Below are 55,281 nucleotides of genomic sequence, written 5' to 3'. Positions count from 1 at the left end.
GGTCCAGATAGCACCCCACCTGTACAACGCGCCCGCCCGAGCGCAGCGTCACCAGCGCACAGGGCGATTCCCCCAGTTCGACCCGCACCCAGTGCGGGTTGAATTCCTGGCGCGTCAACCGCTGCGCACTGGCTGTCTCCACGACCAGCACGCCGTCGTTGATGCTGACACGCTCATAGTCCGTCGCATGACGCGCATACACAAGCAGAGCAATCCCCAGTCCGAGCAGGTCCAGACCGGCAAACGGCAGCACGAGCCAGGACCCTTGCACCGCGAAAAACAACGCGATGGCAAGCGAGACAGTGAAGATCGAGAGGTAAAACCAGCCGACCTGGCGTGGGGAAAGCGAGCAATTCCGCTTCATCAGCCAGTCGTGGGGCGCGGGGGGAGGTCCGTCGAGATTTCCGCCGGAGTCACCACTTGCCGTCTGGAGTGCGATACCCAAGTCTTGCATCGCCAACCACTCTGCATCGGATGCACACCCGGGACGATTGCGCCCCAGGTGCACCGTGCGAGTGCAACTCCAGGACGTTCTTGTGCCAGGGGACCACTGCGACAAACTGGCGCATTATAGGGCGCTTCGCATACACGGACAAGACCGCACATTGACCAAGGCGCTTGCGCGCCGTAAGGATTTGTGCTTGACCACCACCGATGAAATGCCCCGCAAAGCCAATACCGGCGCGGCTTCGCGGGCAATCGGCCCGCCCTGTCCCTACACGGAAGTCAATTCAGTCATAACCGCTCAGCGCCGCGGCCGGGCCCGGCCGATCTTGTCGAGCGGCACGACCGCGCGGCCCAGTTCGTCCACCTGCTGCGCACCACGCGGGGGCAGTTTCCACGCGTGGCCATAGACGATCTCGAAGGTCAGCGGAATCACGCCGTCGGCATTGCGCCGGCGGTCCAGCGCTGCGCATGCCGCCTCGTACCAGCGCCGGCCATGCAGGCCGGCACGGCGCGCATCGGGGTGCGCGCGCAAGCCACCGAAGGCCTGCACCTCGCGCAGCAGCGTCTGGGGCGACTCATAGGTCACGGTCAGCGTTTCCATGTCCATGACCGGCGTGGACCACCCGCTGTGCACCAGCATGTCGCCGATGTCGTGCATGTCGACAAATCGCAACGTATGGCTCACGGCATCGACTTCCGCGAAGGCTGCGCGCAGTTCGCCCAGCGTGTCGGGCCCGAACAGCGAAAACATCACCAGGCCTTCGTCGCGCGTCACGCGGTGCCATTCCGGGAACACGCGGTGCGGCTCCGGATGCCAGTGCAGCGCCAGGTTGGACCACAGCAGGTCGAAGCTGCCGGGCGCAAAGGGCAGTGTGGCAAGATCGCCCTGGACCAGGTCGAACAGCGGGCGCTTGCCGAGCAGGCGGCCGACCCAGCCGGGCCGCCGCTGCGGATCGCGCTGGCCCGCTTCGGCGAGCATCGCGCCGGAAATATCGAGACCGGCGATCTGCGCGTCGGGAAAGCGTGCGCGCAGGCCCGCAAGGCCCTGGCCGTGCCCGCAGCCGATGTCCAGCGCGCGTTGCGGCGACAGGCGGACCACTTCCATGCGCTCCTGCATGCGGCGGCCGATTTCGCCGAGCAGGAAATCGAGCTGGCCAAACGCGGCACTGCGCCGGTCGAAGGCCAGCCGGGTCAGCCGCGTGGGCGGCAGGAAGGCATCGGGAGAATCGGCGGCATGCAGGGACACGGGAAAACCAGGCAACAGGAAAACAGGGAAGCAGCGGCAGCACCTGCCGCGCATGGCAGCCGCACCCCTTGGCGGGCGGCTGGACGGCAAGTATACGCGCGTGCCGCGAAAGCCGCCGGACAGGTCCGCGGGCTGGCGCGCGCACTGCTGCCGTGCGCATGCGCGCTGTGCGGCGTCGTGCAGGACGAGGTGGTCTGCCGTGACTGCGCCGCCGAGCTCCTCTATCCGGTATCGCGCTGCCCGGTCTGCGCGATGGGTATCGCGCCCGGCCAACCCTGCGCGGCGTGCGCACAGCATCGGCCCGCGTTTGACCAGGCATTCACCCTGGGCGACTACGCCCTTCCGCAGGACTCGCTGGTACTGGCCCTCAAGTACGGCAAGGTGCTGCCGCTGGCCGGCTGGCTCGCCGCCGCACTCGCGCACCGCGTACAGGCTGCGTTGCGCGCCGGCGCGCCAATGCCGGACCTGCTGGCGCCCATCCCGCTGTCGCCGCGGCGGCTGGCCGAACGCGGCTTCAACCAGGCCTGGGAGATCGCCCGGCCACTTGGGCGCGACCTGGGTATCGCCAGCGACCCGGTGCTGCTGGAGCGCCCGCGCGACATTGCCACCCAGCACCTGCTGGATCTCGCCCAACGCCAGATGAACGTGCGCGGCGCATTCCGCGTGGCTCGCCCGCTGCCGCTCGCGGGCATGCACGTCGGCCTGGTCGATGATGTGATGACGACGGGCGCCACGCTGGACGAAGCGGCGCACACGCTGAAGGCGCACGGCGCGGCCCGCGTCAGCGTGATCGTTGCGCTGCGCACGCCATGACAGCCCGATAGCGTCAGGACCAAGGCGGCGGATGACAGCGCCGCGGGCGCGCGGTAAGCTGCGCACCGTTTTTTGAGATGCCGGGGCCAAGGCGCCCCGCCCTGCCAAGGAAATCCCCCATGTTCCACGTCGTCCTGGTCGAACCGGAGATCCCGCCCAACACCGGCAATGTGATCCGGCTGTGCGCCAATACCGGCGCGCAATTGCACTTGGTAAAGCCCTTGGGATTTCCGCTGGAAGATGCCCGCATGCGGCGCGCGGGACTCGACTATCACGAATACGCGACGATGCGCGTGCATGAGAGCTGGGACGCACTGATGGCCAGCGAGCAGCCCGATCCGGCACGCATGTTCGCGCTCACCACGCACGGCTCGACGCCATTCGGGCAGGTCAGCTTCCAGCCCGGCGACTGGTTCGTATTCGGCTCGGAAACGCGCGGACTCGCGCCCGAGCGGCGCGAGTGGTTCCCGCCGTCGCAGCGCATCCGCCTGCCGATGCGGCCCGACAACCGCAGCCTGAACCTGTCGAATACGGTGGCCGTGGTCGTGTTCGAGGCGTGGCGCCAGAACGGCTTTGCCGGCGGCGCCTGAGCGCCAGCGCTATTCCGGCTGCACGCCCGCGGCGCGGATCACCTTGTCCCAGCGCACCTTCTCGCTCGCCATGGTCTGGCGCAGCGATGCCGGCGCCGTGCCTGCCGGCACGAAATACTGCGCGCGCATCTTCTCGCGCACATCGGCGCTGCCGATGATGGCGACCAGTTCGCGGTAGAGCCGGTCGATGATCGCCGGCGGCGTGCCCACCGGCGCCAGCACCGCCTGCCACGAAATCGCCTCGAAACCCGGATAGCCGGATTCGGCAACGGTCGGCACCGAGGGCAGCACCGCCGTGCGGCCGGTGGTGGTCACCGCGAGGATGCGCAGCTTGCCCACGTTGACGAGCGGCATCGCAATGGCCGGCACCATGAAGCCGGCCTGGATCTGCCCGCCCACCATGGCCGTGGTGACCTGCGGAAAGCCCGGATACGGCACGTGCTGCAGGTCGATGCCGGCCATGGCCTTGAGCTGCTCCATGGCCAGGTGCGCGGCGCTGCCGTTGCCGACCGAACCGTAGTTCAACGCCCCGGCCTTTGCCTTCGCCAGCGCCACGAACTCGTGCACGTTGTGCACGGGCAGGCGCGCATCGACCACCAGCACATTGGGCGACGTCGCCACCAGAGTAATCGGGGCAAGCTGGCGGAACGGGTCATAGCTGAGGTTGCGCGACAGCGATGGCGCCGTCACCAGCGGCCCGTTGATCGTGAACAGCAGCGTGTAGCCGTCGGGCGCGGCCTTGGCCACCATGCCGGTGCCGATATTGCCGCCGGCGCCCGGGCGGTTTTCCACCACCACCGGCTGCCCCAGCGTGGCCGCCAGCTTTTCCGTGAGCAGGCGCGCGATCAGGTCCGGGGATGATCCTGCCGGGAACGGCACCACCATGCGCAGCGGCCGCGATGGCCAGGTGTCGGCCCAGGCCGGGGAAACTGCGCCGGCGGCGCAGGCGCAGGCAAGCGTGATCAGCGCGTGGCGGCGGGAAGTCATATCGGAACGGGTCGGAAAAGACTGGATGGAACTATTCGTCGCGCGCATCGCGCTGCAGGAGCTGCGCCACGGCATCGGCGGCGCTCAGGCCTTCGAACAGCACCGCGCAAACGGCGCGCGTGATCGGCATCTCCACCTTGTGGGCAGCGGCCAGCGCCGCCACGGCCGGCGCGCACCGCACGCCTTCGGCGACATGCCCGAGTCCGGCCAGGATCTGCTCCAGGCTCTGCCCGGCCGCCAGCTGCTGGCCAACCTTGCGGTTGCGCGACAGGTCGCCGGTGGCCGTCAGGATCAGGTCGCCCACGCCGGCCAGGCCCATGAAGGTCTCCGCGCGTCCGCCGAGCGCCAGGCCCAGCCGCGTCATTTCGGCCAGGCCGCGCGTGACCAGTGCCGCGCGCGCATTCAGGCCCAGCCCCAGGCCATCGCTGGCGCCGGTGGCAATGGCCAGCACGTTCTTCACGGCGCCGCCGACCTCGACGCCGGTCAGGTCGTCGCTGCCGTAGATACGCATGGCGTGGTGGTGGAAGGCGGCCTGCGCGCAATCGGCCAGCGCCGGGACGCTGCCGGCAACCGTCAGCGCGCACGGCAGGCCCAGCGCCACCTCGCGGGCAAAGCTGGGGCCGGTCAGCACGCCGTAGTCGAATCCGCTGGTACGGCCGGCGACGTCGAGCTCCTCGCGCACCATCTGGTGCGGCAGCGCGTGCGTGCCGGCCTCGAACCCCTTGCACAGCCACAGCATGCGGACATGGCCATCGCCTCGCGTCGCGAGCCTGCGGGTCATCTCGCGCAGGCCAGACACCGGCGTGGCCACAACCACGAGGCCATCCGGATCGCCGGCGGCATGACCGACCGCCCGTTCGAAATCCGCCTCCACGCGCAGCCGCGGCGACAACTTTACGCCGGGCAGATAGGCCTCGTTGCTGCCGCTTGCCGCCATGGCGGCAAGCTGGGCGGAATCACGCCCCCACAGCACCACGTCATGGTTGGCGGCAGCGTGGCTGGCGAGTGCGGTGCCCCAGGCACCCGCACCGAGGAAGGTCAGTTTCATGGCGGCTCGAACGGTGGATCGGCGCAATCGATGGTAATCCGGCGCGCACGCCCCGGAAAGGCAAAACGGGGCCGCAGCCCCGTTTCGTCAGGCAGTGCGGGACTGCCGGGATCAGTGGCGAGCCTGGCTGCCGTCGGGCATCACGATGCCGCTGTTGCCGCCGCCGGCGGCCTGGGCTTCTTCCATGGCAGCCTGCAGGCGCTGCTCGTACAGGGCCTGGAAGTTGATTTCCGACAGGTGGATGGCCTGGAAGCCCGCACGCGTGATGACGTCGGCAATGTTGCCGCGCAGGTACGGGTACAGGATGGTCGGGCAGGCAATGCCCAGCAGCGGGTCGAGCTGCTCGACCGGCACGTTGCGGATGTCGAAGATGCCGGCCTGGTGCGCTTCCACGAGGAAGGCGACCTTTTCCTGGACCTTGGTCGTCACGGTGCCCGTCACCACCACTTCGAAGATGCCTTCCTGCAGCTGCGAAGCGGCCACGTTGACCTGCACTTCGACCGACGGCGCTTCCGATTCCAGGAAGATGGCCGGCGAGTTCGGCTGCTCGAGCGACATGTCCTTGAGGTACACGCGCTGGATGTTGAAGAAGGGTTGGTCTTCCTGCTGGGTGTTTTGCTGGTCGCTCATGAGAGGCTTCCGGGATGGGCGTTGGGCGCGGCGGCCGGCTGCGGCACGAGCCTGCGCCCGGTTGGAAAACGCATATGGTACATGACGCGGGTGCCAATATCACCCGCGCCGGGCGGCCGGGTTGCCGGCTCAGGCAGCCAGCAGCGGCGTCAGGCCACCCTGGCGGTCCAGCGCGGAGAGATCGTCGAAACCGCCAACATGGGTGTCGTCGATATAGATCTGCGGCACGGTGCGGCGGCCGGTGCGCGACATCATTTCCTCGCGCTTGCCGGGTTCGCGGTCGATCAGGATCTTCTCGATCGTCTCGACGCCCTTGGCCTTGAGCAGGCGCTCGGCCATCTGGCAATAGGGGCACACCACCGTGCTGTACATGACGACGCGGGCCATGCGGAATCTCCTTCGATACTCAAACATCAAACAAACGCCACCAGCCCCGCGGCACGCGGGATCCGGCGTGATATGACGGACAAGCCGGCCAGGCTGGCGCGGCTTACTTGACGACCGGGAGCCCGGCCTGCTGCCAGGCGGCGATGCCGCCTTCGAGCGCATAGGTCTCACTGTACCCGGCTTCCTTGAGTGCTGCCTGGGCCTTGCCCAGGCCCTGGCCGGTCTGCGATACCACGATGATGGGGACGGCCTTGTCCTTTGCAAGGCCGGCCGCGCGCGACGCCAGGTCGGCCACCGGTGCGCTCTTGGCCTGTGGCAGGTGACCCTTGGCATACTCGGCGGCCTCGCGAATGTCTACCACCACGGCGCCTCGCTTGTTGATCAGCTGGGTGGCGGCGGCCGTATTGACGGCCTTTCCGCCCGTACCGCGGGCAATCGCGGGCCAGGCCAGCAGGCCGCCCGAGACCACGGCGAGGGCGATCAGGGCGAGGTTGTTATAGTCGGCGAAGAAATTCACGTTGGCATTCCGTTGGGTTGGGTCGGCGGCATTATAAAATACGCGGTTTGGCGTCCGGGCATCCGCCGCCAGGCCCGTAACAGCCATTGTCGCCCCATTGTCGCCTCCCTGACACATGGCGGCACCGATGCGGCGGCACCGGCGCACGCAGGTTACCTACTCTCTGGAAGCAGCAGCATGTACAAGCTTGTCCTCATCCGCCACGGCGAATCGACGTGGAACCTCGAAAACCGCTTCACAGGCTGGGTCGACGTCGACCTGACCGATACCGGCGCCGCCCAGGCACGCCAGGCCGGCAAGCTGCTCAAGGAAGCCGGCTTCGCCTTTGACGTGGCCTACACTTCGGTGCTCAAGCGCGCCATCCGCACGCTGTGGCACGTGCAGGACGAAATGGACCAGATGTGGATCCCGGTGCGCAACGAGTGGCGCCTGAACGAGCGCCACTACGGCGCGCTGGCTGGCCTGAACAAGGCGGAAACCGCTGCCAGGTTCGGCGACGAGCAGGTGCTGGTGTGGCGCCGCAGCTATGACACCCCGCCGCCGGCGCTGGAGCCGACCGATCCGCGTGCCTCATACGACGATCCGCGCTATGCCAACGTGCCGCGTGAACAGATCCCCCTCACCGAGTGTCTGAAGGACACCGTGGCCCGCGTGCTGCCGCTGTGGAACGAATCCATCGCTCCCGACATCCAATCGGGCAAGCGCGTGGTCATTGCCGCTCACGGCAACAGCATCCGCGCCTTGGTTAAGTACCTGGATCAGATCTCGGATGACGATATCGTCGGCCTCAACATTCCCAACGGCACCCCGCTCGTCTACGAGCTGGACGCCAGCCTGCGCCCCCTGCGCCACTACTACCTGGGCGACCAGGAAGCCATCGCCGCCTCGCTGGCAGCCGTGGCCAGCCAGGGCAAGGCCCGCTGAAGGCCCGCCGGGCGGCATGCACCAGCCATGGTGCGGCCGCCCACCGACCGCCGGTACGTGACAGGCCTTTTTCTTCACACCCACTTATACTGTCGGACAAACCGCCCCGCGCCCGGCGCGTGGCGGCGGCAGCCGGCATAATCCCTCTACGTACACGTTCAGGCAGCCCTCATGCGTAAGACGCTCAAGAACATCAGCCTCGTTTCGGTCGGACTTGTCGCCGGCGTGCTGGCCACGCTGCAGATTTCGGCCACCGCGCAGAATTCGTCCGGCCCCTTGCCGCTCGACCAGTTGCGGCTGATGGCCGACATCTTCGGGCAGATCAAGCGCGAGTATGTGGAGCCGGTCGATGACAAGAAGCTGCTGACCGAGGCCATCAAGGGCATGGTCGCCAGCCTCGACCCTCACTCGGCCTACCTGGACGAGAAGGACTTCAAGGAACTGCAGGAAGGCACGCGCGGCCGCTTCGCCGGCCTGGGCATCGAAATTTCGCAGGAAGAAGGCCTGGTCAAGGTCATCAACCCGATCGAGGACACGCCCGCCTTCCGCGCCGGCATCCAGCCCGGCGACCTGATCACCCGCATCGACGACAAGCCCGTACGCGGCCTGCCGCTGGAGCAGGCGGTCAAGCGCATGCGCGGCGAGCCGGGCACCAAGGTCACGCTGACCATCTATCGCAAGAGCGAGGAGCGGACCTTCCCGATTTCCATCACCCGTGCCGAGATCCGCGTCCAGTCGGTCAAGACCAAGATGCTGGACAACAACACCATCGGCTGGGTGCGCCTGACGAGCTTCCAGGAACGCACGGTGGCGGACCTGGGTCGCAGGCTGAACGACATGGCCCAGAAGAACCCGAACCTGAAGGGCATCATCCTGGACCTGCGCAACAACGGCGGCGGCGTGCTGCAAGGCGCAGTCGGCGTGGCGGCGGCCTTCCTGCCGGAAGACTCGACGGTGGTGTCCACCAACGGCCAGGTGCCCGACGCCAAGCGCGTGTACAAGGCGACGTTCAACAACTATCGCCTCTCGTCGCTCGAGGATGATCCGCTCAAGGACCTGCCGGCGCTGTACAAGAAGGTTCCGATGATCGTGCTGACCAATGCCTATTCGGCGTCGGCGTCCGAGATCGTGGCCGGCGCGCTGCAGGACCACCACCGCGCGCTGATCATGGGCAAGACCACGTTCGGCAAGGGTTCGGTGCAGACGGTGCGGCCGCTGACCAATGACACCGGCATCAAGCTGACCATCGCGTACTACTACACGCCGACGGGCAAGTCGATCCAGGCCAAGGGCATCCGCCCAGACATCCCGGTCGACCAGAACCCGGAAGGCGATCCGGACGACGCGCTGATCACGCGCGAGATCGACACCGAGCGCCACCTGCACAACAAGCAGGAATCGGAAGAGCCGGAAATGAACGAGCGCGAACAGCGCCGCGTGGAAGAACTGCGCCGCCTGGAAGAGGAAAACGCGAAGAAGACGCCGGAAGAGCGCGAGAAGGAACGCCGCAAGAAGCCGGTGGAATTCGGCTCGGCCGACGACTTCATGCTGCAACAGGCCATTGCGCAGCTCGACGGCCAGCCGGTCAAGCGTTCCAAGTCGCGTCTGGAAACCAATCCGCCTGCCGACAAGCCGGCCAAGTCCGCGACGCCGAAGAAGGGGGCCAGCGCCCCGGCGGCCAAGCCCGCCGCGCCGGCTCCCGGCAAGCAGCCGCCGGCCAGTGCGCCGATCGGCGAACCGCTGGGCACGCCGACCGGCAAGGCGCCCTGAGCGGCACCCTGACCAGAAGCGGCCCCACGGGGCCGCTTTTTACATTGCACGCCCTGAGCATCACGCCATGAACGACGATCAACTGCTGCGCTACTCGCGCCATATCCTGCTCGATGAACTCGGCATTGAAGGCCAGGAGCGCCTGCTGGGCGCCCACGCCCTGGTGATCGGCGCCGGCGGCCTGGGCGCCGCTGCGCTGCCCTACCTGGCGTCGGCCGGGGTGGGCCGGATCAGCGTCGTCGACAACGACCACGTGGACCTGACCAACCTCCAGCGCCAAATCATCCACACCACGGAAAACGTTGGCCGCCTGAAAGTGGAATCGGCGCGCGAAGGCATGCTGCGCATCAACCCGGGCGTGCAGGTGGAGGTCATTGCCGCGCGCGTCGGCGATGCCGAGCTGGACCAGCTCGTGGCGCAGGCCGACGTGGTGCTCGACTGCTGCGACAACTTCGCCACGCGCCAGGCCGTCAACCGCGCCTGCGTACGCCACCGCGTGCCGCTCGTATCCGGTGCGGCGCTGCGCTTCGACGGCCAGATCAGCGTTTTCGACCGGCGCCAGGATGACGCGCCGTGTTATGCGTGCCTGTTCCCGCCATCAGAACCCGCGCCGGAAGTGGCATGCGCCACCATGGGCGTGTTCGCACCGCTGGTGGGCATGGTCGGCACCGTGCAGGCGGCCGAAGCGCTCAAGCTGCTCAGTGGCGTGGGCCAGAGCCTGGCCGGCCGGCTGCTGATGGTCAACGCGATGACGATGGAGTGGACCACGATGCAGCTCGCACGCACGCCTGACTGCCCGGTCTGCTCGGGACACTAACGCGCGGAACGCTCGCGCAGCCAGGCCGCCACAGCGGCGCGGTCGCCGCGGAATACGATGCGCGCCGCGCGGCTCTGCTGCTGGTACGCATACATCGGGTCGTAGTAATCGCGCAGCAGCACTTCGATCCAGCCGCGGTGCAGGCCGGTTTCACCGCGTTCAGCCTGGCTGGACAGCGCCTGCTCAAGCAATGCTGAAAGCCGCGCGTAGCGCTCGCCGCCGAGGCGCGGGGCAATGGCCGCCATGGCGTCACGCAGACGGGCGGCATAGGCATCAAACCCCGCAGACGGGCCGAACCGGTCGATATGCTCCGAGGCCAGGCCCAGCACATAGTCACGCAACACGCGCTCCACCCGCTCTTCGAACGACGCTTCCAACCACACCAGCGGACTGGCCTGCATGCGCTGCCACAGCGCCTTGGGCAAATCGCGGCCACCGATGAAGCGGCCTTCGTCCTCGACCACCAGCGCGTGGTAGCCGGCATCGGCACGCCGCAGCAGGTCGATGGCCAGCGCATTCTCGAAGCCGATCTGCGGCGGCTGCGCCTGCGCGCGGCGGCCGAATGCGGAGCCGCGGTGGCGGGCCAGGCCTTCCAGGTCCACAGCCGCCGGCAACTCGGCAATGACGTCGGTCTTGCCGGTGCCGGTCAGGCCGCCCAGCACCAGGAAATCCTTCGTGGCCGCGGCGTCCGCCGTCACGTCCATGAGGAAGCCGCGCATGGCCTTGTAGCCGCCCACCACGCGCGGATAGTCGATTCCCGCTTCGTCGCGCAGCCACTGCTGCACGATCTGCGAGCGCATCCCGCCACGGAAACAGTACAGGTAGCCGTCCGGATGCGCACGGGCAAAGCCGGCCCATTCGGCAATGCGCGCGGCCTTGAGATCGCCGGATACCAGGCGGTGGCCGAGTTCGATCGCCGCCTGCTGTCCCTCCTCGGCGTAGCAAAGGCCGACCAGGTGCCGCTCCTCGTCGTTCATCAGCGGCAGGTTGACGGCGCCCGGGAAGGCCCCGCGCGCAAACTCCAGCGGTGCCCGCACATCCATCATCGGTGCGCCGCTCAGGAACACCCGCCGGAAGTCGCCGGTATCCTCGCGCATCAGACGACCTCTACCGCATACTCCCCGCGCGCGCCCAGCTCGCCGATCGGGGCAAGATCCAGTCCCAGCCGGGTGCAAGCCTCAAGGAACGCCGCCTCGCCGGCCGGCTCCACGGCCACCAGCAGTCCGCCGCTGGTCTGCGGATCGCACAGCAGGGCACGCTGCCCGGCATTGAGCGCGCCGATGCGGTGTCCATAGCTGTCGAAATTGCGCTGGGTGCCGCCCGGCACGCAGCCGGCATCGATATAGCGCAGGATTTCGGGCAGCACCGGCACCGCCGCAAAGTCGAGCCGGGCGCTCAGGCCGCTGCCGTCGGCCATTTCGACCAGATGGCCAAGCAGGCCGAAGCCGGTCACGTCGGTCATCGCGCGCACGCCCGGCAGCCGACCGAACGTGCTGCCCGGCCGGTTCAGCACGCACATCCAGTCGCGTGCCACGTGGACATGCTCGGGCCGCAGCACCCCCTTCTTCTCGGCGGTGGTCAGCACGCCGATGCCGATGGGCTTGGTCAGGTAAAGCCTGCAGCCCGCAGTGGCCGTGTCGTTGCGCTTCATGTGGGCACGGTCGACCATACCGGTAACCGCCAGCCCGAAGATCGGCTCCGGCGCATCGATGGAATGGCCGCCGGCGAGCGGAATGCCGGCGTCATCGCACGCCTTGCGGCCACCCGCCACGACTTCGCGTGCGACCTCGGGCGGCAGCACATTGACCGGCCAGCCCAGGATGGCAATGGCCATCAGCGGGTCGCCACCCATGGCGTAGATATCGCTGATGGCATTGGTCGCGGCGATGCGGCCGAAGTCGAACGGGTCATCGACGATCGGCATGAAGAAGTCCGTGGTGGACACCACGCCGCGCCCGCTGTCCTCGCCGTCGATGGCATAGACGGCGGCGTCATCGCGCGAGGCATTGCCGACCCACAGGCGCGGATCCAGGTTCTGCGCGCCGCTGCCGGCCAGGATCACGTCGAGCACCTTGGGGGAAATCTTGCAGCCACAGCCGGCCCCGTGGCTGTACTGCGTCAGGCGGATGGATTCGGCCATGGTCACGGCTCCTGTACGGCGGTCTGGATGGAGAAGGGAATTGGAATGAGAAGGGTTACAGCAGGCGGGCAAGCAATTCGGCGGCGCCCGGACGCGCCACGCGGGGATGCCGGCCACCCGCTGAGGCAGCCCGGCAGGAAGCGGCGGCTTATTGCTCGCCCGGCTCCATCTGCGACTGCAGGTAGTTCTGCAGGCCGACCTTGTCGATCAGGTCCAGCTGCGTCTCCAGGTATTCGATGTGCTCCTCGGTGTCAGTGAGGATATCGACCAGGATCTCGCGGCTGACGTAATCGCCAACGGATTCGCAGTAGGCAATGCCTTCCTTGACGGTGGCGTGCGCGCCCTGCTCCAGCTTCAGGTCGCACTTGAGCATTTCAGGCGTGTCTTCGCCGAGCAGCAGCTTGTGCAGGTCCTGCAGGTTGGGCAGGCCGTCAAGCATCAGGATGCGCTCGATCAGCCGGTCGGCATGCTTCATTTCGCCGATGGATTCCTTGTACTCCACGTCGCCGAGCTTCTTCAGGCCCCAGTGGCGATACATGCGGGCGTGCAGGAAATACTGGTTGATCGCGGTCAGCTCGTTCTTGAGCTGGGCATTCAGATGCTGGATGACCTTCTTGTCACCTTTCATGGTGGCTCCTGTGCATCGGGCCCGCGCAAAAATACGAACGGCGCCAGAGGCGCCGTATGCAGTCGAATGAAAATGCGAATGCGCAAAAACGCACCGCGAACCGCTATGTCAGTTCATGGGCGCGTTCAAGCGACCAGCTCCTGACGCTGGTCGTTCGCGACTGCCGGGTCCCGAGTGTCCATTATGGTACATGGGGCCGACACGGAACAGGTAGAAATCTCCACAACCTGGATGCTCGCGATCGTGGCCGCGGTCGCATTGCGCACGGCTGCAACGCCCTCCTGCAGCACCTGGTGGGCGCACTCGCGGCACCGGCCGCAGCAGGTCCCGACGCCAAGCGTTTCGGCCAGTTCGTCGAGGGTCTCGACGCCCAGGTGAACGGCACCGTGAATTTCACGATCGGTAATCTGGTTGCAGATACAGACGTACACAACTCCCTCCTTGGGGGCTGGCGGCACCGGCATGCCGCTCGAATGAACGTCAGAATATCAAAGATCGAAAATGATAACAATTCCCATTAAGCCACATATATGTAAGCGGGATTTGCATCACTTTTCGCATCGCCATAAGCCGATTTTGGCGCACATTTCGTACCTGAAAGTGATGATTGCGCGCCAGGCTTGCGGAAAAACCCTTCAAATTCTAGGGCTTAGCGAGTTGCCGCAGGACGGCGGCCTGCTCCTCGGGATCGTAGGCGTTGAGCACCTGGTCGACGAGCGGCTCCAGACGCGTGCAATCGGCATGCAGGACTTCCTGCTTGACCCGCAGCAGCTGCGCCGGATGCATCGAGAATTCGCGCAGGCCCATGCCCAGCAGCAGCCGCGTCATGCCCGGGTCGCCGGCCATCTCGCCGCACACCGCGACCGGCACGCCGGCCCGGTTGGCTTCGCGGATGGTGCGGGCAATCAGCTGCAGCACGGCCGGATGCATCGGATCGAACAGGTGCGCCACGGCGTTGTCGGCGCGGTCGATGGCCAGCGTGTACTGCGTCAGGTCGTTGGTGCCGATCGACAGGAAATCCATGCGCTTCAGGAACAGCGGCAACAGCAGCACCGCGGCCGGGATCTCGATCATGGCGCCGACCTTCAGGCCGGGATCGTAGGGCAAGCCGCGCTCGTCGAGCTGGCGCTTGGCCTGCGCGAGCAGTTCCAGGGTCTGGTCGATCTCGCGCGCATGCGACAGCATCGGTACCAGCAGCCGCACCGGTCCGAAGGCCGAGGCGCGCAGCAGCGCGCGCAGCTGCGTCAGGAACATGGCCGGCTCCGACAGCGACCAGCGGATCGCACGCAGCCCGAGCGCCGGGTTCAGCGCGGTCTCGAAGTCATCGCTGCGCCCGTCGAGCGGCTTGTCGGCGCCAATGTCGATGGTGCGGATAGTCACCGGCAGGCCGTGCATGGCCTCCACGGCCGCGCGGTAGGCGGCGAACTGCTCGTCTTCGCCGGGCAGGTCGCCACGCCGGTTCATGAACAGGAATTCGGAGCGGAACAGGCCTACGCCCACGGCGCCCGCCGCCAGCGCGGCGCCGGCGTCCTCGGCCATCTCGATATTGGCCAGCAGGTCGATTTCCTGGCCGTCCAGCGTGACCGCCGGCGTGTGCCGCAAGCGCTGCAGGCGCTTCTTTTCCAGCGCGCGCTCGCTCTGGCGATGGCGGTATTCCTCCAGGATGATGGCCGACGGATCGACGATCACCAGCCCGGCGTCGCCGTCGACGATGATCCAGTCGTCCTGGCGGATCAGCTCGCTGGCGCTCTGCACGCCGACCGCGGCGGGAATGTCCAGGCTGCGCGCGACGATGGCCGTGTGCGAGGTGCGGCCGCCCAGGTCGGTCACGAACCCGTGGAATACCGTGTGGCGGAACTGCAGCATATCGGCCGGCGCGATGTCGTGAGCGACCACGATCACGCCCGGCGCCGGCTCGCCATCGGCGGCCAGGGCGGGAACCGGCGCGGGTGCCAGCACGGGCGCGCCGGCCAGCACCTTGAGAATGCGCTCCACGACCTGCTGGATGTCGGCCTTGCGCTCGCGCAGGTATTCGTCCTCGATCTCTTCGAACTGGCGCATCAGCTCTTCGAGCCGCGTGGTCAGCGCCCACTCCGCGTTGTAGCGGCGCCCGCGGATCAGGGCTTCGGGCTCGCGCGACAGCGCCTCGTCGTCGAGGATCATCGCGTGTACGTCCAGGAAGGCCCCCATCTCTTCGGGCGCGTCGCGCGGCAGGTCGCGCTTGAGCGCGGCCAGTTCGGCCCGTACCGCGGCGCGCGCGGAACGCAGGCGCTCCACCTCGTCGTCGAGCCGGTCTTCGTCAACCAGGTAGTGCGAGACATCCAGCGCCGCGGGCGCCAGCAGATGGGCGCGGCCGATGGCGACGCCGCGCGAGACCGGGATGCCGTGCAGGGCAAATGACATGTGCCGCTCCGTCAGGAACGTTCAGGAAAGCATTGGGGCGCGGCGGACCTCACTCGCCCTCGCCAAAACGGTTGGCAATCAGCGCCAGCAGCGCGTCCATCGCCTCCTGCTCGTCCGGCCCGTCGGTCTCGATGGTCACGGTGGAGCCGATCCCCGCCGCGAGCATCATCACGCCCATGATGCTCTTGGCATCGACTTGGCGTCCATTGCGGGACATCTTGACCTGGCTCGCGAAGCTGCCGGCCAGTTGCGTCAGCTTCGCGGATGCGCGGGCGTGCAGCCCGAGCTTATTGATGATGGTTGTGTCCCTCTGCAGCATATCGGTCGGGATGGTTGGCTGTTTGATTTTGTACGGTTGTAGTGCCGACCTGCAGCACGCCCTGCGAACCACCGGCCAGCGCCTTGGCCACCAGCTGGTCGAGCTTTTCCCCGCGATAGCAGATGGCGCGCACGAGCATCGGGAGATTGACGCCGGCGAGCACCCGGACACGGCCCGGCTCCGCCAGTTTGGCCGCGATATTGGCCGGCGTAGCCCCGAAAATGTCGGTCAGCACCAGCGCGCCGTTGTCTTCGCAGACGGCATTGAGCCGCTGCCGGGCTTCGGCAAGGACGGCGGCAGGATCCGCGTCGGGAAGGACATCGATGGCCTCCAGCCGCTGCGGCTGGCCGCAGTAGACGTGGGCGGCGCAATCGCGCAAGGCCGAAGCCAGGGGAGTGTGCGCGATGATCAGAATTCCTGCCATGATGGTGAATCCGTTGGACTGGCCCGATTGTAGCAGGCGTCCTCCCCGGTATTTTCGCGCTCCTGCCTGCTTTCTGCCGGCTTCCGGCCTCTTTTTTCCCGTACGGCGCGGTGGTCCTTCTGCCGCTCAGGCGCCCGGCGCTTCCACCGCGTGCTCGAGCGCGTCGATGAACATCGCGGCCACCTGGAATCCGGTCTGCTGGGTGATCTCCTGGAAACAGGTCGGACTCGTCACATTGACTTCGGTGAGGTAGTCGCCGATCACATCGAGACCCACCAGCAGCAGGCCCTGCTCCCACAGCCCCGGCGCCAGCGCCTCGGCAATCTCGCGGTCGCGCACGCTCAGCTCCTGGGCGCGGCCGGTGCCGCCGGCGGCCAGGTTGCCGCGTACTTCGCCCGCCATCGGCACCCGCGCCAGCGAGTAAGGCACCGGTACGCCGCCGATCAGCAGGATGCGCTTGTCGCCGTCCTTGATCGCCGGGATATAGCGCTGGGCCATCAGCGTGCGGCGGCCGTCCTCGCCAAGCGTTTCGACGATGGCACCGAGGTTCATGCCGTCCGCCCCGACCCGGAACACGCCCATGCCACCCATGCCGTCCAGCGGCTTGACGATGATGTCGCGATGCTCGGCGTGGAAGTCGCGGATGCGCGCGATGTCGCGCGTCACCAGCGTCGGCGTGATGAATTCCGGGAACTGGCCGATGGCGAGTTTCTCGGAATGATCGCGGATGGCGCGCGGCTTGTTGAACACGCGGGCGCCGTGCGACTCGGCCAGTTCCAGCAGCCAGGTGCTGGTCACGTACTCCATGTCGAACGGCGGATCCTTGCGCATCAGCACCGCGTCGAAGTCCTTCAGCGACGTGAGCGCCGGCGTGCCTTCGCGGAACCAGTCATGGCTGTCGCCCGTGAGCTGCAGCGGCGTGGCCACGGTCTCGACCTGGTCGCCGAACAGCGACAGCTGCGACTGCAGGCACCAGAACAGCTGGTGGCCGCGCGCGGCGGCCTCGGCCATCATGGCGTAGGTGGAGTCCTTGTAGGTCTTGAAGGTCTCCAGCGGATCGGTGATGAAGAGGATGCGCATGGTGGCTCGTCACAGAATCGGGTTCGGATCGGTCTTTTCGAGTTCGATCGAGGCCGCCAGCAGCGCCAGCCGCGCCACCACGCCGTACATGTAGAAACGGTTCGGCACCGCCGCGCCCGGCTTGGCGTGGCTGTCCGGAATGCCATTGGGCGCGAACGCCAGCGGCACGAAATGCATGCCCGGCGCGTTCAGGTTCTCGTCGTTGCCGCGGCCGGTGTGCACGCGGTAGAAGCCGCCGACCACGTAGCGGTCGATCATGTAGACCACCGGCTCCGCCACTGCCTCGTTAACCTTCTCGAAGGTGTGCACGCCCTCCTGGATGATGACGTCGCTGACCTCCAGGCCTTCCTTCACGACGCTCATCTTGTTGCGTTCCTTGCGGTTCAGGCCCTTGACCTCCGACGGATCGCGCACGGTCATGATGCCCATGCCATAGGTCCCAGCATCGGCCTTTACCACCACGTACGGGGTTTCCTTGATGCCGTATTCGCGGTACTTCTTGGCCACCTTCTTGAGCACGGCCTCCACCGAGTCGGCGAGTTGTTCCTCGCCGATCCGCTCGTGGAAATTCACGCCCGAACAGCGCGCGAAGTACGGGTTGACCATCCACTGGTCGATATCGATCAGCTTGGCGAACTTCTTGGCCACCTCGTCATAGGCGGCAAAGTGGCTGGTCTTGCGGCGCGTGGACCAGCCCGCGTGCAGCGGCGGCAGCAGGTACTGCTCGTTGATGTTTTCCAGGATCGGCGGAATGCCGGCCGACAGGTCGTTGTTCAGCAGGATCGAACAGGGATCGAAGTCCTTCAATCCCAGCCGGCGGCCCTTGGTGCCCAGGCGCGCGAGCGGCTCGACGACCAGGGTCTGGCCGTCCGGCAGTTCGATCGGCGTGGGCTCGGTGATTTCCTCGGACAGCGACCCAAGACGCACATTGAGGCCCGCCTGGCGCATGATCAGCGACAGCCGCGCCACGTTCTGCAGGTAGAACATGTTGCGCGTGTGCCGCTCGGGGATCAGCAGCAGGTTCTTGGCATCCGGGCAGATCTTCTCGATCGCGGCCATGGCCGCCTGCACCGCCAGCGGCAGCATTTCCGGGGCCAGGTTGTTGAACCCGCCCGGGAACAGGTTGGTGTCGACCGGCGCCAGCTTGAAGCCGGCATTGCGCAGGTCGACGGAGCAGTAGAACGGGGGCGTATGTTCCTGCCATTCCAGCCTGAACCAGCGCTCGATGGACGGCGTGGCGTCCAGGATTTTCTTCTCCAGTTCGAGCAGCGGACCGTTCAGCGCGGTGATGAGATGCGGGACCATATCCATCCTGTTGATCTATTGGTCGTCTTAATCGTTCGCCCAGATTGTAGAGGAACGGCCAATTGGCTGCTGGCACGCCCTTTATAAGGATATGCCCGGCGCAGCATAAGGGAGGTGGATATGGGGACGCTCCGCCCAGAAGTAAACCCCGGCGGCGGCACAAAAAAAGGAAGCGCGGCACGCCGCGCTTTCAAATGGCCTGACAGATACGGGGAGCGTTCTGCAGGTGGAGGAAACTGCCTCACTGGCACTTTATGTGCGCGCCTCGCTAAAGACAATTGAAGCTTTTTAAGATCGGATTTAAGCACCCGACGAAAACCGCACAGCGCCGCGCCAGGCTTCGGCCGGCGGCCGCAAAATGAAAAAAGCCCGGCACGCGGCCGGGCAGAACTCCTGAGAGTCGATTCCCAATCAGCTCTCCAGCACAACACCTTTACGATCAGACTTCATAAGCGGTTTCACCGTGCGAGGTAATATCCAGGCCCTCGCGCTCTTCTTCTTCCGGCACCCGCAGGCCGATCAGCATGTCCACCAGCTTGTAGGCCACGAAGGCCACCACGCCGGACCACACGATGGTGGTCAGCACACCCTCGAACTGGACCCAGACCTGGCTGGCGATCGAGTAATCGTCCGCCACCTTGTTGGCCACGTAGTCGTAGATGCCGGTGCCACCGAGGCTCGGCGCGGCGAACACGCCGGTCAGCAGCGCACCCACGATGCCGCCCACGCCGTGCACGCCGAACACGTCCAGCGAGTCGTCCATGCCCAGCATGCGCTTCAGGCCAGTCACGCCCCACAGGCACAGCAGGCCGGCCACCAGGCCCATCACGATCGAGCCCATCGGGCCAACGAAACCGGCTGCCGGGGTGATGGCCACCAGGCCGGCCACCGCACCCGACGCGCCACCCAGCATCGAGGGCTTGCCCTTGCCGATCCACTCGCCGAAGGTCCAGGACAGCACTGCGGCACAGGTGGCCAGCAGCGTGTTGACGAAGGCCAGCGCGGCGCCGCCGTTGGCTTCCAGGCCTGAGCCGGCGTTGAAGCCAAACCAGCCGAACCACAGCAGCGAGGCACCGACCATGGTGAAGGTCAGGCTGTGCGGGCGGATCGCTTCACGGCCGAAGCCGATACGCTTGCCGAACATGTAGGCGCCCACCAGGCCCGCCACCGCGGCATTGATGTGCACCACGGTACCGCCAGCGTAGTCGAGCGCGCCCTTCTGGAACAGCCAGCCACCCTTGGCGGTCGCGGCAGCGCCTGCGGCAGCGTCGGTGTAGGCATCCGGACCCGGCCAGAACCAGACCATGTGAGCCATCGGGATATAGGAGAAGGTGAACCACAGCACCACGAACACCAGCACGGCCGAGAACTTGGCACGTTCGGCGAAGGCGCCGATGATCAGGCCGCACGTGATGCAGGCGAACGCGCACTGGAACGCGAAGTAGCCGAGTTCCGGCACGACCACGCCCTTGCTGAAGGTGGCGGCCACGGCGTCAACTGTCAGCCCCTTCATGAAGAGCCGGTCGGTGCCGCCGAAGAACGCGTTGCCCTCCGTGAAGGCGAAGCTGTAGCCGTAGATGGCCCACAGCAGCGCAACCAGCGAGAAGATCACCAGGCACTGCATCAGCACCGACAGCATGTTCTTGGAACGCACCAGGCCGCCGTAGAACAGCGCCAGGCCCGGCAGCGTCATCAGGATCACGAAGGCCGTGCTCACGAGCAGCCAGGCGGTATCGCCCTTGTTGGGCACGGGCGCGGCCGGTGCGGCAGCCGCTTCGGCCGGCGCTGCGGCGGCGGGGGCGGCCGTGGCTGCAGCAGGCGCCGCCGCCGGACCCGCGGAGGCGGCTGGCGCGGAAGCCTCGGCAGCCGGCTTGTCCTGCGCGACGGCATGGGTGGACAGGCCGACGCCGGCCGTGCCGATGGCCAGCGCCATCGCGCCCGCCGTCAGGATTCGCTTGAACCAGGTTTTCATTTGCTTAACCTCTTGTCGTTGTGCTGTCACAGGGCATCGCTGCCGGTCTCGCCGGTGCGGATGCGGATGACCTGCTCGATCGGCGCCACGAAGATCTTGCCGTCGCCGATCTTGCCGGTACGGGCCGATTTCTCGATGGCCTCGATGGCGCGCTCCACCACATCGTCGGGCACGGCCACTTCGATCTTCACCTTGGGCAGGAAGTCGACGATGTATTCGGCGCCGCGGTACAGCTCGGTGTGGCCCTTCTGGCGGCCGAAGCCTTTCACTTCCGTGACGGTGATGCCGGACACGCCAACGTCGGACAGCGCCTCGCGCACCTCGTCGAGCTTGAACGGCTTGATGACTGCGATGATGAGTTTCATCAGATTTCTCCTAGCGGCGGACCTGCATCAGGCCCGCCCGGCCTGCAGCAGTTTCAGAAAGTCTTGGTGATCGATGCCCAGGCGGCGGCCTTGCCGAGATAGCGGCCGCGGTTGGCGCTGGTGTACGCAATTTCCTTGGCGTTGGTATCCACGTAGGCCACCGCCAGCGAGAAGCCCTTGCCCAGGTCCTTGGTCACGCCGATCTTCCAGTCGGTGTACGAGGCATCGCTGTTGTGGTTCACGCCCTGGTAGCCCACGTGTGCGTTGAACGTCAGGTCCCAGAAATTGAGCGGCACGTTCGCGGTCAGGTCGACGTAGTAGCTGTTCTTGCTGTCCGCCCAGCCGAACAGGTTGGTGAGCGAGTGCGAGTACTTCAGGAACACCGGGCCCCAGCCGATGCCGGCGTACAGCTCGGTGGTGTACGGGCGCGGGTTGTTGTAACCGCCCGGGTAGTAGTACTCGAGCACGCCGAGGTCGTAGTTGAACTCCAGGTCCGACACCTTGAAGGTGTTCTTGAAGCCGCCGTAGAAATCCATCTCCACAGGCGCCGACACGGACGAGTTGGCGTCCTCGAGCCAGCTGATGCTGGAGTTCCAGTTACCCACGTAGAAACCGCTCTCGTGCGAGTAGTCGAACCCGCCCTGAATCGCCGGGCGCAGGTTGGTCTGGCTGATGCCGCGATAGCGATAGTCGCTGACCAGCGAGACGTTCGCCGTGAACGTATGCGGCGACGCGGGCTCGGCGGCAGCGGCAGCCGGGGCCGGCGCGTCCGTCGCGCTCTGGGCGAAGGCGCTGGCAGCGGAACTGCAGAGAACGACCGCGCTGACTGCAAGGGCCAACTTCTTCATGGATTTCCTCTCCTTTTCCTTTTTGGCTCGGATTTCGTTTGTTAGGGTTTCGGTGATGCAGGCGGACTCACTACTGCAACAGCCGTGCCAGCTACGCCGAATCCTCGCATTCGGGAAAGCCCGCAGGACGAAGGGTGATCAAAACCCGGCTTGAATCTGCCTTGCAGCAAAGCCAGATCACGTCAAAAGGTGTGAACGGCCGCGCGGCAGTGCTTTCACCCACGTGCCTGAAGGGCGATAATCGAAGCCTGAAGATGACAGGCCGGCACGCCAGACGGACGGGCCGCCCGCAATAGGGGCGCCCAATTCCTGTGCGAAAGCGAGGCATACGGCAGGTCATTTCCCGCATTGGCACCACCACGGTGCGCGAAGGAGAAACCATGAAACCGACCGATCTCTTCAACGACCTGCAGAACAAGGTCAGCGAGGCACTGCGCAACTCGCCGGCAAGGGACATCGAAAAGAACGTGCGCAGCATGATGACCCAGGGCTTCGCCCGGCTGGACCTGGTCACCCGCGAGGAATTCGACGTGCAGTCGCAGGTGCTGGCGCGCACGCGCGCGCGCCTGGAGGAACTGGAAGAACGCGTGGCCGAGCTCGAGCGCCGCGCCGGCATTCCGCCCGGCCCCGGCGCGGTGGACACCACCGGGGGCGCATGACGCCACGGCCCCTGGCCCGACCCTTTGCCGAAAGGCCGCCGTTCCACGGCGGCCTTTTTCGTTAACGCTTCCATCACAACTGCTTCCGTGACATGAGCCTTGCCGTCCTGCACAGCCGCGCGCTCAGCGGCATCGAGGCGCCGCCCGTGCGCGTCGAAACCCACCTGGCCAATGGCCTGCCGGTCTTCACCATCGTCGGCCTGGCCGACACCGGCGTACGCGAGAGCCGCGAGCGCGTGCGCGCCGCTATCCTCAACAGCGGCTTCGAGTTTCCCAACCGCCGCATCACAGTCAACCTGGCGCCGGCGGATCTGCCAAAGGAGTCCGGCCGGTTCGACCTTGCCATCGCGCTCGGCATCCTGGCGGCAAGCGGCCAGGTTCCCTCCGCGGAGCTGGACCAGTACGAGTTTGCCGCCGAGCTGTCGCTGTCCGGCGACCTGCGTCCCGTGCGCGGCGCGCTGGCGATGGCCATGCACCTTGCGCGCGAGAACGCCGTACGGCAGGCATCCGGCGGCACGCCCCGCGCGTTCCTGGTAGCGGCCGGCAACGGGGCCGAGGCGGCATTGATCGAAGACCTGACCGTCCACGGCGGCGCCACGCTGCGCGAGGTCTGCGCCCATTTCACACCGCCTCATGACCGTCGCCTGGCCCGCGCCGTACCGGCTGCGCTCGCGCTGGTACCGGAACCAGGGCCGGACATGCGCGACGTGCGTGGGCAGGCGCAGGCGCGGCGCGCCATGGAGGTGGCTGCCGCCGGGCAACACTCGGCGCTGCTGGTCGGGCCGCCCGGCACCGGAAAATCCATGCTTGCCCAACGCCTGCCCGGCCTGTTGCCACCAATGTCGCTGGACGAAGCACTGGAATCGGCCGCCGTGCTCAGCCTGACGCCGGGCGGCTTCAAGCCGTCGCGATGGGGCATGCGGCCGTGCCGGTCGCCCCATCACACCGCCTCGGGGCCGGCCATGGTCGGCGGCGGCGGCAACCCGCGCCCCGGCGAGATCTCGCTGGCCCACCACGGTGTGCTTTTCCTGGATGAACTGCCGGAATTCGACCGCAAGGTACTGGAAGTGCTGCGCGAGCCGCTGGAATCGGGCCGCATCACCATCGCCCGCGCTGCGGGCCATGCCGACTTCCCGGCCTGCTTCCAGTTCGTGGCCGCCATGAACCCGTGCCCTTGCGGCTACCTGGGCCATCCCGAGCGCGCGTGCCGCTGCACGCCGGACCAGGTCCGGCGCTACCAGTCAAAGATTTCGGGGCCGCTATTGGACCGGATCGACCTCCAGATCGAGGTGCCGGCCCAGGACCAGGGCGAAATGCTGGACGGCCCCGCCGGCGAACCCAGCGAAGTGGTGCGCGCCCGCGTGCTGCTTGCGCGCGAGCGCCAGCTTGCGCGGCAAGGCAAACCCAACAGCGACCTGTCCGGGCGCGAGATCGACCGGCACTGCCCGCTGGAGCCGACCGCCCAGGCCTTGCTGCGCGGGGCCATGGCCCGGCTGGCCTGGTCGGCACGGTCCTACTTCCGGGTGCTCAAGGTGGCCCGCACGATCGCTGACCTGGAGGGCGCCGAAGTCCTGACCACCGCGCACGTGGGCGAGGCTATCCAGTACCGGCGCGCCCTGCGCACGCCGGGATGACGCCGATCTGATGGGCTCAGCGGCGCGGCGGCACGCCGACAGGCGGCTCGACGGGCGGCGGGACCGGATCCTCTTCCGGCGGCAGGGGCAGATCGGGCGGGACACCCGGCGGCGGGGGATCGTCGACAGGTGGCACGGTATGCGCGGGGTACGCAAGCGTGCCGGCCTGCGGGAACGGGAATGTCGGCATTGAGGGGATCTCCGCAGCGAGGGGGCTCTCCCTCATTGAAGCAAACCGGACGGCGTGCCGCCAGCATGCAGTTTTCGAAACAAACTTTTATTTATGTATCTTTACACATGGTGTAAAGATACATATATTGAAAGAGCATGGAAATCGAATTCGACGATCCTGTGTACGACAGACTCGAGACCGATCCGGCGTTCACGACCGGATTTGCGAGGCCGATCGTCAGTCTGTACCGGAGGCGCCTCCAGCTCATCCGGGCGGCCACCGATGAACGGGCGTTCTACGCACTGACTTCGCTGCACTTTGAAAAGCTTCAGGGAAGCCGTCAGGGGCAGTACTCCATGCGCCTTAACGCCCAATGGCGTTTGATCCTGCGGCTGGAACAACGCGACAGCGGGAAAGTCGTCGCAGTGGTCGGCATCGAGGACTATCACTGAATGGAGAGCAGCATGGGTAGTACGCGCGTTCCGGCCGAGGTCTTCCCACCCGGCGAATTCCTGAAGGAGGAGCTTGAGGCCAGAGGATGGACGCAGACCGAGTTCGCGGAAATCATCGACAAGGACACCAGGCTGGTCAGCGAGGTCATCGGCGGCAAGCGCGCGGTGACACCGGAAACCGCAGTCGCCATTGGCGAAGCGCTTGGGACCGGCCCGGAACTCTGGATGAATCTTGAGAGCCAGTACCAACTGTCGAAGGTAAGAAACGTCGGCAATGACATTGCCCGCAAGGCCAGGCTCCATGCCGCCTACCCTGTCAGGGAGATGGTCAAGCGCGGCTGGCTCCAGGCAACTCGCAACGTCGACGTACTGCAGCAGGAGCTTTTCAACTTCTTCGAAATCTCGGGCATAGATGAACGCCCGCGCTTCCTGCACGCTGCCAGGAAGGCGTCATACGAGAACATCACCAGCCAACAATTTGCCTGGCTGTTCCGTGCACGAAGCATCGCTGAAACGCTGGCTGCAAAGCCGTATTCGGAGGAAGCCCTCAGGAAGGTCATTCCGACTCTGCGTTCACTCATGAATGCGCCAGAGGATGCCGCAGGCGTCACCGCATTACTCACAAGCGCAGGGGTAAGAGTTGTCTTTATCGAGACCCTGCCGGGATCGAAAATCGATGGCGCCTGCTTCTGGCTCGACGCAAGAAAGCCCGTTATCGCGATGTCACTGCGGCACGATCGCATAGACAATTTCTGGTTTGTCCTGCGTCATGAACTCGAACATGTACTCCGCGGCCACGGGAAGGCTGGCGTTTGTCTCGACCAGGAAGTCGACAATGGCCAGAGTAATGAGCTGCCTGAGGAAGAGCGCGTTGCCAATGCCGAAGCGGAAGATTTCTGCGTACCGAAGGCGCAGCTCGATGATTTTGTCGCTGAAGTCGGGCCGTTCTTTACAGACGAGAGGGTATGCCTCTTTGCGCAGCGCATGCAGGTTCACCCTGGCGTTGTGGTGGGGCAACTGCAGCGCCGCATTCATCGATACGACTTGCTAAAGAAGCATCAGGTCAAAGTCCGGTCTGTCTTGACCGCCGCAGGCCCGACCGACGGCTGGGGGCATAGCTATCCCACGCAGGCTTGGACATGACCAGCGGTGGGCGGACCGTTCGGTCCGTCACGCATTAAAGCGACTCCGACACCCTCAGCCGTGCTGACGCCGCACAAAAAACAGCGCCGCCCCCACCGCCATCAGCACGCTGCCGAAGAAGCGGTTCTGCCACCGAACGGCGCGCGCATTGCGGAACAGGCCCTGCATGCGCGAGGCCAGCAGCGCATAGCCGTGCATGACGATCAGGTCCACGGCGCACATGGTCGCGGCAAGGATGGCGAGCTGCGGCGCGAGCGGATGTGTGGGATCGATGAACTGGGGCAGCACGGCGACCATGAAGATGATGCCCTTCGGGTTGGTTACGTTGGTCAGCAGGCCGGTGGCGAAACGCCGGCGCGGGCTCATGGGCGTCATACGCGCGGCGCCGTTGCCATTAGCCGCCGCCCCCTCCTCGACCCGCGCACGCCATTGCTGCAGGCCCAGGTAGATCAGGTACAGGGCGCCCACGGTCTTGACCGCGGCAAACGCATGCTCCGACGCCAGCAGCAGCGCCCCCAGCCCGCCGCCGGCCACCAGCAGGATGATGACCAGGCCGGCCTGCAGGCCGAAGATCGTGGTCGAGGTCCTGCGCACGCCGTACGACAGGCCATGGCTCATCGACAGCACTGCGCCCGAACCGGGCGACACCGCAATGACCCAGCACGCGGCGAAATAGGCCAGCCAGACTTCCCAACGCATCACTTCTCTCCTTCACACAAAACCTTCGGGGCGGAATGGCACCCACCGTCACGCCTGATACCGGGTCAATATGGATGGAACCCGCCCAGGAACTGCTCCACCTGCTCGGCATGGCGCTGGTCGCGCGCGCCCTCGCCCGACTCCAGCACCACGGCCTGGTAGGCCCGCGTGCCCACGGCCACGAGCCGCGCAGTCAGGCGGCGCGGCGACTGGTCCTGCGGCGACACGCCGCTTACCTCGACTTCCACGCCATCGAGCGGCCGCGCCGGCTGGTCGGCAGACTGGATCGTCACCGCGCGCGTGCGCGCGGGCTCGCCGGCATGCACGCCAAGGTTGGCAAGCAGGCCGGACTGCATGGCGGCCAGCGCCTCGCGCCGCAGCCCGGCATCGTCGACCGGCAGCGTGACCACGCCGACGGCGAACAGCATGTCGTCGACGCGCGCCGCTTCCATGGTCATCGGCAGCTTGCGCCCGGCAATGGCGACGTCGCGCGCGGCACTCGTAGGTTTGCCCGGATAGAGCGCGGCATAGGCCCCCTCGCCCGACTGGATCGTGCGCCAGTCATAGCGCGGCGAACACGCGCCGAGCCAGGCCACGGCGAGCACGGCCGGCAGCACCAGGCGAAACCGGAGGAACCACTGACAAACCTGAGGAAAGGGCATCGGGGCGTGGCCGTACGGTGCGGCGCGTATTGTCGGGACCCTGGGAAAGCGTGGCGGGCGCGCCTCGCTGCCGGGCGGAAACCGGTATTATCCGGGAAGCGGCCGGCCCGTGCTTGCCGCATTCCACATGATGCTCCCGCTTATCCAGTCACATCGCCCGTCCGTTCGCCTGGCGGCAGCCCTGCTGTTGACGATGGCCACGCTCGCCGTGCCCGCCCGTGCCGGCACGGCCCACCTGCCGCGCGCGACCGACCTGGCCGCCCACGCCGCCGACGCGGCGCGCCGTGGCGAGCCGCTCGTGGTGCTGGTATCCCTGCCCGATTGCGGCTATTGCGAGACCGTGCGCAACAGCTACCTCGGCCCGCAGGCGGCGGCTGGCAAGATCGCCGTGCGCGAACTCGACATGACGGCCGACACCCCGCTGCGCGACACCGATGGCACCATGACCACCGCACGCGCGTGGGCACGGGCCCACCAGGTGCGTGTCGCCCCGACGGTGCTGTTTCTCGACCGCAAAGGGCGGCAGGCAGCCGGTCCGCTGCGCGGCGTCCAGCCTGATTTCTACGGCGCCTATCTGGAACAGTCGCTTGGCCAGGCGCGAGCAGCCGTCGCCGCCGCGCGCTGACCGGCCCCGGGGCTGCGGCGGATTGACGCAGCTGCCTGATGGCAGCATGACGGCGCGCCCGGGTTTAGAATGGTCTGTTGCCAGTTGAACGGGCCCGGCCCATGCCGGGCCGCCTTGCCATGACAAACGCCGCTTCCGCCACTTCCAAACCCCGCAAGCTATGGCCCATTGCCGTGGCCGTCGCCGTACTCGCCGCGCTGGGCTGGTTCGGCTATCGCGCGCTGTCGCCATCGAGCCGGGCGCCCGCTGCCACGTTCACCTTGCTGTCGGGCGAGAAAGTCAGCACCGGCGACCTCAAAGGCAAGGTCTACCTGATCAACTTCTGGGCGACCAGCTGTGCCACCTGCGTCAAGGAAATGCCGGACATGGTCCGCACCTACGAGCAATACAAGGGCAAGGGCCTGGAGTTCGTGGCTGTGGCGATGAACTACGATCCGCCGATGTACGTGATGAACTACGCCAAGACACGCAGGCTGCCGTTCAAGGTCGCGATGGACTCGGACGGCACGGCGGCCAAGGCCTTCGGCAATGTGCAGCTGACGCCCACCACCTTCGTTGTTGACAAGGACGGCCGCATCCTGAAGCGCTACGTCGGCGAGCCCGAATGGGACGCGCTGCACAAGCTGCTCGACGGCGCGCTAGCACAAGCTGCTTGACGAATTCCCGGCAACAGTTGCGAAAAGGTACAAAAAGGTGCTCATCGAGCACCTTTTTTGTTGGTCTGTTGCCGTAGCGGCGCGCCCGGCTTGCGCCGGAAGCCTGTATGGATATACAGTTTGCGCCAGTCTTTCCCGCCCCCGCCGCCCTGGCCGCCAACCGAACTGCCCGTGTCACTGGACCTTGCCTCCCTCGCGGAACCGCCATCCGCCCCCGCAGCAGAAGTCTCACCGGACGCCGACGTACCGGCGTATCTCGCGCGGCTCAATCCGGAACAGCGGGCCGCGGTCGAGCATCACAGCGACGGGCCACTGCTGATCATCGCCGGCGCCGGTTCCGGCAAGACCAATACGCTCGCGCACCGCGTCGCGCACCTCGTGCTGAACGGCGCCGATCCGCGCCGCATCCTGCTGCTCACGTTCTCGCGCCGCGCGGCGGCGGAGATGGGGCGGCGCGTGGAGCGCATCGTCGACCAGGCACTCGGCACCAATACCGGTGCAGGCCGTGCCGCGCTGCAGTGGTCCGGCACCTTCCACGCCATCGGCGCGCGCCTGCTGCGCGAGTATGCGGAGACGCTGGGCCTGTCGCCGGCCTTCACCATTTGCGACCGCGGCGACGCCGCCGACCTGATGCACGTGGTGCGGCACGACCTGGGGCTATCCGAGCAGGCCGGCCGCTTCCCGAAGAAGGAAACCTGCCTGTCGATCTATTCACGCGTGGTCAACACGCAGGCGCCGCTCGAGGACGTGCTCAAGCGCTGGTTCCCGCGCTACACCATGTGGGTCGATGCGCTGCGCGCGCTGTTCGCAGGCTATGTGGAAGCCAAGCAGAAGCAGCAGGTGCTCGACTATGACGACCTGCTGCTGTACTGGGCGCAGGCGCTGACCGAACCCGCCATCGCGCAGGACATGGGTGCGCGCTTCGACCATGTCCTCGTCGACGAATACCAGGACACCAATGCGCTGCAGGCGTCGATCCTGCTGGCGCTGCGGCCCGATGGACGGGGCCTCACGGTGGTCGGCGACGACGCACAGTCGATCTACGCATTCCGCGGCGCCACCGTGCGCAACATCCTCGATTTCCCCGCGCAGTTCACGCCGCCGGCGCAGCAGGTCACGCTGTCGCAGAACTACCGTTCGACGCAGCCGATTCTGCAAGCGGCCAACGCGGTGATCGGCCTGGCCGCCGAGCGCTACACCAAGGACCTGTGGTCAGAGCGGACATCCGCCGAGAAGCCGGGCGTCATCGTCGTCAACGATGAGGCCGACCAGGCCCGCTACGTGGTCGAGCGCGTGCTGGAGCGGCGCGAGGCGGGCCTGGCGCTGATGGCGCAGGCGGTGCTGTTCCGCGCCGCCGACCACAGCGCGCAGCTCGAGATCGAACTGGCCCGGCGCAATATCCCGTTCGTGAAGTTCGGCGGGCTCAAGTTCCTCGAGTCCACGCACGTGAAGGACGCGATGGCCGTGGTGCGCTGGCTCCAGAATCCGCTGGACCGCATCGCGGGATTCCGCACGCTGCAGTTGCTGCCCGGCATCGGACCCAAGACGGCCGCACGCGTGCTGGACGCGCTGGCGGTCACCACCGAGCCACTGTTTGCGCTGGAGTCGTTCGAGCCGCCACCGGCTGCGGCGCCGGCCTGGGCGGACCTGTTGGCGCTCGCCCGCACGCTGCTGGGGCCGGCATCGCCATGGCCGTCGGAGTTCGAGCAGGTCGTCGCCTGGTACCAGCCGCACCTGGAGCGCATCCATGACGATGCCGCCGCGCGCATGGCCGACCTGCAGCAGCTCGAACGCATTGCCGCGACCTACGCCTCGCGCGAGCGTTTCCTGACAGAGCTGACGCTGGACCCTCCGAGCGCGTCCAGCGATGAATCGGGCGTGCCGCTGCGCGATGAGGATTTCCTGATCCTGTCGACGATCCACTCGGCCAAGGGGCAGGAATGGAAGGCGGTGTATGTGCTCAACGCCGTGGACGGCTGCATGCCGTCGGACCTGGCCACGGGCACCACCGAAGAGATCGAAGAGGAAAGGCGTCTGCTGTATGTGGCGATGACACGCGCCAAGGACCATCTTGACGTCGTGGTGCCGCAGCGCTTCTACGTGCACCAGCAGCCGGGGTTCGGCGATCGCCATGTGTATGCGTCGCGCACGCGCTTCCTGCCGAACCGCGTGATGCCGAATTTCTACAGCCGGTCGTGGCCGCCTCCGCCGATGCCGGGGGAAGCGCCGGCGAAAGCGATGCTGGCGCCGGTGGACCTGGCCAGCAGGATGCGGAATATGTGGCGGTGAGACGCGGGCCTTGACAGGCCCGCTGTCGACGCCTTTACGCCACCTTCTCCAGCAACAACCCCTTCAGATACTCCCCTTCCGGGAACGCCGTCAGCATCGGATGGTCCGTACCCGCCGACAGCCGGCGCAGGATACGCGCATCCGCACGCGCATCCGTCACCGCGCCGGCCACGATCTTCTGGAACAGCTCCATGCTGATCGCGCCCGAGCACGAGTACGTGAACAGCAGCCCGCCCGGACGCAGCAGCTGCGTGCCAACAAGATTGATTTCCTTGTAGGCGCGCGCGGCGCGGTCGATGTGCTGGGCCGACGGCGCGAACTTCGGCGGATCGAGCACGATCAGGTCGAACTGGCGGCCCTCGGCGCGGAATTCACGCAGCGTCTTGAACACGTCGGCGTCGAGCCACGTCGCGCGGTTTTCGTCGAAACCGTTGAGCGCGACATTGCCGGCGGCGATCTTCAGCGCCTCGCCCGACGAATCGATCGACGTCACCGACGTGGCGCCGCCACGCAGCGCCGCCAGCGAGAAACCGCCCGTATAGCAGAAGCAGTTGAGCACCTCGCGGCCGGCCGCAAGATCGCCGACCAGCTTGCGGTTGTCGCGCTGGTCGACATAGAAGCCGGTCTTGTGGCCATTGCGCACGTCCACGTAGTAGCGCACGCCATGCTCCGTCACCGACAGCGCCGGGTCAGGCTCGGCACCTGCCAGTACGCCGGTCACCAGCTCCAGCCCTTCGCGCTGGCGCACGGCAGCGTCGGAGCGCTCATACACGTTCGGGCAGCCGGTTTCCTTGATCAGCGCCTGCACGATGGCGGTCTTCCAATGCTCCACGCCCGCAGCATTGAACTGGCACACGAGCTGGCCGTTGGCGCCGTTGCCGTAGTAGTCGACGATCAGGCCCGGCAGACGGTCGGATTCACCGAAAATCAGTCGCACCGCGTCGCTGTCCTTCACCCACTGGCGGCGATAGGCGATCGCCGCCGCCACGCGTCGCTTGAACAGGGCGTGGTCGACCGGCTCGTTCTCGTCGAAGGTCCACACGCGGGCGCGAATCTGCGATTCGGGGCTGTAGGCGGCTTTCGCCAGGAAGCGGCCATCGGCAGCACGCACGATGACGGTCGCGCCCGGCTCGCAGCGGCCTTCGGTGCTGGCGATGCCGGTCGCGTAGATCCACGGGTGGCGGCGCAGCAGGGACTTTTCCTTGCCGGGCTTGAGGGTAATGGTGTTCATGTTGGTATGGGAAGAAGCATGCCGTTGCTGAGCGCGTGTCTCACGTTACAGGCAGCTCCCCTCTCCCGCTTGCGGGAGAGGGGTTGGGGGAGAGGGCAGGAATGTCAACGAAGTGACGGGCGTCGATATTGCATACGCCTGCCCTCTCCCCCGGCTCCTCTCCCGCGCGCGGGAGAGGGGAGAAAACAATGCGGGAAACGATACCGTAAGACGATGCCTTACAGCACCACCTTCACCATCGGATGCGCCGTCAGCGCGCGATAGATATCGTCGAGCTGCTCGCGGCTGGTCACCCACACGGTGACGGTCAGGCCCAGATAGTTGCCCTTGCTGGACGGGCGCATTTCCATCTTGCCGGCGTGGAAGCCAGGGTCGAACTCCTGCACCAGCGTCACGATGGCTTCGGCAAAGCCATCCTGCATCGCGCCCATCACCTTGATGGGAAAATCACTGGGGTACTCGATCAGCGACTGCTCGGGCGGAATGTCGCCCGGCTTGCCGCCGCCATTGTTGTCGGCTGTCATGTCAGTTTCTCCGGCAGCCCGGTGCACGCATGGCGTGCCGGGCTGCGCCATCACATCACTTGCGCTTGAACCACAGGCGGATGGTGTCCCACAGGCGGCCGAAGAAGCCGGCCTCGGGCACTTCTTCCAGCGCCACCACCGGGAACTCCGCCACCTTGCTGGTGCCGTCCATCAGCTTCACCGTGCCCACCTGCTGGCCCGCGGCGATCGGGGCGATCAGCAGTTCCTGGCGTTCCAGCACCGGCTTCAGGCGACCGCCCGTGCCCTTGGGCACGGTGACGAAGGTCTCGTTCTGCACGCCGATCTTGACCGTGCCGTTCTTGCCCTTGTAGATGTCGGGCGTGGCCAGCACCTGGCCCTTGTCATACAGGCGCAGCGTGTCGAAGAACTGGAAGCCGTAGTTGAGGATCTTCAGGCTTTCCTGCGTGCGCACCTGTTCGGTGGCGGTGCCGATCACGATCGAGATCAGCCGGCGCGAGCCGTTCGGCACATTGGCCAGCGGCCGCTTGGCCGACGAAACCAGGCAGTAGCCGGCCGACTTGGTGTGGCCGGTCTTGACGCCGTCGACGGTCGGGTCGATGTACAGCAGGCGGTTGCGGTTGGGCTGCCTGATCTTGTTATAGGTGAACTCCTTCTGCGAGTACATGCCGTAGTACTCCGGGAAGTCCTGGATCAGGCGCGTGGTCAGCGTCGCCAGGTCCACCGCCGTGGTGTAGTGGTTCGGGTCGGGAATGCCGTCGGTGTTGGTGAAGTGGGTGTTCTTCATGCCCATGCGCTGGGCTTCGCGGTTCATCATCGCGACGAAACCCTCTTCCGAGCCGCCCACGGCTTCGGCCAGCGCCAGCGCGGCGTCATTGCCCGACTGGACGATCAGGCCCAGCAGCAGATCCTGCACGGTGACGGGCTTGTTGGGCTCGATGAACATGCGCGATTCATCGCTTTTGACCTTCAGCACCACGGTGGTCGGCACCACGGCCTGGTCCAGCGTCAGGCGCTTTTCCTTCAGGGCCTCGAACGCCAGGTAGGCGGTCATCAGCTTGGTCAGCGATGCCGGCTCGATGCGCATGTCCGCGTTCTGCGAAGCCAGGGCCTGGCCGCTGGTCACGTCGTACAGCATCCAGGACTTGGCCGCCACCTGCGGCATCGATACGCCCTGGGCCAGGACAGCGGCGGGCGCGGCGGCAAGCGTGGCTGCCGCGACGATGGCGGCGGGGGCAAAGACGGACGCAAGGCGCGGCGTGGCTCTGTTCAGCATGTTTCAGTTTCCGACAAGATAAGTTTCGCTAGGGACGATTGCGGGTGCCGGCATGGCGCCCAAGGCGGCATGACAGGCGGTGAGCCCGGCTTCACCGGTCCCACGCATTGACGACGAGCTGCTTGATCAGGTGCAGCTTGCGGTGAAAGAAATGATCGGCGCCGGGGATGACAATGACCGGCAGTTCCTGCGGGCGGGCCCAGTCGAACACGCTCTGCAGCGGCACGGTGTCGTCCTGCTCGCCGTGGATGACGATGGTATCGGCCGGTACGTCGGCCACCTGCCAGCGGCTCGCGGCCGTGCCGACCAGCACCAGGCGCTGCGCGGGCGTGCCGGCATCGGCCAGGCGCTTCGCGACGTGCGTGGTCACGAAGCTGCCGAACGAGAAACCGCCCATGGCCAGCGGCAGCGTGGCGGCATCGGGCGACCACGCGGTCTGTTCGCGCATCCACGCGACCACGGCCAGCAGGTCGTCCTGCTCGCCCACGCCGTTGTCGTGCTCGCCGGCGCTGTTGCCCACGCCACGGAAATTCGGGCGCACCGTGGCGTAGCCGAGCTGCACGAAGCTGCGCGCCAGCGTCTGCGCCACCTTGTTGTCCTTGGTGCCGCCAAACAGCGGATGCGGGTGCGCCACCAGCGCCAGCCCGCGCGGGGCCGCTTGCGGCAGGTCGACCGAGAGGTCGATCGCGCCGGCCGGGCCGGCAATGGTCAGTACCTGGGTATGCGCGTTCATGTTGGCAATGGACGATGCAACTGGGGCAATGGAAAACGCTGCCGCTGCGCTCGGGCTGAAGCGGCACTGCGACGGGAAATACTGGGAAACCTCGGGGACATCCTTGATGCCGGCCTGGGCCGCACCGACAGGCGCCGTGCTCAGCGGTCCACCATCAGCCGCTCGACGGGCTTGCCGTGCAGCAGATGGCTGTCGATGATCTCGTCGATATCGTGCTCGTCGACGTAGGTGTACCAGACGGCCTCGGGGTAGACCACCAGTACCGGTCCGAGTTCACACCGGTTCAGGCAGCCGGCCTTGTTGATGCGCACGCGGCCTTCCCCGCCAGCGATGCCCAGTTCCTTGCAGCGCTTCTTGGCGTATTCCTGCATGGCCTTGGCGTTGTGCTGGGCGCAGCAGTTCTCGCCGTCCTCGCGCTGGTTGAGGCAGAAAAAGACGTGGTGCTGGTAATAGCTGCTCATGCGTGCTGGGAAATAAATGCGTGCCGCACCGGCACTGGCTTCGGCGCGTCCGGCGGCATTGATGGAAGCTCGGAATTATACGGTGTACGGAGGGCCGGACTGCGGTCAATCCCGCTCCGGCGCGCACGGCCGGGACGACGGAGCACTGCAACCCGGCAGACCATGTGCCATATTGCGCACCCCCAGCGCATCCGCCATTCCGAATTCCCGGAGCCAGGCATTCCGGAATTCCGGAAATCCGGAGTGCAGCCCCCTGCCCGCACCAGCCCCCTCCCTTTCAAATCAAAGAGTTACGACATCGCCGCCCTCTGGCACACCGATTGCGATTCCTTCGTCCCAGACGCGCCGCATCCCGTGACGGTGCGCACCCGCCGCCCCGGCGGGTATGGCCAAGAAACCGAGGACGACATCATGAGGAAACCCTTCTACAAGATCCTGTACGTGCAGGTGCTGTTCGCCATCTTTGTCGGCATCCTGCTGGGCCATTTCTGGCCCGACACAGGCGTGGCCATGAAGCCGCTGGGCGATGGCTTCATCAAGCTGATCAAGATGATCATCGGGCCCATCATCTTCTGTACCGTGGTGACCGGCATTGCCGGCATGAGCGACATGAAGAAGGTCGGCCGCGTGGGCGGCAAGGCGCTGCTGTATTTCGAGATCGTCTCAACCTTCGCGCTGCTGATCGGGCTGGGCGCGGGGCATCTGCTCAAGCCGGGCGTGGGCTTCAACATCGATCCGGCCACGCTCGACACCAAGTCGATCGCGCAGTACGTGTCCAAGGCGCACGGCCAGAGCACGGTCGAGTTCCTGATGCACATCATCCCGGACACGATCTTCAGCGCGTTCGCCAACGGCGACATCCTGCAGATCCTGCTGGTTTCGATGTTCTTCGGCGCGGCCCTTGCGGCCATCGGCGAGCGCGCGCGCATCGTCGTGCAACTGATCGAGCAGGTGTCGAAGGTGTTCTTCCACATCGTGCACGTCATCACCAAGGTGGCGCCGATCGGCGCGTTCGGCGCGATGGCCTTCACCATCGGCAAGTACGGCCTGGGCTCGCTGGTGCCGCTGCTCAAGCTGATCGGCACCTTCTACTTCACCGCGATCATCTTCGTGGTGTTCGTGCTGGGCACCATCGCGCGCCTGACCGGCTTCAACATCCTGCGCTTCATCTCGTACATCAAGGAAGAGCTGCTGATCGTGCTGGGCACCAGCTCCTCCGAAGCCGCGCTGCCGCACCTGATGGAGAAGCTGGAGAAGCTGGGCTGCTCCAAGTCGGTGGTGGGCCTGGTCGTGCCGACCGGCTACTCGTTCAACCTGGACGGCACCAACATCTACATGACCATGGCGGTGATCTTCATCGCGCAGGCCACCGGCATCGAGCTGACGCTGATGCAGCAGCTCACCATCCTGGCGGTCGCCATGCTCACGTCCAAGGGCGCCAGCGGCGTGACCGGCGCGGGCTTCATCACGCTGGCCGCCACGCTGGCGGTGGTGCCGACCATCCCGGTGGCCGGCATGGTGCTGATCCTCGGCATCGACCGCTTCATGAGCGAGTGCCGCGCGCTGACCAACATCATCGGCAACGGCGTGGCCACCGTGGTGGTTTCGGCCTGGGAGCGCGAGCTTGACCGCGCCCAGCTCAAGCGCACGCTGCAGCAAGGCAGTGAGGATGAGGCAGAAGATCTCGCCGACGCCGGCCAGAACGTCTGACGCCGCGCGCGGGACTGGCCGGCCTGGTGGGCCGGCCGCCTCGCAGCGAGTATCATCGGCGCGACAGTCTTCGCGCGCGCCGATGCCCCATTCCGACGACTTCCTTGCCGTACATGACCCCGCCGCCGCCCAGGAGGCGGCGCACGAGCCCGGCAGCGAGAACCGCCGCTGGTGGGGCTTCGCCGTGGTGCTGGCGGCCGGGCTGGTGCTGCTGTGCGCGCTGACCTGGCTGGTGTCGGTGCAGCGCGGACTGGCGGCCCTGCAGGAAACCACCGCCACGCGCGCCGACCGCTACGCCGCCACGCTCGAAAGCACGCTCGACCGCTACGAATTCCTGCCCGCGCTGGTCTCGCTGCACCCGTTCGTGCGCGGCCTGCTGAAGGCTCCCGACGACCCCGCCCGCGTGGCTGCGGCCAACCACTACCTGGCCGAGGTCAACCGGCGCTCGCACGCGTCAGCCACCTACGTGATCGCCACCAATGGCATCGCGCTGGCCGCGAGCAACGCCGGCGAGCCCGGCAGCTTCGTCGGCACCGACTACCGCTTCCGCCCCTACTTCCAGATCGCCGCGCGCGGCGAGATGGGGCGCTTCTACGCCATCGGCATCACCAGCGACGAACCGGGCTACTACATCGCCCAGCCGGTGGAGTCCGGCGGCAAGGTGATCGGCGTGACAGTGGTCAAGCTCAACCTGGAGTGGTTCCAGCGCGCCGGCGGCGGCAGCGCCGAGCCGCTCATGGTCAGCGATGACCACGGCGTGATCTTCCTGTCGTCCGTGCCGGCCTGGCAGTACCGTACGCTCGGCCCGCTTCCGCCTGCGCTGCGCGACGAACTGGGCAAGACCCGCCAGTACCACGACCGCGATGTGACACCGCTGCCGCTGGAGCCGCTGACCTCGCCGGTCACCGAGTGGCTGGCCGCCACGGCGCTGGACCCCGGCGCGCGCCTGGTGCGCGTGCGCGCCGAAGGCACCAACCCTGACGGCAGCGAGCGCGCCGACCGCTACCTCGAACTCGGCCGCAAGGTAGGCCCTGCGGACTGGACCATGCAGGTGATGGCGCCGCTCGACCCCGTGCTGGCCAATGCGCGCAACGCCACCGTGGCCGCGGCGCTGGCCTATGCCTGCATCTGCCTGCTGCTGGTCAACTGGCGCCAGCGCCGCCAGCGCGCGCGCGACATGCTGTACAGCCGCCGCCTGCTCGAAGCCGCCTATGACGAGCTGGAACGGCGCGTCGAAGCGCGCACGGCCGACCTGATGGCCATCAACGAAAAGCTGGAAGAAGAGGTCGCCGAGCGCACCCGCGCCGAAAGCGAACTGCGCGCGGCACAGGACGAACTCGTGCAGGCCAGCAAGCTGGCCGCACTGGGGCAGATGGCAGCCGGCATCACGCATGAGCTGAACCAGCCGCTGGCGGCGCTGCGCACGTTCTCGGACAACACGCGCGTGCTGCTGGAGCGCGGCCAGCTGGCCGCGGCCGAGGGCAACCTGTCGGCCATTGCCGACCTGACCGAACGCATGGGCAAGATCACCGGCCAGCTCAAGCTGTTTGCCGGCAAGGCGCGCCCGCCGCGCCGCTCGGTGCTGGTACACGCCGCGATCGAACACGTGCTGGCGCTGCTGGCGCCGCGGCTGTCCGGCGTGGCACTGCATGCGGATGGCCTGGACGCGCTGCCCGGCATCGCCGTACGCGCCGACGAACTCAAGCTCGAGCAGGTGCTGCTGAACCTGGTCGGCAATGCGCTCGACGCCATCGCCAGCGCCGCGCCCGCGCAAGGCCGCATCGACCTGTCCGTGCGCGCCGATGCGGGCACCGTGACGATCCAGGTGCGCGACAATGGCACTGGCATCCCGCCGGAAGACCTGCCGCGCCTGTTCGAGCCGTTCTTCACCACCAAGGAGACCGGCCAGGGGCTGGGCCTTGGCCTGGCCATCTCGTCGTCGATCGTGCGCGAATTCGGCGGACAGCTCAGCGCCGCCAATGCCGATGGCGGCGGTGCGGTATTCACCATCGTGCTGACGCGCGCACCGGCAGAAGCCGGCGCGCCGGCCGGCCAGACACAGTGAGACTTCCCATGCAAGACGGTTTGCGCGTCCTCTTCGTCGAAGACGAACCGCTGGTCCGCCAGGCCACCGCGCAAAGCCTGGAACTGGCCGGCTTTTCCGTGCTGGCGCTACCCTCCGCCGAGGCCGCCCTGCCCCACCTGACGGCCGATTTCCCCGGTGTGCTCGTCACTGACGTGCGCCTGCCCGGCGCCAGCGGGCTGGACCTGCTGCAGCACTGCCGCAACGCCGCGCCCGGTGTGCCCGTGGTGCTGGTGACCGGGCACGGCGACATCACCATGGCCGTGCAGGCCATGCGGGAAGGTGCCTATGACTTCATCGAAAAGCCCTTCGGCGCGGACCGCCTGACCGACACCGTGCGCCGCGCGCTCGAACGCCGCGCGCTCGAACTGGAAAACCAGGCGCTGCGGCGCGAGCTGGCGGGCCCTGCGGCCGGCACGCGCATCATCGGGCGCTCGCACGCCATCGGGCAGGTGCGTGCGCTGGTGGCCAACGTCGCGGCCACGGACGTACCGGTGATGATCAACGGCGAGACCGGCACCGGCAAGGAACTGGTGGCGCGCAGCCTGCACGCGCTGTCCAACCGCGCCGACGGCCCGTTCATCGCGCTCAACTGCGGTGCAGTGCCCGAGTCGATTTTCGAAAGCGAGATGTTCGGCCACGAAGCCGGTGCCTTCACCGGCGCCGGCAAGCGCCGTATCGGCAAGCTCGAGCACGCGTCGGGCGGCACGCTGTTCCTCGACGAGATCGAAAGCATGCCGCTGGCGCTGCAGGTCAAGCTGCTGCGCGTATTGCAGGAAGGCACGCTGGAACGGCTCGGGTCCAATGCATCCGTGAAGATCGACGTGCGGATCGTGGCTGCCGCCAAGGGTGACATGGATGCGCTGGTCGCACAGGGCATCTTCCGCCAGGATCTCTACTACCGCCTCAACGTCGTCACCATCGCGCTGCCGCCGCTGCGCGAGCGGCGCGAGGACATCGTGCCGCTGTTCGAGCATTTCATGCTCGTGGCGGCGGTGCGCTACCAGCGGCCGGCGCCGATCCTGTCCGAGTCGCAACGCCAGGCGCTGGCGCAGCGGCCGTGGCCGGGCAATGTGCGTGAGTTGCGCAATGCAGCCGACCGGCTGGTGCTAGGGGTGCCTGAAGGCGGTCAGGCCGGCGCGGCCTCCGCGGCGCCCGAAGAGACCGCCCCGCTTCGCGAGCGCATGGAGCATTTTGAACGAGCCGTCATTGCCGATGCATTGGCGCGCACCGGCGGTGCTGTCAGCCAGGCAGCTGACCTGTTGCAGGTGGGGAAGGCGACGCTGTACGACAAGATCAAGCGCTACGGGCTATAGGCAACGCGCTGCATAACTTATCTCAGGGTTTTCACTACGCTGCCATGGCAACGTCACAATCGGCGACTATATTTCGTATGCGGTTGCGGCATTGGCAGGTGCCCTGGCTGCTTGCTTCTTTTATCAGTCTTCGTGGTAATTGATGCCCCGCTATGCGGGGCGTTTTTTTTGGTTCGTCGAATTGCGGGGTCTGTGGGGAGGATTGGGGTGTTGTGCTTGGCGGGCGGCGAAACAGCCACGCCTGGCAAGCACGACAACCCAGCTACCCCCGATCCCCTCAATTCCCCAGGAAGTCCACCACCATCCGGTTAAACGCCTCCGCATGCTCCCACTGCGCCCAGTGCCCGCAGCGATTGAAGATATGCATCTGCGCATTGGGAATCCCGGCGATCAGCCGCAGGCCCACGTCCATCGGCACGAAGCGGTCATCACGCCCCCAGATCACCAGCGTCGGCGCGGCAATCTCGCCCAGCCGCGGGCCGTAGTCGGTGAACTGCTTCGGGTTGGCCGTCAGGCTCTTGACGAAGTTCTCGAGGTGATCCCGCCGCGCGAGCATGTTGTCCAGCCGGGCCTGCATCAGATCATCCGTCAGTGAGCTCGCGTCATAGACGAACACGTTCATCATGCGCTTCAGGTTCTCGATGGACGGCTCGCGGTACAGGCCATTGAGCAGCTTGATGCCTTCTGTAGGCATCGGCACGAACAGGCTGGGGCCGCCGGTGCCGCCGCCCATCAACACGAGCTTGCCGACGCGCTGCGGGTTGGCCAGCGCGAATGCCACCGCGCTGTGGCCGCCCATCGAATTGCCCAGGATATGCACGCGCTCGATGTCGAGCGCATCGAGCACGCCCTTGAGCACGCGGCCATTGAGCTCCGAGCGCGAGCCCGTGTTGACCACCGGGTCGCTCTTGCCCCAGCCCGGGCAGTCGACCAGCAGCACGCGGTAGCCGGCTGCCGCCAGCGGCTCGACGTTGCGGTTGAAGTTGGCCCAGCCGGTCGCGCCCGGACCCGAGCCGTGCAGCATGACGACGGTTTCGGCACCGGAGCCGGTGTCGTTGCAGTGGATGCGGAACTCGGTGTCGCCATCCTTCACGGTGACGAACCGGCTCGTGCTGGCTTCGGTGATGGCTTGTGCGTTGGCTTGCATGTTGATCTTCCTTGCTCGACTGAATCTGTACTGAATGGAATGTGTGCCGACGGTGCACCGCTCAGGCGCCGCGCCCGCCCGGCAATACGCGCCCCGAAGCGAGGCGCGGCGAGAATGAAACCACCACCGTCAGCGCGGCAATCGCAGCGATGACGATCAGCGGAATGCTGGCGGATACCAGCATCGATGCGCTCTGGCCCAGCGCGAACAGTTGCCCGGCAACGAGCGGCCCGAGGATCGAGCCGAGCCGGCCGATCGCCACGGCCGCGCCCACGCCGGTGCCGCGCACTTCGGTCGGATAGGCCTGCCCGGCCAGGGCGTACAGCACCGACTGCCCGCCCACCAGGAACAGGCCGCAGAAGAACGCGCCCCATGCCATCGACACGCTGCCGCCCGCTCCCGCGAGTCCCGCCAGTGCGGCCGCAATGCCCACATACATGCCCATCACCGTGAGACGCGGACTGAAGCGGTCCATCACATTGGCGATGCCGACCGCACCGATGCCGCCGCCGATGTTGAACATCATCATGGCGACGCCGGCCTGCACGCGCGTCAGGCCGTTGGACAACACCATCGACGGCAGCCAGTTCATCAGGAAATACAGCACGATGAGCGTGCCCAGGTAGCTGATCCACAGCGCGAGCGTAGCGCGCGTGCGGCCGTTGCCGCACAGCGCCTCGACAAAGCCGGGCTCCGCACGCTTCACCGATTGCGACTTCGCTTCGACAAACTGCGCGGACTCGGGCAGCCACAGCGCGAGCAGCGGCACCATCAGCAGCGGCCCGAATCCGCCCACGTAGAAGATGTGCCGCCAGCCCTCGTCACCGGGACTGACGATGCCGATCGCCGCAGCGAGCGCGGCGCCGAACGGCATGCCGCAGTACATGGCGCCCACGGCTGTGCTGCGCTGCGTGGGCGATGCGGCCTCCGAGCACAGCGCGATCAGGTTGGGCATGGCGGCGCCCAGGCCCAGCCCAGTCAGCAAACGCGCGACCAGCAGGCTTTCGAAGCTCCACACCAGCGTCGTCGCCAGCGAGAACGCGCCGAACAGCGCCACCGACAGCATCAGCACGCGCTTGCGGCCCAGGCGGTCGGCAAGGCGTCCGCCAAGCGCAGCGCCCGGCAGCAGGCCGATGGCGCCGGCGCTGAAGGCCCAGCCCATCTGCGCGACCGACAGCGAGAATTCCTTCGCGATGCGCGGCGCGGCAACGCCGGCCGACTGCAGGTCGAGCCCTTCCAGCAGGGCGATGGCCAGGCAGAGGCCGATGGTGGTGATACTGCCTTTCGTGATGCGCGCGTGGGCGCTGCTGGGTTTCAATGTGTTCATTCCTTGTCTCCGCTATATCTGTGTTCCGCTCTTGATGGCGGGTCTGTCTTGTGTATTGGGTCGGCGCGATGCGATGTGTCTCTACGCCGCCCGTTCTTGAAGCAACCACATCAAGTTGCCAGCCGGGTTACTCCCCTCTCCCGCTTGCGGGAGAGGGGAGTAACCGGACCGCCAGTCCTCAAGCCGCGCGCTTCTTCAGATCCAGCGCGACATCAACAATCATGTCCTCCTGACCACCGACCATGCGGCGCTTGCCCAGCTCGACCAGGATGTCTACGGTCTTCAGACCATACTTCGCCGCCGCCACTTCCGAATGGCGCAGGAAGCTCGAATAGACACCCGCATAACCAAGCGCCAACGTCTCGCGGTCCACGCGCACCGGACGGTCCTGCAGCGGACGCACGATGTCATCGGCCGCGTCCATCAGCGTGTACAGGTCGGTACCGTGGTTCCAGCCCATGCGCTCCGCGGCGGCGATGAACACCTCCAGCGGCGCATTGCCCGCGCCCGCGCCCATGCCGGCCAGCGAGGCATCGATGCGGTCGCAGCCTTCCTCCACCGCAACGATCGAGTTGGCCACGCCGAGCGACAGGTTGTGGTGCGCGTGCATGCCAGTCTGGGTGTCGGCATTGAGCACGCCCTTGAGCGCGCGGAAGCGGTCGCGCACGTCGTTCATCGTCAGCGCGCCGCCGGAATCGACCACGTAGATGCAGGTCGCGCCGTAGCTTTCCATCTTCTTCGCCTCGATGGCGAGGTTCTCCGGCGTGGTCATGTGGCTCATCATCAGGAAGCCGACCGTGTCCATGCCAAGCTCGCGTGCGTACTCGATGTGCTGCTTCGAGATGTCGGCCTCGGTGCAATGCGTGGCCACGCGCACGATGCGCGCGCCGGCGTCATAGGCAGCCTTCAGGTCATGCGTAGTGCCGATGCCCGGCAGCAGCAGCGTGGCGATCTTCGCGTGCTCGAGCACGCCAGCCACGGCGGCGATCCATTCAAGGTCGCTGTGCGCGCCAAAGCCGTAGTTGAAGCTGGAGCCTTGCAGGCCGTCGCCATGCGCAACCTCGATGCTGTCGACCTTCGCGCGGTCGAGCGCGCGTGCGATGTCCTGCACGTTCTGGATCGAGTACTGGTGGCGGACCGCGTGGCTGCCATCGCGCAGCGTCACGTCGGAGATATAGAGTTTCTTGGCCGGGGTGCTCATGCGCAGGCTCCTTCGGTGGTGGCAGTGGCGCCCAGCATCGCTTGCGCCATGCGCTCGGCCGTGGCAAGCGCGGCCGAGGTCATGATGTCGAGGTTGCCCGCGTAGGCAGGCAGGTAGTGGGCAGCGCCTTCCACTTCGATGAACACCGAAGTCTTCAGTCCGCTGAAGCGGCCCAGGCCCGGCACATTGAGCGGTGCGCTGGCCGGGATCTCGTCGAACTGCACGGTCTGCTTGAGACGGTAGCCGGGCACGTAGGCATGCACTGCGCGCACGATTTCCTCGATCGACGCTTCGATCTTTTCGCGGTCGGCCAGTTCGGACAGCGTGTAGACGGTGTCGCGCATCATGACCGGCGGCTCGGCCGGGTTGAGCACGATGATGGCCTTGCCCTTGGCCGCGCCGCCGACCACCTCGATCGCCTTTGATGTGGTCTCGGTGAATTCGTCGATGTTGGCGCGGGTGCCCGGGCCGGCCGACTTGCTGCTGATCGACGCGACGATCTCGGCGTAGTGCACCTTGGCCACGCGCGACACGGCCGCGACGATGGGGATGGTGGCCTGGCCGCCGCAGGTAACCATATTGACGTTCGGTGCGTCCAGGTGCGCGTCGAGGTTGACCACCGGCACGCAATACGGGCCGATCGCGGCGGGCGTCAGGTCGATCATGCGCAGGCCCGGCTTGAGCTTGCGCAGCAGCGCGTCGTTTTTGATGTGCGCGCCGGCGGACGTGGCATCGAAGACGAAGTCGATGTCATCGAACACCGGCAGGCGCGTCAGCCCTTCCGCGCCTTCGTGCGTGGTGGCGACGCCGAGCCGGGCGGCGCGTGCGAGCCCGTCGGAGGCCGGGTCGATGCCGACCATCGCCGCCATCTCCAGGTGCCGGCTGTTGCGCAGGATCTTGATCATCAGGTCCGTGCCGATATTGCCGGAGCCGATGATCGCTGCCTTGAGTTTTTCGGAAGCCATGTGATGTCCCTGTTATGCGGCAAACGTCGCGCGGACGCTGCCGAGTCCTTCAATCTCGGTGGTGTAGGTGCCGGGCTCGGTGACGGCGACCATCGGGCCGAGCGCGCCGGTCAGCACCACATCGCCGGCGCGCAGCGGCGTGCCGAGCTGCACCATGCGGTCCGCAAGCCAGACCGCTGCATTGAGCGGGTTGCCGAGGCACGCGGCGCCGTTGCCGCGCGACAGCACTTCGCCGTCGCGCGAGAGCGTCATCGCGCACGCCGTGAGGTCGACTGCGGACAGCGGCACCGGGCGGCTGCCGAGCACGAACAGCGCGCTCGACGCGTTGTCGGCCACGGTGTCGACGAAGCGGATGTCCCAGTTCTGGATGCGGCTGTCGACCACTTCGATTGCCGCAAGTGCGTATGCGCTGGCGCGCAGGATGTCGGCAAAGGTGTGGCGCTCGTGCGTCAGGTCGTGCTCGAGCACCAGGGCGATCTCGGCCTCGACCTTGGGCTGGATCAGGCGCGACAGCGGCATCGGCTGGCTGTCGCCATAGGCCATGCCCGCGAACAGCGCGCCGAAATCCGGCTGGTCGACACCGAGCTGTTTCTGCACGGCCAGTGAGGTCAGGCCGATCTTGCGGCCGACGATGCGCTCGCCGGCGGCGACGCGTGCATCAACGTTGGCCTGCTGCACGGCATAGGCCGTGGCAATGTCATCGGGCGCAATCTCGCCGCGCACCGGGGCGACGGTCTGGCGCGAGGCCTCGGCGGCGTGCAGGCGTGCGGCGATGGCGTTGACGAGGTTCCGGTCGGTCATCGGGTTCTCCTTGATGGGATCAGGCCGCGGCGGCCAGCGCGGCGCGCGGCCCGGCATGCATGGTGGCGAAGCCCGCGATCCACTCGGGAATGGCGCGGTAGAAGTCGAGCGACGCACGGTACGGTCCATACGCGGCCAGCGCGCCGAACGCTGCGACCCAGGTGCGGATCTCGTGCGCCGACTTGCCGCCGTCGCGCGTGATGGCGTCGTTGGTCATGCCATCCACGGCGGCCAGTTCGCCGGAAGCGAGCAGCGCCAGGAAGGCGCGGTCCCATTCGGGGTTGAGCGGATGCAGGTGGCTGTCGCCGGCCGCGAAGGCCTTTGCGGCGGCAACGGTGCGTGCCTGGCGCGCGGCGCGCGACTCGGCCGACGGGTTGCGTCCCGCGATCAGGCGTTCCGCGACTTCCTCGGTCGCACCGGCCAGTTCCGGCACCGGCGGTTCATGCGAGATACCGCCCGAGCCGACCACCAGCACGCGCTTGCCGGTGCGCGACAGGAAGCGGCCGACCGCGTCGCCAAGCAGGCGCGCGCGGCGCAGCGTGGCCATCGGCGGCGCAACCGAATTGATGAAGACCGGGATGACCGGGTAGCGGTCCAGCCCGCCGGTCAGCACGGCGAGCGCGTCGGCACAGCCGTGGTCGACCTGCATCCGGTACGACAGCGACACATCGATCTCCGCGGCCATCACGCTTTCGGCCAGCGACTGCGCCAGCTCCGCGGGCACCGACAGCTTGCCGGCCAGGCTCTTGAAGTCGCCGATCGCGGTGGCAGCCGCGCCGATGCAGAACGGCGGCATGACGTCATAGAAGAAGCCGTTGTAGTGGTCCGGTGCGAACACCACGACCAGTTCCGGGTCGAACGCGCGCACGCGCTCGCGCGCCGAGGCCTGTACGCGCTCGACCTCGGCGACGACTTCGGGCGCGGGGTCGACATAGCCGTGCAACGGCGTGTGCGACAGGCATTCCAGGTGAATCGGCATCCTCATGCTCCTGCTGCTTGGGTAACGGTGATGGGGTCGGTGACGGCGTCGCGCACCGGGCGCGGCGGCGTGGATGGGCTGGAGGCGCCGGCATACGGCGGCACCTGTGCCATGCCGAGCTTGCCGGCCAGTTCGGTGATGGCCGCCGACACCTCCTGCGGCGAGCACACGCCCGCGACGAAACGGTCGGGGCGCAGCAGCACCACCGAATGCGGCAGGCGGCTGAACCATTCCTTCAGTCGGCCTGCGGCATCGCCGATCGCGATCACGCCCTCGGGCACGTCATCGGCGTGGCGCAGCTGCACGTCGGGCTTGGCCAGCACGAAGCGCATGCCGGCCTTCTCGGCGAGGGCCCGGGCCTGCGGCGTCAGGCCGAAGGTCGGATCGGTGCCCCAGCCGATCACGGCAAAGCCGTTGCCGATGGCGTCGTCGAGCAGCGTGAGGCGGCCATCGCTGGTGCGCACGCGCGGCTGGATGAACAGGCGGCCCACCGGCGAACCGGCCAGCGGATCGTCTCCATACACCAGGCGCCCGAGGAAGGAATCGCGCTTCTCGCTCATCAGCCCGAGCAGGCGGCCCGGCGCCGAGTTGCCGGAGCGCTCCAGCACGCGCGCCAGCCAGCCGCCGCGCGGTTGCGGCGGCGGCAGCAGCACCACGCCTTCCTCGTAGCGCGGCATCGGCTTGAAGCGCATCTCGACGAAGTAGCGCTTGACCGAAGGCAGCACGTTGAAGCTGCGCACGAACGCATCGCGGAAGCGCACGCCGAAGCGCGTGTTCGGCGCGAAGATGTCGCCGGCCACCTCGGACAGATGGATCATCGAACGCGCATGCGCGCGGCGCTCGGCGGTATAGGTGTCGAGCAGGCGCGCATCGGCGAGCCCCTTCGCGACCATCGCGAGCTTCCAGCCGAGGTTGTTGGCGTCGCGGATGCCGCTGTTGTAGCCCTGCCCCTGCCACACCGGCATGATGTGCGCGGCATCGCCGGCCAGCAGCACGCGGTCGACACGGAACGTCGACGCGAGGCGCGCGTTGTGCGTGTACACGCGCTTGCGGATGTAGTCGACCTTGTCCGGATCCGCCACCACCTTGCGGATCAGCGCGGCCATGTTCTCCGGCTTCGACAGTTCTTCTTCCGTCTCGCCGGGCATGACCATGAACTCGAAGCGGCGAATGCCGTGCGGCAGCGCGGCCGAGACATAGGGGCGCTCGTGGTCGCAATGCATGTAGATGTGCGGCGAGCCCACCGGGTCGTTGCGCACGTCGACGACGATCCACTGGTTCGGCTTGGTGCGGCCTTCGAACGGCACCTCCAGCGTGCGGCGCACCAGGCTGTTGCCGCCGTCGGCGCCGACCACATAGGCGGCGCGGATGGTGCGGCGCTGGCCATCGGTCGTCGTCACATCGATGCTCACCCCGGCGCTGTCCTGCGTGAAGGCATCGACGCCGTGGCCGAACAGCACCTGCACGTGATCAAAGCGCTGCAGACCCTCGTACAGCACCCGGTCGGCCAGCGGCTGGATGAACGCGTTGCGGCGCGACCAGCCGAACTCGTCGGTGCGCGGCTCGATGGACGCGAAGCAATGACCGTCCCTGGTGACGAAGCGCATCCAGTGGTCGGGCGTGGTGTGCGGCAGCAGCGTATCGGCGAGCCCCACGGCCTGGAAGACGCGCAGCGCCTCGTCATCGAGGCCGATGGCGCGCGGATAGTCGATGAGCTGGTCCAGCTTTTCGACAACCGTGACGCGCACGCCCTGCAGGCCGAGAATATTGGCGATCATCAGCCCGACCGGGCCCGCGCCGATGATGGCGACGTCGGTGTCGAGATTGGGAAGACGGTCTGTTTGCGCCGTCTGTGTGGCCGTGGTGTTCATAGGTCTCCTACTGGCAAGGCACGAGTGCGCCCCCGCGCCGGACCGGCGCGTACTGGCAGTGCTGCGATCAAATGGAAATGGGCGGCCGGCGCAGCCGGCTGCGGGTCAGGCGCCGGAACGGCGGCGCTGGCGACGGATCAGGCAGGACATTGGGGGCGTCTCCGTTGAATGTGCGATTTTGAGAGCAGTCTAGGCATCGGGCAGCGCGCGCTCAAACATTTCTATAAAATGTGCAAGGAGTGCACATCTTTGATTTATAAGGATTTTTAGTGAAAAAATACGCGAACGTGCGCGGGCTGTCACGTGGCCTGCAGGTGCTGCGGGCCCTCAATGCCATGGAAAACGGCCGCGCCACCAGCCAGCAGCTCAGCGAGGCGACGGGGCTGCACCGGACCACCGTGCGGCGGCTGCTGGAGACACTGGTCGAAGAGGGATTCGTGCGGCGCAGTACGTCGGACGACAGCTTCCGCCTGACGCTCGACGTGCGCGCGCTCAGCGAGGGCTTTACCGACGACGAGCGCATCGCGACGGTGGCGCCGCCGATCATGGGGCAACTGATGCAACGCGTGGTCTGGCCCTCGGACCTGACCACGCCCGATGGCGACGCCATGATCATCCGCGAGACCACGCACCGGTTCAGCCCGCTGTCGTTCCACCGCGCCATGGTCGGCCGACGCCTGCCGATCCTGCTGACCGCTGCCGGCCGCGTGTACTTCTCGATGTGCCCGGATGCCGAGCGTGAAGACATTCTCGAAGTGCTGCGCTCGGGCGCGGGCGGCGAACAGCAGCTCAAGCTCGCGATGGATGATGCCTACATCCGCAACCTGATCCGGCAAACGCGCAAGGATGGTTTCGGGTCCAATTTCGGCGACTGGGCGGACCAGCGGAAAATCGGGGCGGTGGCAGTGGCGATCCAGGCGGAAGGGCGGGTGCTAGCGAGCCTGAACGTCATTTATCTCGAGCAGGCGATCAATCCGGCTGAAGCTACGCGGCGGTTTGTACCGGAGTTGCAGCGGGCGGCAAAGGAGATGGTCGAAGCGCTGGAGCGTGGTGACAGGTAGGGGGAAATGACCCGCCTGCCACGTCCGGTCTCACATCGACGCCACATGCTCCCGCACCAAAGCGAGCAATCCATCCAACTCGGCGGAGTGCGGCTCCGCACGTGACACCATCAGCAGCTCAACGGTCGGAGCCTCCCCCTCCAGCGGCCGCGCGCAGATCGCCCCGCTGGTCAGCGACGCCGCATATTCGGGCAACAACGCAAAACCCAACCCCATCCCCACAAGGTTGAGATTCAGCAGGATATTGGTCGCCACCTGCGCGACGTTGCACTCCAGCTTGTGCTCGGCAAAGAAGCCTTCCGCGGCGGTATGCACCTGGCCCGAATACAGCGGGTTCGTGCTGATGAACGGTTCACCGCTGAGCCTGCGCGGCGGAATGCGGTCCAGCTTCGCGAGCGGATGCGCGCACGGCAACAGCACAACCATCGGCTCGATCAGCACGACCTCTCGCGTCAGCTCAGCCGAATGCACCGGGTCGCGCATGAACGCGACATCGACATCGCCCTGCAGCAACGCCTGCTCCAGCTCGTGCGTGGGCAGGCTGCGCAGTTCGACGTTCACGTTGGGAAACTGCAGCCGCAAGCGCGGCAGGATGACCGGGAAGATCCGGATCTCGGCCGCGGGCACGAAGCCGATCGTCACCGTCGCCCCAGCCTGCTGGCCCGCCAGCCGTGCGCGCTCCACCGCGCGGTCGGCCTGCGAGAGAACCTGCCGCGCCTCGGCCAGGAAGACCTTGCCCGCCGCCGTCAGCTCCACCTTGCGCCGCGTGCGTTCGAGCAGCGGCGTGCCGATCTCGTCCTCCAGGTTGCGGATCTGCTGGCTCAGCGACGGTTGCGCGGTGTGCAGCCGCTGCGCCGCGCGCGTGAAGCTGAGCTCGTCGGCAACGGCAATGAAGTAGCGCAGGTGTCGGAGTTCCATGCTTTGAGTTATTGCTCTGACGTCTTATAGCCAACAAACAAAATATTTCACTTCGCCGGCACGGGCAACGATTATTTGCGGAAGTTCCCGCCACGGGACGCCAACCACAAGGAGACACCATGACCGCAAACATCGACTTCGATGCGCTGGTGGACGCGCGCAATGGCCGCGTCGCGTCATCCATCTACACCGACCCCGACATCTACGAACTGGAGCTGGAACGGATCTTCGGCCGTTGCTGGCTGTTCCTCGCGCACGTCAGCCAGATCCCCAAGGCCGGCGATTTCTTCAACACCTACATGGGCGAAGACCCGGTGGTGGTGGTGCGCCAGAAGGACGGCTCGATCAAGGCCTTCCTCAACCAGTGCCGGCACCGTTCGATGCGCGTGAGCTTTGCCGATTCCGGCAATACGCGCGCCTTCACCTGCCCGTACCACGGCTGGTCCTATGGCGTGGATGGCGCGCTGATCGAGGTCCCGCTTGAGCCGCGCGCATATCCGCACGGCCTGTGCAAGGAGAAATGGGGCCTGCAGGAAGTCACGCGCGTGGCGGTGTACAAGGGCCTGGTGTTCGGCAACTGGGACGCAGCGGCGCCGGATCTTGAGACGTACATGGGCGATATCGCCTGGTATCTCGACGGCGTACTCGATCGCCGCGAAGGCGGCACCGAGATCATCGGCGGCGTGCACAAGTGGGTGATCGACTGCAACTGGAAGTTCCCCGCCGAACAGTTCGCCAGCGACCAGTACCACGCACTGTTCTCGCACGCATCAGCGGTGCAGGTGCTGGGCGCAAAGGACGGCAGCGAAGACAAGGCGCTGGGCGCCGGCCAGACCGCGCGCCCCGTGTGGGAGACGGCGAAAGACGCGCTGCAGTATGGCCAGGCCGGCCACGGCAGCGGCTTCTTCTTCACCGAGCAGCCCGATGCGAACGTGTGGGTCGACGGCGCGGTGTCCCAGTATTTCCGAGACACGTACCCGGAAGCCGAAGCGCGGCTCGGCAAGGTTCGCGCACTGCGGCTGGCCGGCCACAACAACCTGTTCCCGACCCTGTCGTGGCTCAACGGCACCGCGACGCTGCGCGTGTGGCATCCGCGCGGCCCCAACCAGGTCGAGGTATGGGCGTTCTGCATTGCCGACAAGGACGCATCCGCCGACGTGAAGGCGGCGTTCGAGCGCAGCGCGACGCGCGCGTTCGGCCCGGCCGGCTTCCTGGAGCAGGACGACTCAGAGAACTGGGTGGAGGTGCAGAAGGTACTGCGCGGCTCGCGCGCGAAGAAGACGCGCCTGTGCCTGGAAATGGGGCTCGGCAACGAGCGCGTGCGCGACGACGGCATTCCCGGCATGACCAACTACATCTTCTCCGAGACCGCCGCGCGCGGCATGTACCGGCGCTGGGCCGACCTGCTGATGTCGGACACCTGGGACGAAGTGCAGGCGCGCACCGCGCAGTACGAAGCGGAGGTGCTGGCATGAACGCCGCCACCGAAGCCCGCCGGTTCGCCATCCCGCTCGAACTCCATCATGAGGTTATGCAGTTCCTCTATCACGAGGCCGCATTGCTCGACGACTGGCAGTTCCGCGACTGGCTCGCGCTGATGTCGGCAGACATCCGGTACACCATGCGCACCACCGTCAACGCGCAGACGCGCGACCGCCGCCGCGGCGTGCAGCCGCCGACCACGTGGATCTTCAATGACACGCATGCCCAGCTCGAACGCCGCATTGCCCGGCTCGAGACCGGCATGGCCTGGGCCGAAGAGCCGCCGTCGCGGACGCGGCACATCATCGCGAACGTGCAGGTGCAGCCTGCCGACGCCGCGGACGAGTACGAGGTTCGCCTGAGCTACCTGCTGTACCGCTCGCAGAAGGAGCGCGATGAAACCTTCTACGTCGGCAGCCGCATCGACCATGTGCGCCGCGTATCCGGCCCCGCCGGCTGGCAGGTCTGCCGCCGCGAGATCACGCTCGACCAGGCGGTGCTGTCGTCCCACAACCTCAGTGTGCTTTTCTGATCATGACCCGTATTTTTGTGTGCCAGGACGAAGCCCTGTCCGACGGCGAAGCCATCAAGGTCGATGGCCCAGAAGCGGCCATCGCCGTGTTCCGCAGCGGCGGCGAACTCTATGCGCTGAACGACCGCTGCAGCCACGGCAATGCCTCGATGTCCGAAGGCTACGTGGAGGATGACGCCACTGTGGAATGCCCGCTGCATGCGGCACGCTTCTGCCTGAAGACCGGTACCGCGCTGTGCCAGCCGGCCACCGAGCCGCTGCGGACCTTCCCGGTCACGCTGGTCGACGGGGCCGTCTATGTCGACGTGCAGGAGGCGGCATGATGCGCCCGCGCTGGCTTGAAGACCAGGTGGCCCTGATCACGGGCGGCGGCTCGGGGCTGGGCCTGGCGCTGGTCGAGCGCTTTCTCGACGAGGGCGCGCGCGTGGCCGTGCTGGAGCGCTCGGCCGAAAAGGTCGCCGCGCTGCGCGAGCGCTTCGGCGCGGGCGTGGTTGCGGTCCAGGGTGACGTGACCTCCTACGCCGACAACGAGCGCGTAGTGTCCACCGCACTGGAGGCCTTCGGCAGGCTCGACACCTTCATCGGCAACGCGGCCGTCTGGGATCACGCGTCCACGCTCGTCGACCTGTCGCCCGAGCAGCTCGACAGCGGGTTCGGCGAACTGTTCTCGATCAACGTGAAGGGGTATCTGCTCGGCGCCAAGGCGGCGTCGCGGGCATTGATCGCGTCCGAAGGCAGCATGATCTTCACGCTATCGAACTCTTCGTTCTACCCGGGCGGCGGCGGTCCGCTCTATACCGCGAGCAAGCACGCGGCGGTCGGGGTGATCCGGCAGCTTGCGTACGAACTCGCACCCAAGGTCCGCGTCAACGGTGTAGGCCCGTGCGGCATGGCCAGCGACCTGCGCGGGCCTGCTGCGCTGGGGCAGGACGAACTGCGCATCATGGACTCGCGCACGCCGCAGGCCATTGCCAGCATCCTGCCGCTGCAGTTCTTTCCCGAGCCGTCGGATTTCACCGGCCCGTTCGTGCTGCTGGCGTCGCGCGCGAACAACCGCGTGCTGAGCGGCGTGATGATCAATGCCGATGCGGGGCTCGGCATTCGCGGCATCCGCCACGCGGCGGGCGGCCTGCACCTGTAACCGGAGGCGAAGCGCCATGACGGCTTCCACCATCGTCATCGTCGGCGCCGGACAGGCCGGCGCAGTCGCGGCCGCCGAGCTGCGGCAACAGGGCTTCGCGGGCCGGGTCGTGCTGATCGGCGAAGAGCCGCACGTCCCGTACGAGCGCCCGCCGCTTTCGAAGGACGTCCTGCTGCAGCCGGACACTGCCCGCTGCGCGATTCACCCCGACGGCTTCTACGCCCAGCACGACATCGAGCTGCGGCTCGGCATGGCCGTGGCGTCGATCGACAAGGACGTGCGCACCGTCACGCTCGGCAACGGCGAGACGATCGCATTCGACAGCCTGCTGCTGGCCACCGGCGCACGCGTGCGCCGGCTGCCGATGCTGGATGCGCTCGGCGATGGCGTCCACACGCTGCGCACGCTCGACGACGCGCGCCGGCTGCTGCCGGTGCTGCGGCCCGGCCAGCGCGTGCTGCTGGTCGGCGCAGGCGTGATCGGGCTGGAACTGGCATCGAGCGCTACCGACCTTGGCGCGCAGGTGACGGTGATCGAGCAGGCGCCGCTTGCGATGATGCGCTGCTCGCCGCCTGTATTGAACAGCAATCTGTGCGACGTTCATCGCGCGCGTGGCGTGGTGCTGCATCTTGGCGTACCGATTGCGCAGGCAGCGCGCGAAGACGGCGGCATCGTCCTGACGCTGCAGGACGGCACGCGCATCGCCGGCGACGCCGTGGTCTATGGCATCGGCGTCGAGCCGGAGACCACGCTTGCGCGCGCGGCCGGCCTTGCCGTCGACAACGGCATCGTGGTCGACGCGCAATGCCGCACCTCGCATCCGCATATCTATGCGGCGGGCGACGTGGCCTGCCAATGGCATGCGGACAGCGGACGGTACGTGCGCCGCGAGACGTGGGAGAACGCGAACCAGCAGGCCGTGACGGCCGCGCGTGCGATGCTGGGCGTGGCGCCAGCCGAGTCCGCCGCGCCGTGGTTCTGGACTGACCAGTGCGGTCTCAATATCCAGTTTGCGGGTGATCCCACTGCGGCGGAATGGATCGTGCGCGGAGCGCTGGACCAGCCGCCGTGCATGCTGTTCGGGCTCGACGCCGAGGGCACGCTGACCGCGGCGATTGCGGTCAACCAGGGGCGCGAGATTCGCAATGCGAAGACCTTGATTGGGAAGCGTGCGCGCATTGCACGCGATGTGCTGGGTGATCCTGCGCAGAATTTGCGTATGTTGGCGCGGGATGTCTGAAGGGTTTTGAGAGCGGCTGGATGGATTGGGTATCGTGCTTGGCAGACGCCGCTGTTTCGCCGGCTACGCCGGCGAAACAGCCACGCCTGCCAAGAACGCCAATTCAATTCGAACCACAAGAGATCCGCCGGCTAAGCCGGCAAAACAACAGCGCCTGCCAAGCCCAACAAAATATCGTAGATTGACGCCTCTATCCCCCCCTTTAATAAAATCCCTATAATCCGAACGACCGTTCATTTCAGGGCGCCACCGGCGCCCGCAAGTGGTTCAGGAGACACCATGCCCGCCGCCCGACAACTGCCCCAGGCGCTGCAAAACCTGGCTCTTCCCATCATTGCCTCCCCGATGTTCATCGTCAGCTACCCGGAACTGGTGCTGGCGCAGTGCAAGGCCGGCATCGTCGGCTCGTTCCCGGCGCTGAATGCCCGCCCGGCCGAACTGCTCGATGAATGGCTCACGCAGATGCAGGAGGAACTGGCCAGCTTCACAGCGGCCAATCCCGGCAAGCCGGTCGGCCCGATCGCGGTGAACCAGATCGTGCATGCGTCAAACGCTCGGCTCGAACACGACGTGAAGGTCTGCGTGGACCACAAGGTGCCGATCTTCATCACCTCGCTGCGCGCGCCGGTCAAGGAGATGATCGACGCCGTGC

General features: G+C 66.7%; 57 protein-coding genes (2 of these 57 only partly in view). 22 read left to right on the top strand and 35 right to left on the bottom strand.

The window, feature by feature from the left end; translation table 11 throughout:
- Both LDO29_RS18780 and LDO29_RS18775 read right to left on the bottom strand, forming a co-directional pair.
- Positions 1 to 454, bottom strand: the 5' portion of a protein-coding gene (locus LDO29_RS18780; protein WP_224081376.1) for a DUF2244 domain-containing protein. Its footprint begins 56 nt before the window's first position; the window shows 454 of its 510 coding nt (coding positions 1-454); its start codon is at positions 452 to 454; the stop codon falls past the left edge of the window.
- 291 nt (positions 455 to 745) lie between these two features.
- Positions 746 to 1,747 (bottom strand): methyltransferase domain-containing protein, encoded by a 1,002-nt coding sequence (locus LDO29_RS18775; RefSeq protein ID WP_396022688.1) that lies wholly within the window; start codon positions 1,745 to 1,747, stop codon positions 746 to 748.
- Here LDO29_RS18775 and LDO29_RS18770 point away from each other — a divergent pair.
- A complete protein-coding gene (locus LDO29_RS18770) occupies positions 1,682 to 2,506 on the top strand; it encodes a ComF family protein (protein ID WP_224081302.1) in 825 nt (274 codons plus the stop codon). The two genes, LDO29_RS18775 and LDO29_RS18770, sit on opposite strands and share 66 nt — an antisense overlap.
- A 119-nt stretch (positions 2,507 to 2,625) precedes the next feature.
- Positions 2,626 to 3,096, top strand: coding sequence for a tRNA (uridine(34)/cytosine(34)/5-carboxymethylaminomethyluridine(34)-2'-O)-methyltransferase TrmL (trmL, locus tag LDO29_RS18765; protein ID WP_224081301.1), 471 nt, complete (start codon positions 2,626 to 2,628; stop codon positions 3,094 to 3,096).
- A 9-nt stretch (positions 3,097 to 3,105) separates the two neighbouring features.
- On the opposite strand, the gene LDO29_RS18760 is transcribed toward trmL, so the two are convergent.
- The 5 genes from LDO29_RS18760 to LDO29_RS18740 form a co-directional block, all read right to left on the bottom strand.
- Positions 3,106 to 4,083 carry a Bug family tripartite tricarboxylate transporter substrate binding protein gene (locus LDO29_RS18760; RefSeq protein WP_224081300.1) on the bottom strand — a complete coding sequence of 326 codons (978 nt, stop codon included), beginning with the start codon at positions 4,081 to 4,083 and terminating at the stop codon, positions 3,106 to 3,108.
- Positions 4,084 to 4,114: 31 nt separating this feature from the next.
- The gene (locus LDO29_RS18755; RefSeq protein ID WP_224081299.1) at positions 4,115 to 5,131 is read right to left on the bottom strand and encodes an NAD(P)H-dependent glycerol-3-phosphate dehydrogenase; all 1,017 of its coding nucleotides are present in this window, start codon (positions 5,129 to 5,131) and stop codon (positions 4,115 to 4,117) included.
- A 111-nt stretch (positions 5,132 to 5,242) separates the two neighbouring features.
- On the bottom strand, positions 5,243 to 5,761 hold the full coding sequence (secB, locus tag LDO29_RS18750; RefSeq protein WP_224081298.1) for a protein-export chaperone SecB: 519 nt from the start codon (positions 5,759 to 5,761) through the stop codon (positions 5,243 to 5,245).
- A 129-nt stretch (positions 5,762 to 5,890) separates the two neighbouring features.
- Positions 5,891 to 6,148, bottom strand: a complete 258-nt coding sequence (grxC, locus tag LDO29_RS18745; protein WP_224081297.1) for a glutaredoxin 3 — start codon at positions 6,146 to 6,148, stop codon at positions 5,891 to 5,893.
- A gap of 103 nt (positions 6,149 to 6,251) precedes the next feature.
- A complete protein-coding gene (locus LDO29_RS18740; protein WP_224081296.1) occupies positions 6,252 to 6,665 on the bottom strand; it encodes a rhodanese-like domain-containing protein in 414 nt (137 codons plus the stop codon).
- Between the two features lie 177 nt (positions 6,666 to 6,842).
- Here LDO29_RS18740 and gpmA point away from each other — a divergent pair, with 177 nt between their 5' ends.
- The 3 genes from gpmA (at position 6,843) to LDO29_RS18725 (ending at position 10,176) form a co-directional block, all read left to right on the top strand.
- Entirely contained in the window at positions 6,843 to 7,589 is a 747-nt protein-coding gene (gene gpmA / locus LDO29_RS18735; protein WP_224081295.1) for a 2,3-diphosphoglycerate-dependent phosphoglycerate mutase, read from the top strand.
- Between the two features lie 171 nt (positions 7,590 to 7,760).
- Positions 7,761 to 9,359 (top strand): S41 family peptidase, encoded by a 1,599-nt coding sequence (locus tag LDO29_RS18730; RefSeq protein ID WP_224081294.1) that lies wholly within the window; start codon positions 7,761 to 7,763, stop codon positions 9,357 to 9,359.
- 67 nt (positions 9,360 to 9,426) lie between these two features.
- A complete protein-coding gene (locus LDO29_RS18725) occupies positions 9,427 to 10,176 on the top strand; it encodes a HesA/MoeB/ThiF family protein (protein WP_224081293.1) in 750 nt (249 codons plus the stop codon).
- On the opposite strand, the gene mnmH is transcribed toward LDO29_RS18725, so the two are convergent.
- From mnmH to LDO29_RS18665, 12 genes are all read right to left on the bottom strand, one after another.
- Positions 10,173 to 11,273, bottom strand: a complete 1,101-nt coding sequence (gene mnmH / locus LDO29_RS18720) for a tRNA 2-selenouridine(34) synthase MnmH (RefSeq protein ID WP_224081292.1) — start codon at positions 11,271 to 11,273, stop codon at positions 10,173 to 10,175. The genes LDO29_RS18725 and mnmH overlap by 4 nt on opposite strands.
- The gene (selD, locus tag LDO29_RS18715) at positions 11,273 to 12,316 is read right to left on the bottom strand and encodes a selenide, water dikinase SelD (RefSeq protein ID WP_224081291.1); all 1,044 of its coding nucleotides are present in this window, start codon (positions 12,314 to 12,316) and stop codon (positions 11,273 to 11,275) included. The genes mnmH and selD overlap by 1 nt, the downstream gene beginning before the upstream one ends.
- Before the next feature lie 148 nt (positions 12,317 to 12,464).
- A complete protein-coding gene (gene bfr, locus LDO29_RS18710) occupies positions 12,465 to 12,944 on the bottom strand; it encodes a bacterioferritin (protein ID WP_224081290.1) in 480 nt (159 codons plus the stop codon).
- 125 nt (positions 12,945 to 13,069) lie between these two features.
- Complete coding sequence (locus tag LDO29_RS18705; protein ID WP_318035512.1) at positions 13,070 to 13,375, bottom strand: (2Fe-2S)-binding protein; 306 nt, start codon at positions 13,373 to 13,375, stop codon at positions 13,070 to 13,072.
- 211 nt (positions 13,376 to 13,586) lie between these two features.
- Entirely contained in the window at positions 13,587 to 15,347 is a 1,761-nt protein-coding gene (gene ptsP / locus LDO29_RS18700; protein ID WP_224081288.1) for a phosphoenolpyruvate--protein phosphotransferase, read from the bottom strand.
- A gap of 49 nt (positions 15,348 to 15,396) precedes the next feature.
- Positions 15,397 to 15,666 (bottom strand): HPr family phosphocarrier protein, encoded by a 270-nt coding sequence (locus LDO29_RS18695; RefSeq protein WP_211958745.1) that lies wholly within the window; start codon positions 15,664 to 15,666, stop codon positions 15,397 to 15,399.
- Positions 15,635 to 16,090: a PTS sugar transporter subunit IIA gene (locus LDO29_RS18690; protein ID WP_224081287.1), complete on the bottom strand. Its 456-nt coding sequence runs from the start codon at positions 16,088 to 16,090 to the stop codon at positions 15,635 to 15,637. The genes LDO29_RS18695 and LDO29_RS18690 overlap by 32 nt, the downstream gene beginning before the upstream one ends.
- 126 nt (positions 16,091 to 16,216) lie before the next feature.
- Entirely contained in the window at positions 16,217 to 17,170 is a 954-nt protein-coding gene (gene gshB / locus LDO29_RS18685; protein WP_224081286.1) for a glutathione synthase, read from the bottom strand.
- Positions 17,171 to 17,179: 9 nt separating this feature from the next.
- Positions 17,180 to 18,475: a glutamate--cysteine ligase gene (gshA, locus tag LDO29_RS18680; protein WP_224081285.1), complete on the bottom strand. Its 1,296-nt coding sequence runs from the start codon at positions 18,473 to 18,475 to the stop codon at positions 17,180 to 17,182.
- 439 nt (positions 18,476 to 18,914) lie between these two features.
- Entirely contained in the window at positions 18,915 to 20,447 is a 1,533-nt protein-coding gene (gene amt, locus LDO29_RS18675) for an ammonium transporter (RefSeq protein WP_224081284.1), read from the bottom strand.
- Between the two features lie 26 nt (positions 20,448 to 20,473).
- Complete coding sequence (locus LDO29_RS18670; RefSeq protein WP_011296481.1) at positions 20,474 to 20,812, bottom strand: P-II family nitrogen regulator; 339 nt, start codon at positions 20,810 to 20,812, stop codon at positions 20,474 to 20,476.
- 53 nt (positions 20,813 to 20,865) lie between these two features.
- Positions 20,866 to 21,660: a TorF family putative porin gene (locus LDO29_RS18665; protein ID WP_224081283.1), complete on the bottom strand. Its 795-nt coding sequence runs from the start codon at positions 21,658 to 21,660 to the stop codon at positions 20,866 to 20,868.
- A gap of 380 nt (positions 21,661 to 22,040) precedes the next feature.
- Between LDO29_RS18665 and LDO29_RS18660 the strand changes: the two genes are divergently transcribed.
- Complete coding sequence (locus LDO29_RS18660; protein WP_041679795.1) at positions 22,041 to 22,319, top strand: accessory factor UbiK family protein; 279 nt, start codon at positions 22,041 to 22,043, stop codon at positions 22,317 to 22,319.
- A gap of 92 nt (positions 22,320 to 22,411) precedes the next feature.
- Positions 22,412 to 23,953, top strand: a complete 1,542-nt coding sequence (locus LDO29_RS18655) for a YifB family Mg chelatase-like AAA ATPase (RefSeq protein WP_224081282.1) — start codon at positions 22,412 to 22,414, stop codon at positions 23,951 to 23,953.
- Between the two features lie 16 nt (positions 23,954 to 23,969).
- Here the strand turns inward: LDO29_RS18655 and LDO29_RS18650 are convergent, their stop codons facing one another.
- Positions 23,970 to 24,143, bottom strand: a complete 174-nt coding sequence (locus LDO29_RS18650; RefSeq protein WP_224081281.1) for a hypothetical protein — start codon at positions 24,141 to 24,143, stop codon at positions 23,970 to 23,972.
- A 137-nt stretch (positions 24,144 to 24,280) separates the two neighbouring features.
- Between LDO29_RS18650 and LDO29_RS18645 the strand changes: the two genes are divergently transcribed.
- Positions 24,281 to 24,577 carry a type II toxin-antitoxin system RelE/ParE family toxin gene (locus LDO29_RS18645; RefSeq protein ID WP_224081280.1) on the top strand — a complete coding sequence of 99 codons (297 nt, stop codon included), beginning with the start codon at positions 24,281 to 24,283 and terminating at the stop codon, positions 24,575 to 24,577.
- Between the two features lie 12 nt (positions 24,578 to 24,589).
- On the top strand, positions 24,590 to 25,720 hold the full coding sequence (locus LDO29_RS18640; RefSeq protein ID WP_224081279.1) for a HigA family addiction module antitoxin: 1,131 nt from the start codon (positions 24,590 to 24,592) through the stop codon (positions 25,718 to 25,720).
- Positions 25,721 to 25,774: 54 nt separating this feature from the next.
- On the opposite strand, the gene LDO29_RS18635 is transcribed toward LDO29_RS18640, so the two are convergent.
- Both LDO29_RS18635 and LDO29_RS18630 read right to left on the bottom strand, forming a co-directional pair.
- Complete coding sequence (locus LDO29_RS18635; protein ID WP_224081278.1) at positions 25,775 to 26,419, bottom strand: LysE family transporter; 645 nt, start codon at positions 26,417 to 26,419, stop codon at positions 25,775 to 25,777.
- Positions 26,420 to 26,484: 65 nt separating this feature from the next.
- A complete protein-coding gene (locus tag LDO29_RS18630; RefSeq protein WP_224081277.1) occupies positions 26,485 to 27,081 on the bottom strand; it encodes a hypothetical protein in 597 nt (198 codons plus the stop codon).
- A gap of 127 nt (positions 27,082 to 27,208) precedes the next feature.
- Between LDO29_RS18630 and LDO29_RS18625 the strand changes: the two genes are divergently transcribed.
- The 3 genes from LDO29_RS18625 to LDO29_RS18615 all read left to right on the top strand — a co-directional run bounded on the left by LDO29_RS18625 (position 27,209) and on the right by LDO29_RS18615 (position 30,651).
- Positions 27,209 to 27,706 carry a thioredoxin fold domain-containing protein gene (locus LDO29_RS18625; protein ID WP_396022687.1) on the top strand — a complete coding sequence of 166 codons (498 nt, stop codon included), beginning with the start codon at positions 27,209 to 27,211 and terminating at the stop codon, positions 27,704 to 27,706.
- Between the two features lie 119 nt (positions 27,707 to 27,825).
- A complete protein-coding gene (locus LDO29_RS18620) occupies positions 27,826 to 28,362 on the top strand; it encodes a TlpA disulfide reductase family protein (protein WP_224081276.1) in 537 nt (178 codons plus the stop codon).
- A 171-nt stretch (positions 28,363 to 28,533) separates the two neighbouring features.
- Positions 28,534 to 30,651: an ATP-dependent helicase gene (locus LDO29_RS18615; RefSeq protein ID WP_224081275.1), complete on the top strand. Its 2,118-nt coding sequence runs from the start codon at positions 28,534 to 28,536 to the stop codon at positions 30,649 to 30,651.
- A 34-nt stretch (positions 30,652 to 30,685) separates the two neighbouring features.
- Here the strand turns inward: LDO29_RS18615 and LDO29_RS18610 are convergent, their stop codons facing one another.
- The 5 genes from LDO29_RS18610 to LDO29_RS18590 all read right to left on the bottom strand — a co-directional run bounded on the left by LDO29_RS18610 (position 30,686) and on the right by LDO29_RS18590 (position 34,855).
- On the bottom strand, positions 30,686 to 31,882 hold the full coding sequence (locus tag LDO29_RS18610) for a class I SAM-dependent rRNA methyltransferase (RefSeq protein WP_224081274.1): 1,197 nt from the start codon (positions 31,880 to 31,882) through the stop codon (positions 30,686 to 30,688).
- A gap of 218 nt (positions 31,883 to 32,100) precedes the next feature.
- Positions 32,101 to 32,406: a YbeD family protein gene (locus LDO29_RS18605; protein ID WP_224081273.1), complete on the bottom strand. Its 306-nt coding sequence runs from the start codon at positions 32,404 to 32,406 to the stop codon at positions 32,101 to 32,103.
- Positions 32,407 to 32,461: 55 nt separating this feature from the next.
- Positions 32,462 to 33,661, bottom strand: coding sequence for a D-alanyl-D-alanine carboxypeptidase family protein (locus LDO29_RS18600; RefSeq protein ID WP_224081272.1), 1,200 nt, complete (start codon positions 33,659 to 33,661; stop codon positions 32,462 to 32,464).
- 91 nt (positions 33,662 to 33,752) lie between these two features.
- A complete protein-coding gene (locus LDO29_RS18595; RefSeq protein WP_224081271.1) occupies positions 33,753 to 34,394 on the bottom strand; it encodes an alpha/beta hydrolase in 642 nt (213 codons plus the stop codon).
- Between the two features lie 140 nt (positions 34,395 to 34,534).
- Positions 34,535 to 34,855, bottom strand: coding sequence for a (2Fe-2S) ferredoxin domain-containing protein (locus LDO29_RS18590; RefSeq protein WP_224081270.1), 321 nt, complete (start codon positions 34,853 to 34,855; stop codon positions 34,535 to 34,537).
- A 408-nt stretch (positions 34,856 to 35,263) separates the two neighbouring features.
- Between LDO29_RS18590 and LDO29_RS18585 the strand changes: the two genes are divergently transcribed.
- From LDO29_RS18585 to LDO29_RS18575, 3 genes are all read left to right on the top strand, one after another.
- Positions 35,264 to 36,565, top strand: coding sequence for a dicarboxylate/amino acid:cation symporter (locus tag LDO29_RS18585; protein ID WP_290369604.1), 1,302 nt, complete (start codon positions 35,264 to 35,266; stop codon positions 36,563 to 36,565).
- Between the two features lie 82 nt (positions 36,566 to 36,647).
- Positions 36,648 to 38,630 (top strand): sensor histidine kinase, encoded by a 1,983-nt coding sequence (locus LDO29_RS18580; RefSeq protein ID WP_224081268.1) that lies wholly within the window; start codon positions 36,648 to 36,650, stop codon positions 38,628 to 38,630.
- 8 nt (positions 38,631 to 38,638) lie between these two features.
- Positions 38,639 to 39,964, top strand: coding sequence for a sigma-54-dependent transcriptional regulator (locus tag LDO29_RS18575; protein WP_224081267.1), 1,326 nt, complete (start codon positions 38,639 to 38,641; stop codon positions 39,962 to 39,964).
- Between the two features lie 277 nt (positions 39,965 to 40,241).
- Here LDO29_RS18575 and LDO29_RS18570 read toward each other — a convergent pair whose 3' ends face one another.
- The 7 genes from LDO29_RS18570 to LDO29_RS18540 all read right to left on the bottom strand — a co-directional run bounded on the left by LDO29_RS18570 (position 40,242) and on the right by LDO29_RS18540 (position 48,255).
- On the bottom strand, positions 40,242 to 41,111 hold the full coding sequence (locus tag LDO29_RS18570; RefSeq protein WP_224081266.1) for an alpha/beta fold hydrolase: 870 nt from the start codon (positions 41,109 to 41,111) through the stop codon (positions 40,242 to 40,244).
- 61 nt (positions 41,112 to 41,172) lie between these two features.
- Complete coding sequence (mhpT, locus tag LDO29_RS18565) at positions 41,173 to 42,438, bottom strand: 3-(3-hydroxy-phenyl)propionate transporter MhpT (protein WP_224081265.1); 1,266 nt, start codon at positions 42,436 to 42,438, stop codon at positions 41,173 to 41,175.
- A gap of 178 nt (positions 42,439 to 42,616) precedes the next feature.
- Complete coding sequence (gene dmpG, locus LDO29_RS18560; RefSeq protein WP_224081264.1) at positions 42,617 to 43,639, bottom strand: 4-hydroxy-2-oxovalerate aldolase; 1,023 nt, start codon at positions 43,637 to 43,639, stop codon at positions 42,617 to 42,619.
- Positions 43,636 to 44,604 (bottom strand): acetaldehyde dehydrogenase (acetylating), encoded by a 969-nt coding sequence (locus LDO29_RS18555; protein WP_224081263.1) that lies wholly within the window; start codon positions 44,602 to 44,604, stop codon positions 43,636 to 43,638. Before LDO29_RS18555 ends, dmpG begins: the two co-directional genes overlap by 4 nt.
- Positions 44,605 to 44,616: 12 nt before the next feature.
- Complete coding sequence (gene mhpD / locus LDO29_RS18550) at positions 44,617 to 45,405, bottom strand: 2-keto-4-pentenoate hydratase (protein WP_224081262.1); 789 nt, start codon at positions 45,403 to 45,405, stop codon at positions 44,617 to 44,619.
- Between the two features lie 19 nt (positions 45,406 to 45,424).
- Positions 45,425 to 46,384 (bottom strand): 3-carboxyethylcatechol 2,3-dioxygenase, encoded by a 960-nt coding sequence (locus tag LDO29_RS18545; RefSeq protein WP_224081374.1) that lies wholly within the window; start codon positions 46,382 to 46,384, stop codon positions 45,425 to 45,427.
- 2 nt (positions 46,385 to 46,386) lie between these two features.
- Complete coding sequence (locus LDO29_RS18540) at positions 46,387 to 48,255, bottom strand: bifunctional 3-(3-hydroxy-phenyl)propionate/3-hydroxycinnamic acid hydroxylase (protein ID WP_224081261.1); 1,869 nt, start codon at positions 48,253 to 48,255, stop codon at positions 46,387 to 46,389.
- Between the two features lie 269 nt (positions 48,256 to 48,524).
- Between LDO29_RS18540 and LDO29_RS18535 the strand changes: the two genes are divergently transcribed.
- Entirely contained in the window at positions 48,525 to 49,316 is a 792-nt protein-coding gene (locus tag LDO29_RS18535) for a DNA-binding transcriptional regulator (protein ID WP_224081260.1), read from the top strand.
- A 30-nt stretch (positions 49,317 to 49,346) separates the two neighbouring features.
- Here LDO29_RS18535 and hcaR read toward each other — a convergent pair whose 3' ends face one another.
- Positions 49,347 to 50,234 carry a DNA-binding transcriptional regulator HcaR gene (gene hcaR, locus LDO29_RS18530; protein ID WP_224081259.1) on the bottom strand — a complete coding sequence of 296 codons (888 nt, stop codon included), beginning with the start codon at positions 50,232 to 50,234 and terminating at the stop codon, positions 49,347 to 49,349.
- A 119-nt stretch (positions 50,235 to 50,353) separates the two neighbouring features.
- Between hcaR and hcaE the strand changes: the two genes are divergently transcribed.
- From hcaE to LDO29_RS18500, 6 genes are all read left to right on the top strand, one after another.
- Positions 50,354 to 51,709, top strand: coding sequence for a 3-phenylpropionate/cinnamic acid dioxygenase subunit alpha (gene hcaE / locus LDO29_RS18525; RefSeq protein ID WP_224081258.1), 1,356 nt, complete (start codon positions 50,354 to 50,356; stop codon positions 51,707 to 51,709).
- Positions 51,706 to 52,248, top strand: coding sequence for a 3-phenylpropionate/cinnamic acid dioxygenase subunit beta (gene hcaF / locus LDO29_RS18520; protein WP_224081257.1), 543 nt, complete (start codon positions 51,706 to 51,708; stop codon positions 52,246 to 52,248). Before hcaE ends, hcaF begins: the two co-directional genes overlap by 4 nt.
- 2 nt (positions 52,249 to 52,250) lie before the next feature.
- Positions 52,251 to 52,571 (top strand): 3-phenylpropionate/cinnamic acid dioxygenase ferredoxin subunit, encoded by a 321-nt coding sequence (hcaC, locus tag LDO29_RS18515; protein ID WP_224081256.1) that lies wholly within the window; start codon positions 52,251 to 52,253, stop codon positions 52,569 to 52,571.
- Complete coding sequence (hcaB, locus tag LDO29_RS18510) at positions 52,568 to 53,389, top strand: 3-phenylpropionate-dihydrodiol/cinnamic acid-dihydrodiol dehydrogenase (RefSeq protein WP_290369600.1); 822 nt, start codon at positions 52,568 to 52,570, stop codon at positions 53,387 to 53,389. The genes hcaC and hcaB overlap by 4 nt, the downstream gene beginning before the upstream one ends.
- A gap of 16 nt (positions 53,390 to 53,405) precedes the next feature.
- A complete protein-coding gene (hcaD, locus tag LDO29_RS18505; protein WP_224081255.1) occupies positions 53,406 to 54,629 on the top strand; it encodes a 3-phenylpropionate/cinnamic acid dioxygenase ferredoxin--NAD(+) reductase subunit in 1,224 nt (407 codons plus the stop codon).
- 279 nt (positions 54,630 to 54,908) lie between these two features.
- On the top strand, positions 54,909 to 55,281 hold the 5' portion of the coding sequence (locus LDO29_RS18500; RefSeq protein WP_224081254.1) for an NAD(P)H-dependent flavin oxidoreductase. The gene runs 605 nt beyond the window's last position; only the first 373 of its 978 coding nucleotides appear in the window; its start codon is at positions 54,909 to 54,911; its stop codon lies beyond the right edge, outside the window.

The sequence above is a fragment of the Cupriavidus laharis genome (assembly GCF_914271435.1).
Taxonomy (GTDB): Bacteria; Pseudomonadota; Gammaproteobacteria; order Burkholderiales; family Burkholderiaceae; genus Cupriavidus; species Cupriavidus laharis.
This window is presented reverse-complemented; position numbering and strand designations above follow the sequence as displayed.

Bases quoted from the DNA above. Each gene is read 5' to 3' on its own strand.
- LDO29_RS18770 (WP_224081302.1), top strand. From the start codon at position 1,682: ATGCAGGGACACGGGAAAACCAGGCAACAGGAAAACAGGGAAGCAGCG.
- LDO29_RS18775 (WP_396022688.1), bottom strand. From the start codon at position 1,747: ATGCGCGGCAGGTGCTGCCGCTGCTTCCCTGTTTTCCTGTTGCCTGGT.
- trmL (WP_224081301.1), top strand. From the start codon at position 2,626: ATGTTCCACGTCGTCCTGGTCGAACCGGAGATCCCGCCCAACACCGGC.
- LDO29_RS18760 (WP_224081300.1), bottom strand. From the start codon at position 4,083: ATGACTTCCCGCCGCCACGCGCTGATCACGCTTGCCTGCGCCTGCGCC.
- LDO29_RS18755 (WP_224081299.1), bottom strand. From the start codon at position 5,131: ATGAAACTGACCTTCCTCGGTGCGGGTGCCTGGGGCACCGCACTCGCC.
- secB (WP_224081298.1), bottom strand. From the start codon at position 5,761: ATGAGCGACCAGCAAAACACCCAGCAGGAAGACCAACCCTTCTTCAAC.
- grxC (WP_224081297.1), bottom strand. From the start codon at position 6,148: ATGGCCCGCGTCGTCATGTACAGCACGGTGGTGTGCCCCTATTGCCAG.
- gpmA (WP_224081295.1), top strand. From the start codon at position 6,843: ATGTACAAGCTTGTCCTCATCCGCCACGGCGAATCGACGTGGAACCTC.
- LDO29_RS18730 (WP_224081294.1), top strand. From the start codon at position 7,761: ATGCGTAAGACGCTCAAGAACATCAGCCTCGTTTCGGTCGGACTTGTC.
- LDO29_RS18725 (WP_224081293.1), top strand. From the start codon at position 9,427: ATGAACGACGATCAACTGCTGCGCTACTCGCGCCATATCCTGCTCGAT.
- mnmH (WP_224081292.1), bottom strand. From the start codon at position 11,273: ATGCGCGAGGATACCGGCGACTTCCGGCGGGTGTTCCTGAGCGGCGCA.
- selD (WP_224081291.1), bottom strand. From the start codon at position 12,316: ATGGCCGAATCCATCCGCCTGACGCAGTACAGCCACGGGGCCGGCTGT.
- bfr (WP_224081290.1), bottom strand. From the start codon at position 12,944: ATGAAAGGTGACAAGAAGGTCATCCAGCATCTGAATGCCCAGCTCAAG.
- ptsP (WP_224081288.1), bottom strand. From the start codon at position 15,347: ATGTCATTTGCCCTGCACGGCATCCCGGTCTCGCGCGGCGTCGCCATC.
- LDO29_RS18695 (WP_211958745.1), bottom strand. From the start codon at position 15,666: ATGCTGCAGAGGGACACAACCATCATCAATAAGCTCGGGCTGCACGCC.
- LDO29_RS18690 (WP_224081287.1), bottom strand. From the start codon at position 16,090: ATGGCAGGAATTCTGATCATCGCGCACACTCCCCTGGCTTCGGCCTTG.
- gshB (WP_224081286.1), bottom strand. From the start codon at position 17,170: ATGCGCATCCTCTTCATCACCGATCCGCTGGAGACCTTCAAGACCTAC.
- gshA (WP_224081285.1), bottom strand. From the start codon at position 18,475: ATGGTCCCGCATCTCATCACCGCGCTGAACGGTCCGCTGCTCGAACTG.
- amt (WP_224081284.1), bottom strand. From the start codon at position 20,447: ATGAAAACCTGGTTCAAGCGAATCCTGACGGCGGGCGCGATGGCGCTG.
- LDO29_RS18670 (WP_011296481.1), bottom strand. From the start codon at position 20,812: ATGAAACTCATCATCGCAGTCATCAAGCCGTTCAAGCTCGACGAGGTG.
- LDO29_RS18665 (WP_224081283.1), bottom strand. From the start codon at position 21,660: ATGAAGAAGTTGGCCCTTGCAGTCAGCGCGGTCGTTCTCTGCAGTTCC.
- LDO29_RS18660 (WP_041679795.1), top strand. From the start codon at position 22,041: ATGAAACCGACCGATCTCTTCAACGACCTGCAGAACAAGGTCAGCGAG.
- LDO29_RS18655 (WP_224081282.1), top strand. From the start codon at position 22,412: ATGAGCCTTGCCGTCCTGCACAGCCGCGCGCTCAGCGGCATCGAGGCG.
- LDO29_RS18650 (WP_224081281.1), bottom strand. From the start codon at position 24,143: ATGCCGACATTCCCGTTCCCGCAGGCCGGCACGCTTGCGTACCCCGCG.
- LDO29_RS18645 (WP_224081280.1), top strand. From the start codon at position 24,281: ATGGAAATCGAATTCGACGATCCTGTGTACGACAGACTCGAGACCGAT.
- LDO29_RS18640 (WP_224081279.1), top strand. From the start codon at position 24,590: ATGGGTAGTACGCGCGTTCCGGCCGAGGTCTTCCCACCCGGCGAATTC.
- LDO29_RS18635 (WP_224081278.1), bottom strand. From the start codon at position 26,419: ATGCGTTGGGAAGTCTGGCTGGCCTATTTCGCCGCGTGCTGGGTCATT.
- LDO29_RS18630 (WP_224081277.1), bottom strand. From the start codon at position 27,081: ATGCCCTTTCCTCAGGTTTGTCAGTGGTTCCTCCGGTTTCGCCTGGTG.
- LDO29_RS18625 (WP_396022687.1), top strand. From the start codon at position 27,209: ATGATGCTCCCGCTTATCCAGTCACATCGCCCGTCCGTTCGCCTGGCG.
- LDO29_RS18620 (WP_224081276.1), top strand. From the start codon at position 27,826: ATGACAAACGCCGCTTCCGCCACTTCCAAACCCCGCAAGCTATGGCCC.
- LDO29_RS18610 (WP_224081274.1), bottom strand. From the start codon at position 31,882: ATGAACACCATTACCCTCAAGCCCGGCAAGGAAAAGTCCCTGCTGCGC.
- LDO29_RS18605 (WP_224081273.1), bottom strand. From the start codon at position 32,406: ATGACAGCCGACAACAATGGCGGCGGCAAGCCGGGCGACATTCCGCCC.
- LDO29_RS18600 (WP_224081272.1), bottom strand. From the start codon at position 33,661: ATGCTGAACAGAGCCACGCCGCGCCTTGCGTCCGTCTTTGCCCCCGCC.
- LDO29_RS18595 (WP_224081271.1), bottom strand. From the start codon at position 34,394: ATGAACGCGCATACCCAGGTACTGACCATTGCCGGCCCGGCCGGCGCG.
- LDO29_RS18590 (WP_224081270.1), bottom strand. From the start codon at position 34,855: ATGAGCAGCTATTACCAGCACCACGTCTTTTTCTGCCTCAACCAGCGC.
- LDO29_RS18580 (WP_224081268.1), top strand. From the start codon at position 36,648: ATGCCCCATTCCGACGACTTCCTTGCCGTACATGACCCCGCCGCCGCC.
- LDO29_RS18575 (WP_224081267.1), top strand. From the start codon at position 38,639: ATGCAAGACGGTTTGCGCGTCCTCTTCGTCGAAGACGAACCGCTGGTC.
- LDO29_RS18570 (WP_224081266.1), bottom strand. From the start codon at position 41,111: ATGCAAGCCAACGCACAAGCCATCACCGAAGCCAGCACGAGCCGGTTC.
- mhpT (WP_224081265.1), bottom strand. From the start codon at position 42,438: ATGAACACATTGAAACCCAGCAGCGCCCACGCGCGCATCACGAAAGGC.
- dmpG (WP_224081264.1), bottom strand. From the start codon at position 43,639: ATGAGCACCCCGGCCAAGAAACTCTATATCTCCGACGTGACGCTGCGC.
- LDO29_RS18555 (WP_224081263.1), bottom strand. From the start codon at position 44,604: ATGGCTTCCGAAAAACTCAAGGCAGCGATCATCGGCTCCGGCAATATC.
- mhpD (WP_224081262.1), bottom strand. From the start codon at position 45,405: ATGACCGACCGGAACCTCGTCAACGCCATCGCCGCACGCCTGCACGCC.
- LDO29_RS18545 (WP_224081374.1), bottom strand. From the start codon at position 46,384: ATGCCGATTCACCTGGAATGCCTGTCGCACACGCCGTTGCACGGCTAT.
- LDO29_RS18540 (WP_224081261.1), bottom strand. From the start codon at position 48,255: ATGAACACCACGGCCACACAGACGGCGCAAACAGACCGTCTTCCCAAT.
- hcaR (WP_224081259.1), bottom strand. From the start codon at position 50,234: ATGGAACTCCGACACCTGCGCTACTTCATTGCCGTTGCCGACGAGCTC.
- hcaE (WP_224081258.1), top strand. From the start codon at position 50,354: ATGACCGCAAACATCGACTTCGATGCGCTGGTGGACGCGCGCAATGGC.
- hcaF (WP_224081257.1), top strand. From the start codon at position 51,706: ATGAACGCCGCCACCGAAGCCCGCCGGTTCGCCATCCCGCTCGAACTC.
- hcaC (WP_224081256.1), top strand. From the start codon at position 52,251: ATGACCCGTATTTTTGTGTGCCAGGACGAAGCCCTGTCCGACGGCGAA.
- hcaB (WP_290369600.1), top strand. From the start codon at position 52,568: ATGATGCGCCCGCGCTGGCTTGAAGACCAGGTGGCCCTGATCACGGGC.
- hcaD (WP_224081255.1), top strand. From the start codon at position 53,406: ATGACGGCTTCCACCATCGTCATCGTCGGCGCCGGACAGGCCGGCGCA.